The sequence below is a fragment of the Variovorax sp. CCNWLW225 genome, from assembly GCF_037204045.1.
Classification (GTDB): Bacteria; Pseudomonadota; Gammaproteobacteria; order Burkholderiales; family Burkholderiaceae_C; genus Variovorax.
This window is the reverse complement of sequence record NZ_JBBCBV010000004.1, coordinates 113,392-171,062: the sequence shown is the minus strand read 5'-3', so window position 1 is coordinate 171,062 and position 57,671 is coordinate 113,392. Positions and strand designations below refer to the sequence as shown.

The 57,671-nt window shown below is 67.1% G+C and carries 46 protein-coding genes (2 of these 46 only partly in view); 30 read left to right on the top strand and 16 right to left on the bottom strand.

The window, feature by feature from the left end:
• The 5 genes from V9L20_RS10390 to V9L20_RS10370 all read right to left on the bottom strand — a co-directional run.
• Positions 1-16: the start of a hypothetical protein gene (locus V9L20_RS10390; protein WP_258503601.1), read on the bottom strand. It extends 455 nt beyond the left edge of the window; only the first 16 of its 471 coding nucleotides appear in the window; it begins with the start codon at positions 14-16; its stop codon lies off the left edge, out of view.
• A gap of 167 nt (positions 17-183) precedes the next feature.
• Positions 184-1,221, bottom strand: a complete 1,038-nt coding sequence (locus tag V9L20_RS10385; RefSeq protein ID WP_337296521.1) for a Csu type fimbrial protein — start codon at positions 1,219-1,221, stop codon at positions 184-186.
• Positions 1,218-3,506: a fimbria/pilus outer membrane usher protein gene (locus tag V9L20_RS10380; RefSeq protein WP_337296520.1), complete on the bottom strand. Its 2,289-nt coding sequence runs from the start codon at positions 3,504-3,506 to the stop codon at positions 1,218-1,220. The genes V9L20_RS10385 and V9L20_RS10380 overlap by 4 nt, the downstream gene beginning before the upstream one ends.
• A 70-nt stretch (positions 3,507-3,576) precedes the next feature.
• Positions 3,577-4,305 carry a fimbrial biogenesis chaperone gene (locus V9L20_RS10375; protein ID WP_337296519.1) on the bottom strand — a complete coding sequence of 243 codons (729 nt, stop codon included), beginning with the start codon at positions 4,303-4,305 and terminating at the stop codon, positions 3,577-3,579.
• A gap of 10 nt (positions 4,306-4,315) precedes the next feature.
• Positions 4,316-4,822, bottom strand: coding sequence for a Csu type fimbrial protein (locus tag V9L20_RS10370; protein ID WP_337296518.1), 507 nt, complete (start codon positions 4,820-4,822; stop codon positions 4,316-4,318).
• Between the two features lie 383 nt (positions 4,823-5,205).
• On the opposite strand from V9L20_RS10370, the gene V9L20_RS10365 reads away from it, so the two are divergent.
• Positions 5,206-7,128, top strand: coding sequence for a sensor histidine kinase (locus tag V9L20_RS10365; protein WP_337296674.1), 1,923 nt, complete (start codon positions 5,206-5,208; stop codon positions 7,126-7,128).
• Here V9L20_RS10365 and V9L20_RS10360 read toward each other — a convergent pair.
• Positions 7,125-7,838, bottom strand: coding sequence for a YebC/PmpR family DNA-binding transcriptional regulator (locus V9L20_RS10360; protein ID WP_258503606.1), 714 nt, complete (start codon positions 7,836-7,838; stop codon positions 7,125-7,127). The genes V9L20_RS10365 and V9L20_RS10360 overlap by 4 nt on opposite strands.
• Before the next feature lie 340 nt (positions 7,839-8,178).
• Here V9L20_RS10360 and V9L20_RS10355 point away from each other — a divergent pair, with 340 nt between their 5' ends.
• The 11 genes from V9L20_RS10355 (at position 8,179) to mnmA (ending at position 25,884) form a co-directional block, all read left to right on the top strand.
• Positions 8,179-8,559, top strand: a complete 381-nt coding sequence (locus V9L20_RS10355; RefSeq protein ID WP_126748835.1) for a helicase SNF2 — start codon at positions 8,179-8,181, stop codon at positions 8,557-8,559.
• 153 nt (positions 8,560-8,712) lie between these two features.
• Positions 8,713-9,840: a VWA domain-containing protein gene (locus V9L20_RS10350; RefSeq protein ID WP_337296517.1), complete on the top strand. Its 1,128-nt coding sequence runs from the start codon at positions 8,713-8,715 to the stop codon at positions 9,838-9,840.
• Entirely contained in the window at positions 9,840-11,918 is a 2,079-nt protein-coding gene (locus V9L20_RS10345) for an SWIM zinc finger family protein (protein ID WP_337296516.1), read from the top strand. The genes V9L20_RS10350 and V9L20_RS10345 overlap by 1 nt, the downstream gene beginning before the upstream one ends.
• A gap of 94 nt (positions 11,919-12,012) precedes the next feature.
• A complete protein-coding gene (locus tag V9L20_RS10340; RefSeq protein WP_337296515.1) occupies positions 12,013-15,840 on the top strand; it encodes a DUF4132 domain-containing protein in 3,828 nt (1,275 codons plus the stop codon).
• Positions 15,841-15,861: 21 nt separating this feature from the next.
• Entirely contained in the window at positions 15,862-16,467 is a 606-nt protein-coding gene (locus V9L20_RS10335; RefSeq protein WP_337296514.1) for a DUF6891 domain-containing protein, read from the top strand.
• Positions 16,464-18,323, top strand: coding sequence for a VanW family protein (locus tag V9L20_RS10330; protein ID WP_337296513.1), 1,860 nt, complete (start codon positions 16,464-16,466; stop codon positions 18,321-18,323). Before V9L20_RS10335 ends, V9L20_RS10330 begins: the two co-directional genes overlap by 4 nt.
• Positions 18,320-19,441 carry an ATP-binding protein gene (locus V9L20_RS10325; protein WP_281146436.1) on the top strand — a complete coding sequence of 374 codons (1,122 nt, stop codon included), beginning with the start codon at positions 18,320-18,322 and terminating at the stop codon, positions 19,439-19,441. The genes V9L20_RS10330 and V9L20_RS10325 overlap by 4 nt, the downstream gene beginning before the upstream one ends.
• Positions 19,432-22,011, top strand: a complete 2,580-nt coding sequence (locus V9L20_RS10320; protein WP_337296512.1) for a DUF5682 family protein — start codon at positions 19,432-19,434, stop codon at positions 22,009-22,011. Before V9L20_RS10325 ends, V9L20_RS10320 begins: the two co-directional genes overlap by 10 nt.
• Positions 22,008-23,690 (top strand): FxLYD domain-containing protein, encoded by a 1,683-nt coding sequence (locus V9L20_RS10315; RefSeq protein WP_337296511.1) that lies wholly within the window; start codon positions 22,008-22,010, stop codon positions 23,688-23,690. The genes V9L20_RS10320 and V9L20_RS10315 overlap by 4 nt, the downstream gene beginning before the upstream one ends.
• A gap of 44 nt (positions 23,691-23,734) precedes the next feature.
• Entirely contained in the window at positions 23,735-24,721 is a 987-nt protein-coding gene (locus V9L20_RS10310) for an LLM class flavin-dependent oxidoreductase (protein ID WP_126748833.1), read from the top strand.
• Between the two features lie 50 nt (positions 24,722-24,771).
• Complete coding sequence (mnmA, locus tag V9L20_RS10305) at positions 24,772-25,884, top strand: tRNA 2-thiouridine(34) synthase MnmA (protein WP_337296510.1); 1,113 nt, start codon at positions 24,772-24,774, stop codon at positions 25,882-25,884.
• Between the two features lie 30 nt (positions 25,885-25,914).
• Here the strand turns inward: mnmA and V9L20_RS10300 are convergent, their stop codons facing one another.
• The 3 genes from V9L20_RS10300 to V9L20_RS10290 form a co-directional block, all read right to left on the bottom strand.
• Positions 25,915-26,394, bottom strand: coding sequence for an NUDIX hydrolase (locus tag V9L20_RS10300; RefSeq protein WP_337296509.1), 480 nt, complete (start codon positions 26,392-26,394; stop codon positions 25,915-25,917).
• A gap of 13 nt (positions 26,395-26,407) precedes the next feature.
• Positions 26,408-26,845, bottom strand: coding sequence for a DUF4019 domain-containing protein (locus tag V9L20_RS10295; protein ID WP_337296508.1), 438 nt, complete (start codon positions 26,843-26,845; stop codon positions 26,408-26,410).
• A 124-nt stretch (positions 26,846-26,969) separates the two neighbouring features.
• On the bottom strand, positions 26,970-27,683 hold the full coding sequence (locus tag V9L20_RS10290; RefSeq protein WP_258503624.1) for a response regulator transcription factor: 714 nt from the start codon (positions 27,681-27,683) through the stop codon (positions 26,970-26,972).
• Between the two features lie 447 nt (positions 27,684-28,130).
• On the opposite strand from V9L20_RS10290, the gene V9L20_RS10285 reads away from it, so the two are divergent.
• From V9L20_RS10285 to V9L20_RS10240, 10 genes are all read left to right on the top strand, one after another.
• A complete protein-coding gene (locus V9L20_RS10285) occupies positions 28,131-29,261 on the top strand; it encodes a Re/Si-specific NAD(P)(+) transhydrogenase subunit alpha (RefSeq protein WP_337296507.1) in 1,131 nt (376 codons plus the stop codon).
• Between the two features lie 35 nt (positions 29,262-29,296).
• On the top strand, positions 29,297-29,626 hold the full coding sequence (locus tag V9L20_RS10280) for an NAD(P) transhydrogenase subunit alpha (protein WP_126748827.1): 330 nt from the start codon (positions 29,297-29,299) through the stop codon (positions 29,624-29,626).
• Entirely contained in the window at positions 29,623-31,047 is a 1,425-nt protein-coding gene (locus V9L20_RS10275; RefSeq protein ID WP_258503628.1) for an NAD(P)(+) transhydrogenase (Re/Si-specific) subunit beta, read from the top strand. Before V9L20_RS10280 ends, V9L20_RS10275 begins: the two co-directional genes overlap by 4 nt.
• Before the next feature lie 103 nt (positions 31,048-31,150).
• Complete coding sequence (locus tag V9L20_RS10270) at positions 31,151-32,830, top strand: long-chain-fatty-acid--CoA ligase (protein WP_337296506.1); 1,680 nt, start codon at positions 31,151-31,153, stop codon at positions 32,828-32,830.
• Positions 32,831-32,880: 50 nt separating this feature from the next.
• Positions 32,881-33,885: an ABC transporter permease subunit gene (locus tag V9L20_RS10265; RefSeq protein ID WP_126748824.1), complete on the top strand. Its 1,005-nt coding sequence runs from the start codon at positions 32,881-32,883 to the stop codon at positions 33,883-33,885.
• Positions 33,886-33,894: 9 nt separating this feature from the next.
• Positions 33,895-34,800 (top strand): ABC transporter permease subunit, encoded by a 906-nt coding sequence (locus tag V9L20_RS10260; RefSeq protein ID WP_258503631.1) that lies wholly within the window; start codon positions 33,895-33,897, stop codon positions 34,798-34,800.
• Positions 34,797-35,828: an ABC transporter ATP-binding protein gene (locus V9L20_RS10255; protein ID WP_337296505.1), complete on the top strand. Its 1,032-nt coding sequence runs from the start codon at positions 34,797-34,799 to the stop codon at positions 35,826-35,828. Before V9L20_RS10260 ends, V9L20_RS10255 begins: the two co-directional genes overlap by 4 nt.
• A complete protein-coding gene (locus V9L20_RS10250; protein ID WP_337296504.1) occupies positions 35,825-36,868 on the top strand; it encodes a peptide ABC transporter ATP-binding protein in 1,044 nt (347 codons plus the stop codon). Before V9L20_RS10255 ends, V9L20_RS10250 begins: the two co-directional genes overlap by 4 nt.
• A 30-nt stretch (positions 36,869-36,898) precedes the next feature.
• Entirely contained in the window at positions 36,899-38,533 is a 1,635-nt protein-coding gene (locus tag V9L20_RS10245; RefSeq protein ID WP_337296503.1) for an ABC transporter substrate-binding protein, read from the top strand.
• Positions 38,534-38,536: 3 nt separating this feature from the next.
• Positions 38,537-39,322 carry a 5'-methylthioadenosine/adenosylhomocysteine nucleosidase gene (locus V9L20_RS10240; RefSeq protein WP_337296502.1) on the top strand — a complete coding sequence of 262 codons (786 nt, stop codon included), beginning with the start codon at positions 38,537-38,539 and terminating at the stop codon, positions 39,320-39,322.
• A gap of 1 nt (position 39,323) precedes the next feature.
• On the opposite strand, the gene corA is transcribed toward V9L20_RS10240, so the two are convergent.
• A complete protein-coding gene (corA, locus tag V9L20_RS10235; RefSeq protein WP_258503637.1) occupies positions 39,324-40,310 on the bottom strand; it encodes a magnesium/cobalt transporter CorA in 987 nt (328 codons plus the stop codon).
• A 214-nt stretch (positions 40,311-40,524) separates the two neighbouring features.
• On the opposite strand from corA, the gene V9L20_RS10230 reads away from it, so the two are divergent.
• From V9L20_RS10230 to hprK, 4 genes are all read left to right on the top strand, one after another.
• On the top strand, positions 40,525-42,642 hold the full coding sequence (locus V9L20_RS10230; RefSeq protein WP_337296501.1) for an ATP-dependent helicase: 2,118 nt from the start codon (positions 40,525-40,527) through the stop codon (positions 42,640-42,642).
• A 224-nt stretch (positions 42,643-42,866) separates the two neighbouring features.
• Positions 42,867-43,196 carry a ribosome hibernation-promoting factor, HPF/YfiA family gene (gene hpf / locus V9L20_RS10225; RefSeq protein ID WP_126748817.1) on the top strand — a complete coding sequence of 110 codons (330 nt, stop codon included), beginning with the start codon at positions 42,867-42,869 and terminating at the stop codon, positions 43,194-43,196.
• A 180-nt stretch (positions 43,197-43,376) separates the two neighbouring features.
• Positions 43,377-43,844 carry a PTS sugar transporter subunit IIA gene (locus tag V9L20_RS10220; RefSeq protein WP_126748816.1) on the top strand — a complete coding sequence of 156 codons (468 nt, stop codon included), beginning with the start codon at positions 43,377-43,379 and terminating at the stop codon, positions 43,842-43,844.
• A gap of 108 nt (positions 43,845-43,952) precedes the next feature.
• Positions 43,953-44,912 (top strand): HPr(Ser) kinase/phosphatase, encoded by a 960-nt coding sequence (hprK, locus tag V9L20_RS10215; RefSeq protein WP_258503639.1) that lies wholly within the window; start codon positions 43,953-43,955, stop codon positions 44,910-44,912.
• A 100-nt stretch (positions 44,913-45,012) separates the two neighbouring features.
• On the opposite strand, the gene fur is transcribed toward hprK, so the two are convergent.
• Positions 45,013-45,432 (bottom strand): ferric iron uptake transcriptional regulator, encoded by a 420-nt coding sequence (fur, locus tag V9L20_RS10210; RefSeq protein WP_126748814.1) that lies wholly within the window; start codon positions 45,430-45,432, stop codon positions 45,013-45,015.
• 87 nt (positions 45,433-45,519) lie between these two features.
• Between fur and V9L20_RS10205 the strand changes: the two genes are divergently transcribed.
• The 4 genes from V9L20_RS10205 (at position 45,520) to V9L20_RS10190 (ending at position 48,310) form a co-directional block, all read left to right on the top strand.
• Positions 45,520-46,083 (top strand): outer membrane protein assembly factor BamE, encoded by a 564-nt coding sequence (locus V9L20_RS10205; protein ID WP_258503641.1) that lies wholly within the window; start codon positions 45,520-45,522, stop codon positions 46,081-46,083.
• An 89-nt stretch (positions 46,084-46,172) separates the two neighbouring features.
• Positions 46,173-47,021, top strand: a complete 849-nt coding sequence (gene dapB, locus V9L20_RS10200) for a 4-hydroxy-tetrahydrodipicolinate reductase (RefSeq protein ID WP_337296500.1) — start codon at positions 46,173-46,175, stop codon at positions 47,019-47,021.
• Positions 47,022-47,117: 96 nt separating this feature from the next.
• On the top strand, positions 47,118-47,819 hold the full coding sequence (locus V9L20_RS10195; protein ID WP_258503644.1) for a MotA/TolQ/ExbB proton channel family protein: 702 nt from the start codon (positions 47,118-47,120) through the stop codon (positions 47,817-47,819).
• Between the two features lie 20 nt (positions 47,820-47,839).
• A complete protein-coding gene (locus V9L20_RS10190) occupies positions 47,840-48,310 on the top strand; it encodes an ExbD/TolR family protein (protein ID WP_337296499.1) in 471 nt (156 codons plus the stop codon).
• A 145-nt stretch (positions 48,311-48,455) separates the two neighbouring features.
• On the opposite strand, the gene V9L20_RS10185 is transcribed toward V9L20_RS10190, so the two are convergent.
• The 5 genes from V9L20_RS10185 to glgB all read right to left on the bottom strand — a co-directional run.
• Entirely contained in the window at positions 48,456-50,939 is a 2,484-nt protein-coding gene (locus tag V9L20_RS10185; protein WP_337296498.1) for a glycogen/starch/alpha-glucan phosphorylase, read from the bottom strand.
• 41 nt (positions 50,940-50,980) lie between these two features.
• Positions 50,981-52,462 (bottom strand): glycogen synthase GlgA, encoded by a 1,482-nt coding sequence (glgA, locus tag V9L20_RS10180; protein WP_337296497.1) that lies wholly within the window; start codon positions 52,460-52,462, stop codon positions 50,981-50,983.
• Positions 52,463-52,479: 17 nt separating this feature from the next.
• Positions 52,480-53,778: a glucose-1-phosphate adenylyltransferase gene (gene glgC, locus V9L20_RS10175; protein WP_337296496.1), complete on the bottom strand. Its 1,299-nt coding sequence runs from the start codon at positions 53,776-53,778 to the stop codon at positions 52,480-52,482.
• Between the two features lie 83 nt (positions 53,779-53,861).
• Positions 53,862-55,940 (bottom strand): glycogen debranching protein GlgX, encoded by a 2,079-nt coding sequence (gene glgX, locus V9L20_RS10170; RefSeq protein WP_258503651.1) that lies wholly within the window; start codon positions 55,938-55,940, stop codon positions 53,862-53,864.
• 4 nt (positions 55,941-55,944) lie between these two features.
• On the bottom strand, positions 55,945-57,671 hold the 3' portion of the coding sequence (glgB, locus tag V9L20_RS10165; protein ID WP_337296673.1) for a 1,4-alpha-glucan branching protein GlgB. Its footprint extends 445 nt past the window's final position; the window shows 1,727 of its 2,172 coding nt (coding positions 446-2,172); its start codon lies beyond the right edge, outside the window; the stop codon is at positions 55,945-55,947.

Here is a 57,671-nt window from a genome sequence, read left to right as displayed (position 1 = left end):
ACATGTTTCCGGACATTGGAACTCCTCCTCTCGTCGCAACCGGGTGGAGAGCATCGCATTGATGCCCCGTCCTGGTTTATCGGCAGAGTCGCGGGAAAATGAAGGCCCGTCCGAGCCATTCTTTACCCATAACCTGCTATTGGCTAGCAGGTTTTTCCGCACCGGCTTGCTTGCCGGCGGAGTTCAGTAGGTGACGCTGACCGTCACCACGTCGCGGTAGCTGTCCGGCCGCACGTTGGCGCTGGTGCCGAGAACGCGGCCATACAAGGTCAGCGCCTGGGCGGCTCCATTGCCGGTGCCCGTAGCGACGTTGCCGCCCGTGCCCGTGACGCTGCCCCAGATGGCGGTGCGCGCGGCGTTGCGATAGAGCCGGTAGGGCACCGCGTCGGCGTTGCCGGGTACGCCGCCTGTCGGCGTCATCGTTCCTGCGCCGGTTGTCGAGCCGTTCGAAGGAGTCAGCGCAACCGTGTACGGGGTGGGCGTGGTGCAGGTGACGTTGATCGTGCTGGTCTGGTCCCTGTCGGCCTGGCCCGGCAGGCCGTTGACGGTGCCGAAGTTCAGCGGATCGGCGGTCACCAGGCAGCTCTTGGCGACGGTTGCGGTGACCAGGAAGGCGAACCTGCCCGGCTGTATGGTGTCGCAGGTCGTCGGCATGGCGGAAGTGCTCCTCGACAGCGTGATCGAGGTGTGGTCCCCGACGAAGTTGTCCTGGTACGAGCCTGGAGGCACCGCGCCCTGCAGCGGGAGCAGTTCTCCGCGCATGGTGGTGCTCCCGGTCACGCGTCCGAGGCCGCCCGCCGTCGTACGGCGGGGAATGCTCATCGTGACGACGAAGGGGTTCGGTACCTGCGCATTGCCATTCGAACCCCAGATCGTGCCGCTCGTTGCCTGGTACAGCTGGAACCTCAATTGATTGCCGGCGGTGTTCTCCATGACGCGCGGATTGAAGTTCCCGAGGCCCTCGTTGCCGTCGCCAATGTTGAAGCAGACCCTGACCTGCTCGATGGCGGAGGTGCTGTCGTTGGTGCAGTTGTAGTTCAGCGTCGCAATGGTGGGCGCCGCCGTGGCCCCGTTGACCAGCTCGACCGTGCCGAAGGCCAGGTTCGTCATCGTCGCGGTGCAGCTGACCGCCGCCTGCGCGGTGCCCGCCGGCAGCCACCACAGCAGTGCGCAGAGCAGGGGCAGGCCGAGGGCCTGCAAAGAGCGGGTCAGAAGGCTCATGGCGTCTTGGTCTCCTTGGCGCAGCGCAGCGGGCCGATCTGCGGAATTCCCGAGGCTTCCTTGCGATAGTCGAAGCTCGCGCGGCAGCGGCCCGAAGGCGTCTGTACGTCGAGCGTGTTCCGGGGCTGGAGCGATTCGAGGTACACCGCGCCGTCGAAGCCGACCAGGGCGGGCTCGCCGCCCTGTGCGTTGGCGCGCACGCGGCTGCCCAGCGGCAGGGGCTTGCCCGCCTCGTCCACCAGGATCAGTGCGGCCGCGTTGACCGGCGTGATGCCGAAGCGCACCAGCGTGCCGGCGCGGTCGCTCGGCGTGGCAATGGTCTTCACGCGTTCGATCCTCACGTCGGCGGGCAATTGCATGGGGTCGATGGAAAGCTGGTTGTTTTGATAGGCGCTGAGCGGGGCCACCAGCAGCATGCCGTTGCCGTCGGTGGTGCCGATGTCACGGTTCTCCAGCCTTACCGGCACGCCCGCGATGCCGTCGGTGGAGACCACCGCGAACGCGTCGTCGATGCGGCGGGCCGCGAACGGCTGGCCGCCCATGAACACGACCGAGCCGGTGGCTCCGGCATAGGCAAAGCGGCTGTCGCCGAGCACGCTGATGCCGGCCATGGCGCGGCCATAGCGGCCCAGGTAATCGATCTCGGCCTGTCCGCCGTTCTGGCCACCGCCTTGGCGCAGGCCCGCGCGCCAGCCGATGCCGCCTTCGCCCGGTGTGGAGCTCTGCGCATCGACGGTGTAGATGTTGCGGTCGCGCTCGCGCTGAAGGCCGGCGCTGGCCGTGACGTTGCCGTCCAGCGCCCAGGTGAACCCGACGAAGAGACTGCGTTCGCGGCGGTCATCCAGGTTCTGGTTCAGGCTGACGTTCACCGAGGCATTGCGGCCCACGGCCCTGAACCAATAGACGCTTGCCAGGCGCGTTGCCTGCTGCACGGGATAGCGCAGGTAAAGGTAGCTGAGGCCGAAACTGCCGAAGCTGCCCGTGGTGTAGCCGATGGAGGCGCGGCCCGAACCGCGCGGCGGCGGGCCGCCGTAGAGGGATGCAACGTCGCGGTACTCGCCGCGCGTGCGGGTGCCTTCGACGGCAAAGTTGAATTGGTTGTCGCGCCAGCTGTAGCCCAGGTTCATCAGGGAACCCTGCTCTCCGCCGTAGCTGCTGTGCGCCACGGCGCCTGCGACCACGCCGCTCTGGCCGAGCAGCCATGCGCCGCCGACGCCGCCCTTGACCAGGCCCCGGGTCGCCTCGCCATGCGCCTCCAGCGTGAAGCTGTTGCTCACACCGTAGCGCCAGGTGCCGCTGGCCGCGGGATCGCTGCCGTAGTCGAAGGAGCGCAGGCCGTAGCTCTTGCGCACCATGCCGAGATCGACGGACCAGTCGGAAAGGCCCGCCTGCAGCAGCCGCTGCGTGTCGTAGAGCGAAAAATCGAGCGTCGTGGCGCGGCCGAAGGCGTCGGTGAGCACCACTTGCGCGTTGCCGGCACCGTTGATGCTCGGCACCGTCTTGAGCTGGAAAGGCCCGGCCGGCACCTGGCCCGAGTACTGGCGCAGGCCGTTGATGTACAGCTCCACCTGCGATGGCAGCGTGGCCGACCCCAGGAACGCCGGCAGCGGCGTGGTGGTGCGATACGGTTGCAGCGCAAAGTTGCGCGAAAGCTGGATGCCGCCGATGCGGGTGGAGCGCGACCACGGCAGCGAAGCCGTGGTGGTGTCGCCCACGCGGAGCGTCAGCATGTCATCGGGGAACGACTTGCTCCAGGTGGTGTCGAGCCGCACGGAGTCATGCTGCCAGCCTTCTCCCGGAAGGCGCGCTGCTCGGGACATCAGCGTGTTGCTGAACACGGCGCTGCCGCTGAACGCGCGCAGTTCGGTCAGCGCGTTGAAGCTGGACGTATTGCCCCGGCCCTGGGTGCCGTAAAGGTCGTAGTTGAGCAGCAGGCCGGGCGCCGCATTGGCCTTCGATGCAACGATGCTCGACGTGTCGACCACGGTCGTGGGCAGGCGCAGCACATCGGCCGCGGCAACGATCGCCAGACGCTGGCCCGCAGCGTCGTAGTCGACCTGTACGCCCGGCAGGCTCTTGAGCGGCACGGGGTCGGACACGCCCGGCGGCAGCACGAAGCCCAGCTGCCGCAGCGTGGCGGCGGCGGCCCAGAGTTCGTTCCCGCGCAGGCCGAAATGAACCAGTCCCTGGGGATTGCCGTTGAGGCTCAGTTCCAGGTAGAGGTCGCCGCCGCCGGTTCCGGCGAGGTTTTCTTCCGCGGACGCGGCCACCAGCGAGCTGGACACGGCTGCAACGTTCTGGGCCTGAGCGGCCAAGGACGCCAGACCGGAAAGAAGCAACAGTGGCAGCAGGCGCTTAGCGGACGCGTGGGAGCGGCGGGATGTTTTCCTGCGTCGCGTTGCCATTGATCTTCGTTTCCAGAACGCCCCCGAGGGCGAATGTTTCTGTGGATGTCTTCAGCGGCCAGCGCATGCGCGCGCCGGGCAGGACATAGCCCATCAGTCCGGCATGCACCGGAGTGCGGCGGCCGACGGTATCGACAAAATCCAGATCGGCCAGCTGGGCATGCATGCCGCCTTTGTTGGCGACTTCGAGCACGGCCTGGCCTTCTTCCCTGCGGAGGGACCATGTGAGCTGGGGTGCGGGCGACTGCGCGCCCGCGGCCGCGATGAAGATGGGCACCGAATAACGCAGCACCAGCTGCAGGCCCTTCTTTTCCTTCATCTCGACCGGCAGCTCATCGATGATGACCCGGTACGAGCCTTCGACCGGACCGGCGGGAACCCCGGTGCGGATGACGCGAATCAGTTGCCGCGCCGACGCGTCGAGCTGCACCATCGGCGGACTTACGAGAAGTTCGCGCGAGGGTGTCAGCTTTTCGGCGCCGTTTTCCTGCGTCCACTGATAGACACGTACCTGGGCGTGCACCACCGTGTCGCCGGTGTTGCTGAGCCAAAGGCCCTCGGCGTTTTGCGAGGCCTGGAGCGTCAGCGTGACCGGCGAAACCTGCAGTCCGCTCGCCGAGGCGAACGCGTGCGCCAAGGCGAGCGCGAGGGCGGCGGTGTAACGGAGCAAGTGGTGCACGGGCAGTCGATCAGTAGTTGACCTGGACGGTCACGGTGTCCGAGTAGGAACCAGGGGTCACATTGGCGTTAGCGACCGTGGCGAACACAGGGATCACCTGCGCCGCGCCCGTGCCGGTGCCGGCCACGCCGTTGCCCACCGTGGTGGGGGTGGCGGTGTTGCCCCAGACCGGACCTGTGGCGCTGACCGAACGCAGTTGGTAGGCAACGGTGTCGGGATTGCCAGGAGGGGCGGACATCACACCGGCACCCGCGGTGTTGGTGTTCGAAGGCATCAGGCCCACGTTGTAGGGCGTCGTCTTGGAACATGTAACGCTGATGTTGCTGGAAGCAACCAGGCCGGTGGCGGACGAGTTGACCGTACCGAAGTCGATGTTGGAGGCGTTACCTGCGGTAACCGAGCAGGCCTTGGCGACGGTGATCAGAACTTGAAACGAGCCGCCGGAGGTTGCAGCCATGGCAGCGCTGGTGGCCGTGATTGCGAGAATGGAAGCGAGGAGAAGAGAAGGTTTTTTCATGAGAGATGCCAACAGTTGTTAAGAAAGCGACGGGAGAACGGGTGCGGATGGTGCCAACGATTGTCGCAGCTGGATAGTAGAATAATTCACACAATTGCACATTTAGTTGCAATGCGGCCGAAGTTTTTAACAAGCGCTGTTACATCTGATCGATTGGGCTCGGTCCGTTTCGTCGGAAAAAAGCGTAAACAACAGTCTTGAACGCGGACAAAATGTTGCCAATCTGATTTGGAGGACACGTCCGTGAACTGCCATGGCCGCGCTGCGCCGGCCACGCGCCGATGAGTTCCACACACCCGCGCCGGTTGCGCGCGCGCCTCCTCGAGCATTTGTCCAGATACCGCTTCGCATCGTTCTGGGCGAACGCGGTGCTCGTCGTTTCCATGGCGCTGCTGGTGGCCATGGCGGCCTACTTCAGCGCGACCGACGCCGAGCATGAATCGGCGGTCCTGCACATGGTGCGGGCCGACTGGCAGGAGGAGGATGCGGCCGCGCCGCGCTTTGGTCCGTTGCCGCTTGCCGTGGACAGCAAGGCACTTCCGCACGCCTGGCAACCCGTCGAACTGCCTCGCGCGCTCCCCGCCGCCTTGCTGCGCCAGGCCGACGGCAGCGCGTCCACAGGCGCAACCCGCATCACCTGGCTGCGGCTTTCGGCGCGCGAACTGCCCACCACGTCGGCACCGCTTGCGCTGTATGGCGCGCGCATCAAGACGGACGGCCCCATTGCGGTGTATGCCAACGGACGGCTGGCGTACCGCGCGCAAGTGCAAGGCCTGCTCTGGAACAGCACCCGTACGCCGCTGTGGGTGCTGCTGGGCAAGGCGCCCGACGGCGAGCCGCTGGACGAGATACTGCTTCGGATCGAGCACACGCGAACCGTGCAGGTGGCGGTTTCGTCGCTGTGGCTCGGCCCCGTCGAGGCGCTGGAAGTGCGCCATCGCATGCGGCAGTGGCTCCAGCAAGACCTGCCGGCCATGCTCAGCGCGGCCTTCATGGCCGTGGGCGTGTTCGCCCTGTTCGTGTGGTTCAGGCGCAGCCATGAAATCGGCTACCTGCTCTTCTTCAACCTCGCGATCACTTCGTTCCTGCGGAGCCTGCATTTCTATGTGGCGGTCCCGATTGCCAACGACTGGTTCGCCTGGCTGACCGTCAACTCGCTGTTCTGGCTGGTGGCGGTGGTGCACTTCGCCTTGCGCCAGCTGCACGGCCGGCCGCTCAGGTGGCTGACCTTTGCGGTGGTCGCCTGGACGGTGCTGATCGGCGTGCTGACGCTGCCGGGCCCCGCAATATTGAGAAACACCCCGCAAGTCACGCCGCTGATCTACATCGGGGCGGCGTTGATGGGCGTGGCCGTGGCGCTGGTGGGCGGCATCAGCGCCTGGAAGCGTTCCAGCGAAGGGCGGCTGGTGGCTGTCGGCATCGGCGCCTGCGTGCTGCTGGGCGTGTCCGACTGGCTGCTGCAGAACAACTTCGTCAGCCCCGAAGGCTGGTACCTCGGCGCGTACACCAACGCAGTGACGTTCAGCGTGTTCGGAGTGCTGATGTACCGGCGCTACGTCAACGCCATTGCCGAGGTGGAGCGGGTCAACGCCGGCCTGGCCGAGCGCCTGCGCGCGCGCGAGGCCGAGCTGGAACGCAGCCACCAGCGGCTGCGCGAAGTCGAGAAGCTGCAGACCATCAGCGACGAGCGCCAGCGCCTGATGCAGGACATGCACGACGGCCTGGGCTCGTCGCTGATCAGCGCCATTCGCTCGGTGGAGAGCGGCGGCATGAGCGATGACAAGGTGTCGCAGGTACTCAAGAGCTGCCTGGACGACCTGAAGCTGACCATCGACTCGATGGAGCCGCTCGAGGACGACCTGCTGCTGTTGCTGGCCACGCTGCGCTACCGGCTGGGCCCCCGGCTCGAGAGCTCGGGTGTCGCCCTGCAGTGGAACGTGCAGGAGCTCCCTGCGCTGGACTGGCTCGACCCGACCAGCGCGCTGCACATATTGCGCATCGTGCAGGAGAGCATTGCCAACATCCTGCGCCACACCCGCGCCACCGAGATTCGAGTGGGCACCGCGGCGGATGCCTCAGGCGTGCAGGTCACCATCGAAGACAACGGCCACGGGTTCGATGTCGAAAAGGCAATGCGCGAGGCCGGAGGCCGCGGCATGCAGAACCAGCAGCGCCGGGCCCAGGTGGTCGGCGGCACTGTCTCTTGGCGCTCGGGGGCGGAGGGCACGCTTTTCAGTCTGTGGTTGCCTCTCAAGCGCGGAGGGCAGCCGGCTGGCGCAGCTTCCGCGGCCCCGCTCGGCGCCTAGCCCGCAAGGCCCACGAACACGTTCTGCACGTCGTCGTTCGCGTCGATAGCCGCAAGAAAGACTTCGACCTCTTCCAGGTGTTCGGCGCTGAGGCTGGCGGGATCTACCGGGTTCTTGGGCTTGTAGCCCAGCTTGGCCGAGAGCACGGTGAAGCCCTGGGCCGGCAGCGCGCGGCTGACGAGGTCGAGGTCGGTGGGGTCGGTCAGGAACACGGTGGCACCGTTGTCGCCGGCCGGCTCGAAATCTTGCGCACCGGCTTCGATGGCGGCCACTTCGGCGTCGGCGTCGGGCCGCGAAGGCTCGGCCTCGATCATGCCCAGATGGTCGAAATCCCAGGACACCGAGCCCGAGGTGCCCAGTTGGCCCTTGCGGAACAGCACGCGCATTTCAGGCGCGGTGCGGTTCACGTTGTCCGTAAGGCATTCGACCATCACAGGCACCTGGTGCGGCGCAAAGCCTTCATAGATCACATGCTCGAAATTCACCGCCTCGCCTGTGAGCCCGGCGCCTTTCTTGATGGCGCGGTCCAGCGTGTCCTTGGGCATCGAAACCTTGCGGGCCTGCTCCACCACCAGCCGCAGCCGTGCGTTCGAGGCCGGATCGGCGCCGCTGCGCGCGGCGATCATGATTTCCTTGGCCAGTTTTCCGAACAGCCGGCCCTTGGCATTGGCGGCCAGGTCCTTGTGCTTTGCTTTCCACTGTGCGCCCATGCTGATGTTCCTGTGTGTTGTGTGTACGGCGTTGCTGGACGGCCGGTTTGGGGCGACTACTTTAGCCGGAGCCCGCAGGCAGAGATTTTCTTCCAGGTAGCTCAGGTCTCGTGCCTCTTGGCGCTGCCATTGTTTCCGTTCTGTGAACGCCGAGGTTCCTTTTGATGAGGGTTTTTACTTAGAGAACGGCGCACAATTCATCTCACAGACCGGCCCCCAAGCCGATCTGGGTGAACAGGGCCCCGAGCGAGGTGGCCGCCCCCCGAAGGGACGGTGACCCACCCAAGACCGGTTCGAAATCATCCAAAGTCAAAACTGAACTGAATTGAAGGAAATCAAAATGAACGCCTCGAAGATCCTCTCCGCCGTTGCTGTTGCCCTCATGGCCGTTGCCGGTGCCGCCCACGCCGAAACCTATGAAGGCGTGCATCAACTGACCTCGGCCGCCAGCCGCGCCGAAGTCGCCAGCCAGGCCGTGGTTGCCGCGCACAGCGCCAACCCCTACGCCACCGGCGCCAACGCAGGCCCGGCCCAAGTGTTCGTCTCGTCGACCAGCCGCGATGCAGTCCGTGCCGACGCCGTTGCAGCCGCCCGCAGCGCTGATCCGTATGCCGAAGGCGCTTCCGCCGGCGTCGCACCCATCGTCGCCAGCACGGTGGACCGCGCCACGGTGCGTGCCGCAGCCCGCGCTGCTGCTCGCGGCGACTCGCTGCCGCTGTAATCCTCGGCGAGCGTCTGCTCCAGAAGCCGGCCATGCGAAAGCATGGGCCGGCTTTTTCTTTTCTGCCTTGGCGTACTTGGCCGTCTGATAAGCTGCCTGCGCTCCTCTCTTCCCTGACCGTTCCTTCCACCTGTCCTTGCGAATGCATTGCGCATGTCGTCCGAAGAAACCCTGCGCCGCTGGCGCCTGATCCTCGGCCGCTATGCGGCGCAACCCCTGTCGCAGACGCAGTTCTCGGCGGGCGACTGGAAGCTCGACCAGGCCCTCGAATACCTCTACGGCCGCGAATACGAAGGCCGCGGCCTGGCCAGGCCGAGCGGCGGCCCGGGCTCGCTCGACCCGAGCCAATTGCGCGCGGTCGACTGGCTCAATCGCTCGCGCAGTCTCTTTCCGCAAGAGGTGTTCGAGCGCATGCAGACGCAGGCGATCGATCGCTACCAACTGACCGACCTGCTTTCCGACCCGGCGGTGCTGCGCTCGCTCGACGCCACGCCCGGCCTTGCCAAGGCGCTGCTCGGCATGCGCGGACGGCTGTCGGGCCAGATGCGCGACGCGGTGCGCGAGGTGATCCAGAAGACCGTCGACGAGATCACGCGCAAGCTCAGGAACGACTTCGTCAACGCGCTGGTCGGCCGGCGCAACCGCATGCGGCGCTCGCACATCAAGAGCGCGCAGAACTTCGATGCGCGCGCCACCATCGCGGCCAACCTGAAGCACTACGACGTGGAGCGCAAGCAGCTCGTCATCGAGCATCCGCGCTTCAACGCGCGCGTGAAGCGCAACCTGCCCTGGGACGTGGTGCTTTGCGTCGACCAGAGCGGCTCGATGATGGATTCGGTGATCTACAGCGCCGTCATTGCCGGCATCATGAGCTCGCTGCCCGCGGTGCGTGTGAAGCTGGTGGTGTTCGACACCAGCGTGGTCGATCTCACGCACCTGGCGCACGATCCCGTCGAGGTGCTGCTCACGGTGCAGCTCGGCGGCGGCACCGACATCGGCCGTGCGGTGGCGTATTGCGAGTCGCTGGTGGGCAACCCGCAGCGCACCGTGTTCGCGCTCATCAGCGACTTCATGGAAGGCGCCGCGCCCGGGCCGCTCCTGGCCGCGGTGCAGCGCATGGCGCAGGCGCGCGTCAAGCTGCTCGGGCTGGCCGCGCTCGACGAATCGGCCAACCCGGTGTACGACCGGCAAATGGCGCAGCGCCTGGCCGACAAGGGCATGCATGTGGCGGCCCTCACGCCCACGCATTTTGCGCAGTGGCTCGCGGAAGTGATGAACTGATGGCCTGGTACGACGGTTACCGCGCCTACGACGACGACACCCTGGCCACGCTCGCCAACCCCGGCCTGCTCCGGCGCGCCGCAAAGGACGTGGAAGCGGGCAAGGTCGCATGGGCGGAGCAGGGCGGCGAGGGCGCGGAGGGCGGCGTGGTGGCGGCCGACGGCCAGCGCGTGCAGCTCGATGCGCGCGGCCCGCAGCAGGCGCGCTGCGACTGCCCCGCACCGGGCATCTGCAAACACATACTCGGCGCGGCGCTGTGGCTGCGCGCGTTGGAGCCGGCGCCGCCGGGCATCGCAGCCGGAGTGCCCTCGGCCGAGCAGGAAGAGAGACAGGCGCCGCCCGTTGCCGACCCGCTCGCGGAAATCCTCGCGCTCGATGCCGCGGCACTCTTCAAGGCCGCGGGCGCGGCGGCCGTGCGGCGCGCCGCAGCGGCTGCCAGCAGCGTTGTCGAATGGCGGGTGCAGGGCGGCACCCTCGTCATGGACTTGCCCGAGCTCCGCGCCTCATGCCGATGGGTGGCGGGTGCAGGCTATGCGGGCATGGTGTCCGAGGTACCTGCCGCGGAGCGCAAGGCGGTGCACCTGATCGCCATTGCGGCGCTGCGCAGCGCGCACGCGCAGCCCCTCGCATGGCCCGAGGGCGCGCGGCCCGCACCGGTCGAAGACACCGCGCGCCTCGGCGAGCGGGAGCGTGCGTTCCTGCTGCAGGTCGAATCGATGTTGGAAGAACTGCTCACGGGCGGCCTCTCGCATGTGAGCGAGCTGACGTCGGCGCGCCTCCTGGCACTCAACATGTCGGCGCGCGGCGAGGGCTTGCCGCGCCTGGCGGCCTTGCTGCGCAACCTTGGCGGCACGGTCGACCTGCTGGTGCGGCGCGACCACCGCGCCGAGGAGCGCGACGCCTTCGCGCTCATGGCGCGCATCCATGCGCTGTGCGCGGCGCTTGCGCACGCCGAGGGCGAGCTCGCCGTGGCATTGCGCGGCCGGCTCAAGCGCGACTTCGACGAGTCGGCCGCCCTCGACCTGCTGCCGCTCGGTGCCCATTGGTGGCAGACGCGTGGCGGCGCGCGCGGGCTCACCGTGGCGTTCTGGGACCTGGCCGGTGCGCGCGTGCTGCAGGCTTCGCTGGCCCGGCCCGACGGAAGCGACACGGCCTTCACGCGCAGCGGCGCATGGTCCGCCAACGCGCTGTGGTCCGGCGCGGGCGCCGCGCAAAACGTGTGCGAAGCCGCCTTGCGCCTCGAGCAACCCCGCCTCGCCGAAGACGGCCGCCTGGCGGTGGGCGGCGCCACGCGAGCGCAGCCCCTGCCCGCGTGGGCGGCCGACGATCCGCGGCTGAAGTCGATCGGCTGCGGCAACTGGTCCGAACTCGGCGAGCGCCTGCGCGGCGCCACCGGCCTTGCGGCCGAGCCTTTCGATGCGGTGCTGCTGCGGCCCGCGGACACGCGCCCTCCGGTGCTCGACGAAGCACAGCAGCGCCTCGACTGGCTGGTGCAGGACGACAAGGGCCAATGGCTGCGGCTTGGCATTCCCATCGGTCCGGAGCACCGGCAGCGCGTCGACAACCTCGACCGCCTCACCGCGCGTCGCGCGCCGGTGCATGCGGTGCTGGTGCGCATCGAGCGCGCCGCCGCGAGCACCGAACTCATGCCCATCGCCGTGCTGAGCAGCAATGCGAAGAAGGCGCTGCAGGCGGTGTCGCTCGACTTTGCCGGCGAGGCCGCGCGCACCACGTCGCTGGCCAACCGCATCCTGCGCATGTTCGAGGCGCGGCAGCAACAACGGCAGGCGGCGCCCGTGGGTGCGCCCACGCTCGCGGCGCGCCTGCTCGCGCCCGTGACCGAGGTGGCCGAGACGCAGGCCGCCACAGGTCGCATGGCATTGACCGTGGCGCAGCGGCAGCGCCTGCACGATGCACTCGACCGCGCGGGTTCGGTCGGCCTGGAGGTGCTGTCGAGTGCGCTGCGCATGCACCTTGCCGCGCCGGCCGCGGTGCCGTTGCTGAAGCTGAGTTTTCTGTGCCAGTTGCTTGGCGAACTCGACGGTTTGCCGGAGCAAAGGAAAGCACAGCCGGCTTAGAACCTTTGGCTTCGGTTGCCTCTGCAGGCCGCGAGTTGGCCGAAGCGTCCCGTCCAACTGCCAAAATCAGTGCCCAGGAGAACGAGGAGAACGCATGGGATTTCTGGACAAGATCTTGGGCGCCGTCACGGGCGGCGCCGGCACCGCAGCCGCCAACGGCTTGACGCGCGAGCAGGCGCAGCTGTTGAAGCAGGCCTTCGAGCCGCTCGAAAAAGCAGGCAAGGAACTGCCCGACAAGGCCGCCGCGTTCCTGGTCGACGGCACGCAGGAAACCGTGCTGCTCGACCTGCAGGCGGCCAGGTCCTTCGAGCCCGGGCAACTGCTCGGAGCGCCCGGCCGCCTGCGCTGGGGTTACAGCAACTACCAGAACAAGCCGCTGGAGAAAATCGGCAACCAGAGCCTCGAGCAGCGCGGCCGCTTCTACGCCAGCGTGGATGCCGGTGCGCCTCCGCTCGATGTGCTGGTGCGGCTGGGCAAGGTGCTCGCGGCGGCCGACGGCGGGCAGTCGCTCGAGCATCCCGGCGCGCCGGTGCCGGAGTGGCTTCAGTACCTCGTCAACGACGCGGTGTTCGCGAGCTTCAACAAGAGCAGCTCCAGCAATGCCGCCGAACGCGATCTCGCCAAGCACCGGCCCGCGTGGAACGTGCATCTCATTGCAGCCCTGCTTGCGCACGAAGGGCTCGATCCGCATATCGCCCTGCAAGAGGTCTTCGAGCGCAAGGGACTGGACAGCTGGTACCACGACCGGCTCGACGGCCTGGTCGAGGCCCCTGCGGTGGCCGACTACATGCGAAGCCAGCGCGACGCGACCGAGGCGCTGCCCGCGAAGCTGTCGGCCGCGGGCCGCGTTCTGCTGGCCAGGCGCATCGGCAAGGACAAGGCGCTCTTGAACGACTTTGCGCCGCTGTTCGTGCGCCTGGCGATCGACGGCAGCAAGACGGTGCGCGCCGAGGCGACACCGCACCTCGAAGGCATTGCCGAGGCGCAGCGGCTCGAACTCCTGGGGCAGCTGCTGAAGGACGGCGACACCACGCAGCGCACGCAGGCCGCCGAGCTGCTTGCGCGCCTGCCGGGCGACGCGGCGCGCGCGCTGCTTGCCACGGCCGCAGAAACCGAGACCAGCAAGGCCGTGCAGCAGGCCATCCGCTCGGCCATGTCGCGGCTCGACGCGGCGGGCGACGCGGGCGAGCTCGAATTGCCCGAGCCGCCGGCTTGGCAGCCCTTCGAGGACATTCCGCTCGGCGAAGAGGCGGTGCAACTGCTCATCGCCAACCGCATCGAGCTGCTCGAGAAGAACCGCATCGCGGCGGAGGCCGAGATCGAGGAGAACAAGGCCTCCAAGCAGACCTACCGGTACAAGTGGCGCCAGGACAATTACGCCGCCCATAAAAAGCTCACCGACGAGGACATGCGCGTGGCCGTGCGCGTGCTCAACGGGCAGGGCAGCAAGCACGACCAGAACCGCGTGAAGAACGGCCAGCTGCAACAGGTGGTGGGTTTCGGCAATCGCCTGCAGGCCATGCCCGGGTTCGGCATGCCGCACCTGATCCGCTGGCTGGCCGTGTCGCGCCACTGGACCAGCTTCTGGTTCGACGACGGCTTTCACAAGTGGCTCGGGCGCCAGCCCGTTGGCTCGGTCGACCTGCGTGCGCTGGCCGAGTTGCTCCAGCGCTCCGGCATGCCGATCGACGATGTGGCGCACACCGCGCTCTACCAGTATTGGAACCAGGCCACGGCGGTCGAGGTGTTGCCGGCCGATCGCGTGTGGCCCTTCTTCGCGGAGCACCCCGAGTACATCGACGAAGGCCTGGGCCTCATTGCGCCGCCAAAGCGCGAAGGCCGCCAGACCCAGCTCGACCTGAACGCCACGCTGCGCACGCTGGCCGTCTTTCCGACCGTGCAGGCACGCTGGCTGCCGCGCGTGATGGAACTGGCGCTCGGCGAAGGCAAGACGCACCGCGCCGCCGCGCAGAAGGCGCTGTCGATGTTGCCCGACATCGGCCGGCGCGTGGTCGAGTCGCTCGGCTCCACCAAGAGCGAGGTGCGCATCGAGGCCGCCAACTGGCTGGCCGAGCTCAAGTACGCCGATGCCGTGCCCGCCATCACCAAGGCGCTCGAGAAGGAAACCCGCGAAACCGTGCGTGCGGCCTATCTCACGGCGCTCGAGGCGCTGGGCGACGACATCTCCGCGCGCCTTGCGCCCGCCATTCTTCTGGCTGAAGCAAAGAAGGGCCTGAAGGCCAAGCCTCCGGCGGGCCTTGCGTGGTTTTCTCTGGACGCGCTGCCCGCCTGCAAATGGCTGGACGGCAGCGCGGTAGAACCCGAGATCGTGCGCTGGTGGGTGGTGCTCGCCTGCAAGCTCAAGGAACCGGGCGGCAACGCGCTGCTCACGCGCTACCTCGGCCTGCTCGACGCAGCCAGCCGCCAGGTCGTCGGCAGCCTGGTGCTGCGCCAGTTCATTGCGCACGACACGCGCCATCCCACGCTCGACGAAGGCATTGCGCATGCCAACGCCAACGCGCCGCAGCGCTACCAGGGCAACCAGCAGCGCTACCAGAACGCGAAGGCCGAGCACAAGCAGTACTACGAAGCCGACTTCCAGAAGACGCAGGATCAGGTCTTCGAAGAGTGCAAGCGCGAGAAGATGAGCGAATACCTCGGCAGCGCGATCGGCGAAAAAGGCATCCTCGCCCTGACGGCCCACACGCCGGGGCACGAGGTCGTCACGCTGCTGCAGCAGTACATGCGCGACCACTACCAGCGTCGTTCGCAGATCGAAGCCATGCTCGAAGGCGTGGCGCCGGGCAACGATCCGGTGGTGATCCAGCTGCTGCTGGGCCTATCGCGCCGCTACCGCACCGCCTCGGTTCAGGAGAAGGCGCGCGCCCTGGTGCAGCAGATTGCCGACCGCAACAGCTGGACGCAGGACCAGCTCGCCGACCGCACCATTCCCACCGCGGACCTGGACGACACCGGCAAGCTCGAACTCGCGTACGGCGACCGCATCTTCACCATGGTGCTCGACGCCGCGATGAAGCCCGAACTGCGCAACCCCGAAGGCAAGGTCGTCAAGGCGCTGCCCGAGCCGCGCCAGAACGATGACCCCGCCCTCATCAAGGACGCGAAGGCCCAGTTCTCGACCAGCAAGAAAGAGCTCAAGCAGGTCATCGACCTGCAGACCGCGCGGCTGTTCGAGGCCATGTGCACGGGCCGCGTCTGGCCGCAGGCCGAGTGGCGCGAATACCTGCACCGGCACCCGATTGCCGGGCGGCTGATACAGCGGCTCGTGTGGCTCGAGCTGGACGCGGAAGGCGCGGTGCGCGGCAGCTTCCGCCCCACCGAGGACGGCAGCCTGATCGACACGCAGGACGACGAGGTCGAGCTCGCGGCCGACAGCCAGCTGCGCCTGGGCCATGCCTCGCTGGTGGACGAGGCCACGGCCGCCGCGTGGAACAAGCACTTCAAGGACTACAAGCTGGTGCCGCTCTTCGCACAGATGACGCGCAAGCCGCCGGCCGTTGCGTTCACCGACGACAAGGGCCAGCCGGTGAGCGAGATCAACGACCGGCTGGGCTGGATCAGCGACACCTTCACGCTGCGCGGCAGCTTTGCCAAGCTCGGTTATCAGCGCGCGCAGGCCGAGGACGGCGGCTTCTTCTACCAGTACACCAAGGAGTTCTCGTCGGCCGGCGTGCGCGTGGCCATCGAGTTCTCGGGCAACACCCTGCCGGAGGAAAACGTGCCCGCAGCGCTCAAGACACTGGGCTTCGAGGACATGAAGACCCGCGGCTACAGCGACCGTGCGCTGCCGCTGTCGAGCGTGCCGCCGGTGCTGCTGGCCGAGGCCTATGCCGACTACCTGGCCATTGCCCAGGCCTGCGCCGGTTTCGATGCGGGCTGGGAAAAGAAGATGCCTTGGTAACCGTCGGCAATCCCAACACGCATGGCCCTCACACTCGACCCTGAAGATACGCGCGCACGCATCCACGAGCTCGTGTGGTGCGGCTTTTATCCCGATGCCGACGTCGAGTGGCTGATCACCGACGAGTATCTCGACCCGGACGAGCTCACGGGCGAGGACCGCGCCTGGGTCAAGGCCGAGGCCGCGCGCATCTGCGCCGCCAAGCGTGCCGACGAGGCCCGGTGGCCCGAGCAGACGGAGTACGACCGCCTCGAAGCCGTGTTCGCCCAGTTGCGCAGCGAAAAGATCATTGCCCTGCACCGCGCCGGCAACACGCTGTCCGACGGCCATGACGATGTGCGCGAACAGTGGCGCGCCGCGGGGCGCCTGGAATCGGGCATTCGCGGCTGCTGCTTCTATCACTCGCAGGACCTGGACTCTGCGGTGCGCACCGGCCGCATGCACCTGGCGTTCAGCGGCGGCATGATCCCGGAGATCGAGCAGCGCGAGGCCAACACCGTCGCCATCGGCCACCGCATCGTCGAGCTGTTGTGCGCGGCCGGTTTCGAGGCCCGCTGGAACGGCGACGTCAGCCAGCGCATCGAAGCCGACCTGGGCCAGTGGCGCAAGCGAGGCCCCTCGGTGTGAGCGCCGAAGCCTGGCAGCCGCCGCGCCGCATCGACGCTGTCGATTTCTGGCTGCGCTCCAGGCTGCTGGCTACGGCTCATGCATTGCGCGAGGCGCTGCGGCCCTCGGCACGGCGTTGGCCTGGCGGCACTCAGGCCCTGGCCGATGCGCCCGTGCTGGCGCAGTACCGCACCGCGCTCTGGTCCGACGGCCGCGATGACGAATTCCCTCTGGTGGCCGGCAAGGTGCAGAACCTGCGCGTGGCGCGCCGCGCTTTCGACGCTGTCGAGGTGCCGGCCGGCGAGGTGCTGAGCTTCTGGCGCCAGCTGGGCCGGCCGGGCGCAGGGCGCGGCTTCGTGGCGGGCCGGGAGCTGCGTGCGGGTTGCGTGGTGCCTACGCTGGCCGGCGGCCTTTGCCAGCTGTCCAACGCGCTTGCCACCGCCGCGGCGCGTGCGGGCCTTGAGCTCGTGGAGCGGCATGGCCATACGGCGCGGGTCGAGCAGGCGGCCGAAGCCGCGGACGATGCAGTCGACGCAACGGTGTTCTGGAACTACGTCGACCTGAAGGTGCGCGCCAGGCATGACTGGCGGCTCGAGGTGGAGCTGACCGCCACCGAGCTGGTGCTGCGCATTCGTGCGCGTTCGTCCCTGGCGGTGCCGGTGGTGCCGCCCGGCATGCCGAGGGTGGTGCGAAAGGGCGCCAGCCAGGCGCTGCCGACGGCACGCGGCTGCCTGAGTTGCGAGCAGACGGACTGCTTTCGCCATCGGCCATCGCCCCTGGTTGCACAGCAAGGGCGCACGGCCGTGCTGCTCGATGCCGTCACGCCCGAATTTGCGCGCTACCTGGACGCACACCATGCCGGTGCAGACCGCATGCAGCCGGTGCCGATGCGGCTCGCTTTCTGGCGGCCGCTGCCAGCCGCGCTTCGGCCGGACGGCTCCGCGGCGATCCGCCCTTGGTGGACGAGCCTGCGCCGCGCACTGTGGCAGCGGCTCTGGGCGCGCCACGCAGGCCGGCGGCAGGCCAGCCTGATCGATGGCCAGCGCTGGCTGGCGCTCGCCTTTGCCGCGCGCCTGAAACCCGAACACACGCAACTGGTGGTGGACCAGGCCTTCCTCCCGCACCTTCAGCAGACCGGCGCACTCGACGGCCGCCGCATCACGGTGCTGGCCGGCGCCTTGCCGATGGCGGAAATCGAACGGCGGCTCGATGCGGCCGCACGCCAATGGCCCGAAGACGCCACGCTGCGCGACTTTCGTGCCGCGCCCGCGCTGGTGCGGGCCGAGGGCGCCGCGCTGGCGCGGGCGGCGGCGTTGGTCACGCCGCATGCGGAAACCGCGGACCACCTGTCCCTTGCTGCACCGCAGGCCTCGGTGGTGCGGCTCGACTGGGTGCAACCGGCCGTGCAATCCAACGCACAACCTGTTGCTACGAGCGATGAACCGCCGCTGATCGTGTTTGCCGCGAGTTCGCTTGCCCGCAAGGGCGCGCGCGAACTGGCTGCCGCGCTTCAGGGTTGGCCCTGCCGCCTGCGCGTGCTGGGCTCGCCCTCGGGAGACACGCAAATGTGGCGCGGAATCGACCGCGTCGACCATATGGAGTGGCGCGGCGGCGACTGGCTCCGCGGCGCTTGCGTGGTCGTGCTGCCAGCCCATGTCGAGCATGCGCCGCGCGCGCTCCTCCGCGCCCTGGCGGCCCATGTGCCGGTCGTGGCCTCGACCGCCTGCGGCCTTGCAGGTCTTGCGGGCGTGCGCCAGGTCAAGGCGGGAGACGTGGAAGGCCTGCGCGCTGCGCTGCGCGCCTCGATCGCCACCGCACCAGCGGCTACGATCACCCACGCCGACCTACAGAAGCAACCAGCAGCAACACCATCATGAGCACCGGCACATCACCGTCTTCTTCCCCTGCAACGCAGGCCGTGCGCCTGGCCCCGGAGGCGCGCTATGCGGACGAGCTTGCGCGCCTGCATGCGGCCGACACCGATGCGCGGCCCACCGGATGGAAGCTCTCGCCGCGCGCGGTGCGGCGCTTCATCCTCGGCGACGAGAAGCTGCAGGTGAGCCGCAAGTTCTACGGCGACGATCCGCTGGTGGACCGCGCCATCGTCACGCTCATGGGCCACCAGGGCCTGATGCTGGTGGGCGAGCCGGGCACCGCCAAGTCGCTGCTCTCGGAACTGCTCGCGGCCGCCATCAGCGGCGATTCGGGGCTCACGGTGCAGGGCACGGCCGGCACCACCGAAGACCACATCAAGTACAGCTGGAACTACGCGCTGCTGCTGGCCGAGGGGCCGAGCCAGCGCGCGCTGGTGCCTTCTCCGCTCTACCAGGCCATGCGCGCGGGCAAGCTGGTGCGCTTCGAGGAAATCACGCGCTGCCCGCCCGAGATCCAGGACGTGCTGATTTCGCTGATGAGCGACAAGCAGCTCATGATTCCGGAGCTGGGCGACGATGCCCGGCTCTATGCACAGCGCGGCTTCAACATCATTGCCACGGCCAACCTGCGCGACCGCGGCGTGCACGAGATGTCGTCCGCGCTCAAGCGCCGCTTCAACTTCGAAACGGTAAAGCCCATCCGCGACCATTCGTTCGAGGTCGAGCTGGTGATGGCCCAGTTGAAGCGCGAACTCGACGGCGGCGGCGAATCGCCGGTCGAGGTGCCGCGCGACGTGGTGGCGCTGCTGGTCACCACCTTCCAGGAACTGCGCGCGGGCCAGACGCAGGACGGCACCGCCATCAAGGGTCTCGATGCCGTGATGTCCACCGCCGAGGCCGTGAACGTGGCTTATGCGGCGGCCCTGCAGGCGCGCCATTTCAACGGCGGCCAGCTCACAGCGCGCGAGATCGCGGGCCAGCTGCAAGGCGTGGTTCTGAAGGACAGCACCGACGATGTGAAGCGCGTGCGCCACTACTTCGACACGGTGGTGCGCGAACGCGGCAAGCGCGACGCGCAATGGAAGACCTTTCACGACGCGGCGCGCGCGCTGTGGCAGTAGCTGCGGAAGCCGGCAGCGTTCTGCCTGCGGCGCTGGAAGCCGCGCGCGGCCGGCTGTTCGGCGAGGATGGCGAGGGCGTGTTCTTCGTGCCCGTGAGGCACCACAGCCCGGCCTGCGCATTCGCATTGAGGGCGCTGCTGCGCGAGATCAGGCCGGCGGCTGTGCTGGTCGAAGGACCGGACGACCTGAACGCCCTGCTGCCGCTGCTGCAGCACGCACGGACCACGGCTCCCGTTGCATGGTTGTGCCAGAGCACCCGGCAGGTGCCGGTCGACGACCCCGACTCGGAAGAGAAGACGCGCACGGAATCGCGTGCGTCGTTCTTTCCGTTTTGCGACTACAGCCCCGAGTGGATTGCCGTGCGCGAAGGCGCGGCGCTCGGCGCACGCCTGGGGCTGATCGATCTTCCCTGGAGCGACAAGGCCTGGCATCGCGACGAAGGCGAGGAAGGCGACCAGGGCGAGGGCGATGCACGCGACACAGCGCGCAGCCTGATGGAAGAGCGCCATTTCGCACACAGCCGCTACCTGAACGCCATGGCCGCCCAGCTCGGCTGCGTCGACCACCAGGAGCTGTGGGACCGGCTGTTCGAACTGCGCACGTCGGCCGCTCTCGGCGACTGGCGCGCTTTCTTCTCCGACGTGTTCAGCTGGTGCGCGATGGCGCGGCTCGACTACGAGCCCGAGGTGCTCGAGGCTGAGCTGAGCCTGCCGCGGGAGCGCCACATGGCGGCGCACATCCGCCGCTGGCGCAACGAGGTCGAGGGGCCGATCGTGGTCGTCACCGGCGGCTTCCACACGCTCGAACTGGTCAACCAGTGGCAGAAGGCCAAGCCCTCGAAGGCGCCCGCCGGCAAGGACGCACCAGACAACGCATGGCTGATCCGCTACAGCTTCGAGCGGCTCGACGCGCTCAACGGCTATGCCTCGGGCATGCCGTCGCCAGGCTACTACCAGCAGGTGTGGGAGCGACTCGAGGCCGGCGAGGCCGATCCCTTCACCGCGGTGGCGCTCGACAGCCTCACCCGCTTTGCGCGCCAGACCCGCGCGCAGGACCATGCCGATGCGGCGTCCACCGCGCTCGTGCAGGCCGCCGCCGCGCAGGCCATGCGGCTTGCGGCGCTGCGCGGCAATGCCGGTCCCGGCCGGCAGGACCTGCTCGATGCGATCCGCTCCTGCTTCATCAAGGGCGCCATCGACGAAGGCACGCGCGGCTTTACCGCCGACCTGCGCGCCTTTCTGAGCGGCACGCGCATCGGCGACGTGCCGCCTTCGGCAGGCTCGCCGCCGCTGATCGAGGATGCGCGCAGGCTCGCCCGCCAGGCCGGCGTGCGGCTGGACGACAGCACCGCGCGCGTGGCGCGGCTGGACCTTTATCGCAAGCCTTCGCACCGCGAGCGCAGCCGTTTCTTCCATGCCATGGCGTACCTCGACGCGGGGCTGGGCACCTGGCTCGCGGGGCCGGATTTTCTTGGCAACAGCCGCTTGCACCTGCTGTTCGAAGAGTGGCGCGCCGCCTGGTCGCCGCTGGTGGAGGCCCGGCTCATCGAGCTGGCGGCCGAAGGCGCAAGCGTGGAGGCCGTCTGCATGGCCAAGCTGCGCAAGGAAGAAGCCGCGCTTTCCGACCAGGGCCGCGGACGGAGCGCGAGCGCGGCCGTGGCGCTGTTGATGCGCGCCTGCCTGGTCGGTCTGCAGTCGCGCCTTCCCCAACTGCTGTCGATGCTGTCCACGCACCTCGACGAAGATGCCTCGCTCGGCTCGGTGGTCGAGTGCGGGCACCGGCTCGTCACGCTCTGGCGTGCGCGGGAGCCGCTGGGCATGCAACAGCATCCGCAGCTGCGCAGCCTGCTGGAGCGGGTGTGGCCCGCGGCGCTGTTCCTGCTGCCCGATGTGGGCGGTTGCCCTGAAGAGGGCGAGGCGGGCGCGGTGAAGCAACTGCTTTCACTGCGCGAGCTTGGGCGCCTGCTGGCCTCGCTGCAAGCCGAACTGGGGGAAGCCGGCGACGGTGCCATCGACCTCGATCTGCTGCGAACGCAGCTCGAACGATTCGCGACCGGCGCATCGGCCGCGCCCGCCGTGGCCGGCGCCGCTTCGGCCCTGCTGTACCTTGACGGGCACTGGGACGAGAACGCGCTCGACACCGTGGTGCGCCAGCGCTTCGGCGCGGGCGCAGAGCCGCGCGAAGCAGTTCGTTTTCTCAACGGGGTGATGGCCGCGGCGCCTGAACTGCTGCTGCGCCTGCCTGCGCTGCTCGAAGGCCTCGACGGCCTGGTGCAGGGCTGGGACGCCGAAGCCTTTGTGGCGCATCTGCCCGATCTGCGGCAGGCCTTCACGCGCCTCAAGCCGCAGGAGACCTCCGACCTGGCCGGCCGCGTTGCCGCGCTGCACGGCATGGGCGAAGCAGAGGGCGATGCGCTCTACCAGATGCACTACGAAACTACCGAACAAGACCTGCACGAAGGCGCACAGCTGCAGCTCGCGCTGGCCGAGTGCATGCGCCGCGACGGGCTTGCCGCATGGCTGGCCGCCTCGGAGCACAAGAAGAACAACAACATCGAAAGCGCGTCATGACCATCGATCTCCAGACGCTCAAGTGCGGCGAATGCGGCAGCAGCGCGCTCAAGCGCACCGGCCTGAACCAGTACGCCTGCCAGCACTGCGGCTCGGTAACGCTGGTGGAGGACAACGTTTCCGACCGGCTCGACCGTGTGCTCGAACAGGTCAAGAACGAGGCCGGGCGCCGGCTCGCGGCCGACGAGGCACAGCGGCGCAAGGCCATGCTGCGCAATGCCGGCATCGGCGTGGCCGTTGTGGCGGGTGTGCTGCTGGTGAGCGCGGTGATCGGAATGCTGTCCGGCCCGCGGCCATCGACATACGCCTCCGCGGCACGGCCCGCGGTTGCGCCGCCGGTTGATAGAACCATTCCGACGGACGGACTGAAGCTCGGCGAGCCGCGCCAGGTGCTGGTGGGCGGCGGCAGCTCGGCCGTGCCCAAGCTGCTGGTGGTGGCGCGCAACGACACGGGCAAGCCGCTCGCACGCGCCGGCATCAAGGCCGTGTACTACGACGGCGACAACCGCGTTGAAGAGCGCACCGAGACGTTGCCGGTTTCCGTGCTCGAGCCGGGCGAGAGCGTGCCGGCGCTGATCGACCTGCCGAGCGGCAAGAACGTCACGCGCCAGGAACTGACCGTGCAGAAGCTGGCCGAACCCTACAAGGCTGTGCAAGGCGAGCGCATGACCTTTGCGCGCGTGCGGCTGGTGCAGCAGGCCGAGCGGGTGCGGCTGGTGGGGCGCATCGTCAACGCGCGCAAGGATGCGGCCATGCTCTCCGGCATCGACGTGCTGGCCACGCTGTACGACGACGCGGGGCAGGTGATCGGCTTCGGCCACGGCTATGCGCAAGCCAACGAGCTCAAGCCCGGCGCGCAGACCTCGGTGGACCTGAGCATTGCCCGCTTCGGCCGTGCGGCGGCCATTGCGGCCTGGGACTACCGCATCGGCTACAACACCGTCGATGCCGGCGGCTCGCGCAGCGCAGTACTCAACGCCGGGCGGGTGGTGCGCGCCGTGGGGGCGCCGGAAAGCTTCAATCCCGACCTGCGCCTGAGCACCGAAGACCTGCTGGCCGAGGACAGCGAGCGCTTCGATGTGAATCAGCTGGAACTGCTGCCGCTGGTTGCGGGGCGCAGCAACATCCAGCGGCCGCTGTTCCTGACCGAGCTGGTGAACCGAAGCGCCGACGCGGTGGTGGTGGCGCCGGGCGGCGTGATCTCGCGCTTTGGCGGCAGCAAGGCCGATGGCACCACCGCCATTGCGGGGCTGGCCTACCTGTACCCGGGCGAGCGGTTTCCCATATTGCTGGAGCCGAACGCCGTGGAGCGCATCACCCAGACCCGAGTCGAGTGGAAGCCGATGCGCCGCGCCGCGCTGCCGGGCCCGCGCGCACCGCTGGAGGTGCAGGTCACGGGCACCAAGGCCGAGACGGGCAGCGTGCTGCTCAACTTCAGCCAGCGCTTCACTTACAAGAGCGTGGAGGTCACGGGCACGGTGAAGAACCCGGGCAACAACGTGGTCGGCAAGGTGCGCCTGTGGGTGAGTCTGCGCGACCGGAACGGGCAGCTCACCGGCTTCAGGCAGGTGCAGAACCTGCCGGCCATTGCGCCGGGCGAGAGCGTGCCGTTCCAGGTGGACGTGGAGCAGAACGGGTGGGATTTTGCGAGCGTTTCGACGCTATACCAAACCGAATAGCCCCGCCGCGGCGGCGTTGAGCGGTTCGCGCCATGATGGCGCCCATGATTCCGTTCTCGATCCTCGACCTCTCCCCGATCACCGAGGGCAGCGACGCCGCGCAGTCGTTCCGCAACTCGCTCTCGCTTGCGCAGCACGGCGAAAAGCTGGGCTACACGCGCTACTGGCTGGCGGAGCACCACGGCATGCCGGGTATTGCGAGCGCCGCGACCGCGGTGCTGCTGTCGTACATCGGCGCGGGCACCTCCACCATCCGCATCGGCGCCGGCGGCGTGATGCTGCCCAACCATTCGCCGCTGGTGATTGCCGAGCAGTTCGGCACGCTGGAGTCGCTGTACCCGGGGCGCATCGACCTTGGCCTGGGCCGCGCGCCCGGCTCCGATCAGCGCACCGCGCGTGCACTGCGCCGCAATCTCGAGTCCGACGCCGACCGCTTTCCGCAGGACGTGGTCGAGCTGATGGATTTCATGTCCAAGGAGCCCCAGCAGCCCGTGCGCGCGGTGCCCGGCGCGGGGCTCGAGGTGCCGGTGTGGATTCTGGGCTCGAGCACCTTCGGCGCCCAGCTGGCCGCGCACCTGGGCCTGCCCTATGCGTTTGCCTCGCACTTCGCCCCGCAGCAGCTCATGCAGGCAATCCAGATCTACCGCGAAACCTTCAAGCCCTCGGCCCAGTTGCAGAAGCCGTACGTGATGCTCGGCTTCAACGTGTTCGTGGCCGACACCGACGAAGAGGCCGAGTTCCGCGCCACCTCGTGGCAGCAGGCCTTCGTGAACCTGCGCAGCGGCCGGCCGGGGCGCCTGCCGCCGCCTGTCGAGAACTACCGGCAGAAGGTGGGCCCGGCGGAGAACGCGCTGCTCGATTCGGTGCTGTCGTGCTCGGCCGTGGGTTCGCCCGCCAGGGTGCGCGAAGGCGTACAGGCCTTCATCGAGCGCACCGGCGCCGACGAGCTGATGATCACCTCGCAGGTGTTCGACCACGTGGCGCGGCTGCGCTCGTACGAGCTGCTGGCCGGCTTGCGCAGCCAGGGCTGATTTCCCCCACGCCGCCGTCCCGGGCGCGGGGCTGGGACAATGGCGGGCTTATGGAAAAGCAACGGATCGTGGTGGGACTGAGCGGCGGAGTCGATTCCGCCGTGACGGCGCACCTGCTCAAGAAGCAGGGGCACGAGGTGGTCGGCATCTTCATGAAGAACTGGGAAGACGACGACGACAGCGAATACTGCTCGTCGAACATCGACTTCGTGGACGCCGCCAGCGTGGCCGACGTGCTGGGCATCGAGATCGAGCACGTCAATTTCGCTGCCGACTACAAGGACCGCGTCTTCGCCGAGTTCCTGCGCGAATACAAGGCCGGCCGCACGCCCAACCCCGACGTGCTGTGCAATGCCGAAATCAAGTTCAAGGCCTTTCTCGACCACGCGATGCGCCTGGGCGCCGAGAAGATCGCCACCGGCCACTACGCGCGCGTGCGGCTGAACGAGGCCACGGGCAAGCACGAACTGCTCAAGGGGCTCGATCCGGCCAAGGACCAGAGCTACTTTTTGCATCGGCTCAACCAGGCGCAGCTGTCGAAAACGCTGTTCCCCGTGGGCGAACTGCACAAGACCGAAGTGCGCCGCATCGCGGAAGAAATCGGCCTGCCCAACGCGAAGAAGAAGGATTCGACCGGTATCTGCTTCATCGGCGAACGGCCGTTCCGCGAGTTCCTGAACCGCTACATCTCCAAGGAGCCGGGGCCGATCAAGGACGACCGCGGACGCAAGCTCGGAGAGCACCAGGGCCTGAGCTTCTACACGCTGGGCCAGCGGCAGGGGCTCGGCATCGGCGGCGTCAAGGACAAGGGGGCGCAGCGCGGATCGGGCGACCACTCGCCGTGGTTCGTGGCGCGCAAGGACGTCGAGAAGAACACGTTGTGGGTGGTGCAGGGCCATGACCATCCCTGGCTGCTGTCTTCCGCGCTCACGGCGGGCGATGCGAGCTGGGTTTCCGGCGAGGCGCCCGCGCCGGGCAGCTATGGCTCGAAGGCGCGCTACCGTCAGGCCGATGCGGCCTGCGACATGGCCAGCGTGGAGGATGCCGGTAGCGAAGCGGACTTCAGCCTGCGCTTCGACGAACCGCAGTGGGCTGTCACGCCCGGCCAATCGGCCGTGCTCTACGACGGCGAGCGCTGCCTCGGGGGCGGCGTCATCGTCTGATTCGCCTGCCGCAGTGCGCAGCGCCGTTTGTCAGCGCACCGATTCGTCCACGTGGATCAGATCGAGCGGATACCGCTTGCCGGCCAGATAGTCTTCGACGCACTGCAAGAGCAGCGGGCTGCGGTGGCGCGGCACGCTGGCGCGGATTTCATCGGCGCTCATCCACACGGTGCGGACAATGCCTTCGTCCAGCGGCCGGCCGGCTTCTTCCGCACCGAGCGTCCCGGCAAAGGCAAAGCGCATGTAGGTCACGTCTTCCTTGCTGCCGGTGCGGTGGCTCGAGCGCGCCATGTAGATGCCGATCAGCGCGGTGGGCGTGAAGGCGTGAGCGGTTTCTTCCAGCGTTTCGCGGGCGCAGCCCTCGACGGGCGACTCGCCGGGGTCGAGGTGCCCGGCCGGCGTGTTGAGCCGGAGCCCTTGGGCCGTCTGTTCCTCGACCAGCAGAAAGCGGCCGTTCTGCTCGATCACTGCGGCCACGGTGACATTGGGTTTCCAGCGCGGAGTCGTCATTGCAATGGTTTTTCTAGCGCAGCACGTAGCTGCTGAAGCGCCAGATGCGATCGCGATCCAGGTGAAAGCTCACGAGTTCGCGCACGGTGCCATCCGGCTTGTTGCTGAAACGGGTCTCGTACTCGATGCTGACATATTGGCCGGCCGTGTCGGTGTCCGGGTCGGCCACGGCCTGCCGGTTGACTGCGACCCAGGTTCGCTGCAAAGGCGCACCGAGCGGCGAACGGCTCTTGGAAAGCTTGGCTACAAAGTCGGTGCGGGTCACGCGTTTTCGGGTGGCCTGGGTGGCGCCGGACCAGAGTTCCTCGGCCTTGCCCTGGTCGATCATCTGGATGGCCTGCATGCCGCCCTGCACCATGTCGCTGGCCTCCACGTCCTGCGCAGCCGCGGCACCGACGAGAAGGCTCCAAAGCACTGCAGCGGTCAGCAGCAGCCGGGTTGTGGGGTGCATTGGCTTCATTTCTGGTACGGCGGGGGAATGAAGCGGTTGGAGACAGTATCCCCGCGGAGATTCCCCGCCGGTCAGATCCGACGCTACCCGCACCGCCGATACGGCACGGCAAACCGTTGGCGGCCTACCGGGCGAGACTGCTGGAACGGGTGTTCGGCTCGACGGTTTCCAGCCGATAGCCCATGCCGTAGATGGCCAGCAGCAGGAATCCGCTCGACGGGCGCAAGGCCAGCTTGGTTCGCAGGCGCGAGATATGGGTGTCTAGCGAACGCGAGAGCGCTTCCACGCCAAGTCCCCACACGGCCTCGTGCAGGTATTCGCGCGACAGCAGGCGGCCCAGGTTCTGGAACAGGAACAGGGCCAGTTCGTACTCGCGGTTCTTCAGGTCGACCTGCACGCCCTTGACCTTGAGGATGCGCGAGGGCGGATAGAAGTGATAGTCGCCGAACACCAGTTCGGCTTCGTGCTGGGCGGGGTACGAGCGGCGCAGCAGGGCGTTGACGCGGGCTTCGAGTTCCCTGGCGCGGTCGGGGTTGGCCATGAAGTCGTCGGCGCCGGCATTGAGCCCTTCGACCACGTCGGGGTCGTCGCGCTGGGCATTGACGAAAAGAATAGGCAGGCGACTCTTGAGCTCGTTGCGCACGGCCTTCACCACGTCGATGCCCCGGATGTCGGGCAGCCCCCAATCGAGAATCAGCAGATCGAAGGTTTGCCGGCGCAGGGCCTGCAGCAGTGTTCGTCCTTCGGTGTAGGGGTGGCATTCGTGCCCGAACCCCGCCATTGCCTGGTTGATCAGTTGAAGCTGATCAGGCTCGTGATCAAGTACTGCAATACGCATTCCATCCCCTTCTGCCGACCATGCCAGCCTCTGAGTGCTGTCGAGAAAGAAGTGTATCTATCTGCGTCTGGGGTAATAAAGGTTGCGTCCAATTAATGCACGTTATTGGACTCTTTCCCCGCAAACTGGGAGCAGTTGAGAACAATTGAAAACATATCGGCGTTTTGAGTGGCTGGCCGCGCCTTTCGCTTTGCCTTGCGGGCTCCAGGCGATCCGGCAGGCGCGAGACCTGCCCAAAAAAGCAGCAGTGTCGTCACGCCGACGAGCGGCGCAAATGGGCGGCGAGGTTTCCGGAGCGCGACGCCGCTAGCATTTATGTAGCTACAAACGCAATGATCACGGTCATCAAGAGCCAATAGATACTGCGATTCAGGCGACAGTGATGGCCGTAATCTTGCTGTAAGCTCTGCCCGCGTTCCGTGTTGCCCTTGCCCTGAGGAGATCTCTATGCTGATAGGCGTGCCTGCCGAAACGACGGCCGGCGAAACCCGTGTGGCCGTTACACCCGAGACGGTGAAGAAACTTGTCACTGCGGGGCACACCATTCGCGTGCAGTCCGGAGCCGGCGTTGCAGCCAGCGTCACCGATGCCGCCTACATTGCGGCCGGCGCTGAAATCACCGACGTGGCGGGCGCCTTCGGGGCCGACATGGTGCTCAAGGTGCGCTCGCCGAACGACGCCGAAGCCGCGTTGATGAAGCCGGGCACCGTCGTCATCGGCATGCTGAACCCCTTCGATGCCGCCGGCCTGCAGCGGCTGGCCACGGCCGGGCTCACCGCCTTTGCGCTCGAAGCCGCACCGCGCACCACCCGGGCCCAGAGCATGGACGTGCTCAGCTCGCAGGCCAACATTGCGGGCTACAAGGCCGTGATCATGGCGGCCGACAAATACCAGCGCTTCTTCCCCATGCTGATGACCGCCGCCGGCACCGTGAAGGCGGCGCGCGTGGTCATCCTGGGCGTGGGCGTGGCCGGCCTGCAGGCGATTGCCACCGCCAAGCGCCTGGGCGCGGTCATCGAAGCTTCCGACGTGCGCCCGAGCGTGAAGGAGCAGATCGAATCGCTCGGCGGCAAGTTCATCGAGGTGTCCTACGACACCGACGAAGAGAAGGAAGCTGCGGTGGGCGTCGGCGGCTATGCCAAGCCCATGCCCGCGAGCTGGCTCGCGCGCCAGCAGGTCGAGGTGGCCAAGCGCGTGGCGCTGGCCGACATCGTCATCAGCACCGCGCTCATTCCCGGGCGCGCGGCACCCACGCTCATCACCGAGGACATGGTCAAGTCCATGAAGCCGGGCTCGGTGATCGTCGACATCGCCGCCGGCAAAGGTCCGGACGGCGTGGGCGGCAACTGCCTGCTGTCGGAGGCCGACCGCACGGTGGTGAAGCACGGCGTGACCATCGTGGGCGAAACCAATCTTCCTGCGCTGGTGGCGGCCGATGCGTCGGCGCTCTATGCGCGCAACGTGCTGGACTTCCTCAAGCTCATCGTCACCAAGGAGGGCGCGCTCAAGATCGACCTCGAGGACGACATCGTCGCCGCCTGCCGCGTTGCGCACGACGGCCAGGTCACGAAGAAGTAAGCGGCCCCCCAGCGTTCGAACGAGGAGAAGAACCCATGGACATCGTTTCCCACACAGTCATCAACCTGATCATCTTCGTGCTGGCCATCTACGTGGGCTACCACGTGGTGTGGACGGTGACGCCCGCGCTGCACACGCCGCTCATGGCGGTGACCAACGCGATCTCGGCCATCGTGATCGTGGGCGCCATGCTCGCGGCGGCGCTCACCGAAACCGGCCTGGGCAAGACCATGGGCGTGCTGGCGGTGGCGCTTGCCGCGGTGAACGTCTTCGGCGGCTTCCTCGTCACGCGGCGCATGCTCGAGATGTTCAAGAAGAAAGAAAAGAAGGCCGCACCCAAGGCTGAAGAGGGAGTCGCCAAGTGAGCATGAATCTCGTCACGCTGCTGTACCTCGTTGCCAGCATCTGCTTCATCCAGGCCCTGAAGGGCCTGTCCCATCCCACCACCTCGATCCGCGGCAACATCTTCGGCATGACCGGCATGGCCATTGCCGTGCTGACGACCGGTGCGCTCATCTACAAGCTGGCGGGCGGCAATCTCACCGGCCTGGGCTACGTGCTGGTTGCGCTGGTGCTGGGCGGCGGCCTGGGTGCCTACATGGCCAACAAGGTCGAGATGACCAAGATGCCCGAGCTGGTCGCCTTCATGCACAGCATGATCGGCCTGGCCGCGGTGTTCATCGCGGTGGCGGCCGTGGCCGAGCCCTACGCCTTCAACATCACGCCCAAGGGCGAAATGATTCCCGCGGGCAACCGGCTCGAGCTGTTCCTGGGCGCGGCCATCGGCGCCATCACCTTCAGCGGCTCGGTCATCGCCTTCGGCAAGCTGTCGGGCAAGTACAAGTTCCGCCTGTTCCAGGGCGCGCCGGTGCAGTTTGCCGGCCAGCACATGCTGAACCTGGTGCTCGGCGTGGCCACCATCGGCCTGGGCCTGGTGTTCATGTTCACCGAAAGCTGGCCCGCCTTCTTCGCGATGCTGGCGCTGGCTTTCGTGATGGGCGTGCTCATCATCATTCCGATCGGCGGCGCCGACATGCCGGTGGTGGTGTCGATGCTCAACAGCTACTCCGGCTGGGCGGCGGCGGGCATCGGCTTCAGCCTGAACAACGCGATGCTGATCGTGGCCGGTTCGCTGGTGGGCTCTTCGGGCGCGATCCTGAGCTACATCATGTGCAAGGCCATGAACCGCTCGTTCTTCAACGTGATCCTGGGCGGCTTCGGCGGCGACGCGGCTGCGGCCACGGGCGGCGCGAAGGAGCAGCGGCCGGTCAAGAGCGGCAGCGCGGACGACGCGGCTTTTGTGCTGGGCAATGCCGAGACCGTGGTCATCGTGCCGGGCTACGGCCTGGCGGTGGCACGCGCGCAGCATGCGGTGAAGGAGCTGGCGCAAAAGCTCACCGAGAAGGGCATTACCGTGAAGTACGCCATTCACCCGGTGGCGGGCCGCATGCCGGGCCACATGAACGTGCTGCTGGCCGAGGCCGAAGTGCCTTACGACCAGGTGTTCGAGATGGAAGACATCAACGGTGAATTCGGCCAGGCCGACGTGGCCATCATCCTGGGCGCCAACGACGTGGTGAACCCGGCCGCCCACACCAAGGGCAGCCCGATCTACGGCATGCCCATTCTCGAAGCCTACAAGGCCAAGACGGTGATCGTGAACAAGCGCTCCATGGCGGCGGGCTATGCCGGCCTGGACAACGAGCTCTTCTACATGGACAAAACGATGATGGTCTTTGGCGATGCGAAAAAAGTAGTGGAAGATATGGGCAAGGCCATCGAATAGGCCAAAGGTTCCGCGCCCGCGCAGTGCGGGCCAGATCATCGCGGCGCCATCAAGTGCGCCGTTTTCGTTTTTCAAATACTCGATTTTTGGAGGAGACACATCCATGACCGATCGTCCCTGGCTGGGCAGCTACCCACAAGGCGTGCCTGCCGATATCGATCCTTCCCAGTACCCGTCGCTGGTGGCGCTCATGGAAGAGAGCTTTACCAAGTACGCCGACCGCACGGCCTACAGCTTCATGGGCAAGGACGTGAGCTACGGGGAGACCGACAAGCTCAGCAGGGCCTTCGCGGCCTACCTGCAAGGCCTGGCGCTGGCCAAGGGCGACCGCGTCGCGGTCATGATGCCCAACTGCCCGCAGTACCCGATTGCGGTGGCGGCCATCCTGCGCGCCGGCCTGATCCTGGTGAACGTGAACCCGCTGTACACGCCGCGCGAACTCGAGCACCAGCTCAAGGATTCGGGTGCCAAGGCGATCGTCATCATGGAAAACTTCGGCACCACGCTGCAGCAGTGCATCGCGGCCACGCCCATCAAGCACATCGTGCTGGCGGCCATGGGCGACCGGCTCGGGTTTCTGAAGGGCGCGCTCGTCAACTACGTGGTGCGCAACGTCAAGAAGCTGGTGCCCCAGTTCAGCTTGCCGGGCGCGGTGCGCTTCAACGATGCGCTCGACCAGGGCGCGAGCCGCACGCTTCAGGTGCCGGTCATCGGCCCCGACGACGTGGCCGTGCTGCAGTACACCGGCGGCACCACGGGCGTGTCGAAGGGCGCCGTGCTGCTGCACCGCAACGTGATCGCGAACGTGCTGCAGTCCGAGGCCTGGAACGAGCCGGCCATGGCGCAGGTGCCGGCCGGCGAGCAGCCCACCGGCGTCTGCGCGCTGCCGCTGTATCACATCTTCGCCTTTACGGTGGGCATGATGCTGAGCATGCGCACGGGCGGCAAGCTCATCCTTATTCCCAACCCGCGCGACCTGGCGGGCGTGCTCAAGGAACTCTCCAAGCACACGATCCACACCTTCCCGGCCGTCAACACGCTGTTCAACGGGCTGGCCAACCATCCTGACTTCAACACCGTCAACTGGAAGAACCTCAAGGTCTCGGTGGGCGGCGGCATGGCTGTGCAGGCCGCGGTGGCGAAGCTCTGGCTCGAGAAAACCGGTTGCCCCATCTGCGAAGGCTATGGCCTTTCCGAAACCTCGCCTTCGGCCACCTGCAACCCGACCGACAGCAAGGCCTACACCGGCACCATCGGCCTGCCGCTGCCGAGCACCTCGCTCAAGCTACTCGACGACGAGGGCCGCGAAGTGCCGCCGGGCCAGCCGGGCGAAATCGCGATCAAGGGCCCGCAGGTCATGGCAGGCTACTGGCAGCGGCCCGACGAAACCGCCAAGGTCATGACGGCCGACGGCTACTTCAAGACCGGCGACATCGGCATGGTCGACGAGCGCGGCTACTTCAAGGTGGTCGACCGCAAGAAGGACATGATCCTGGTGTCGGGCTTCAACGTGTACCCGAACGAGGTCGAAGACGTGGTGGCGCAGATTCCGGGCGTGCTCGAATGCGCGGCAGTCGGCATCGTCGACGAGAAGACCGGCGAGGCCGTCAAGCTCGTGATCGTCAAGAAGGACCCTTCGCTGACCGAAGCGCAGGTTCGCGAATACTGCAAAGCAAACCTAACGGGTTACAAGCAGCCGAGGATCGTGGAGTTCCGCACCGACATGCCAAAGACGCCTGTAGGAAAGATCCTGCGGCGCGAGTTGCGCGACGCCAAAAAGTAAGGGTTCGGCCCGGGTAGGGCGGCGGCATCGATCTTGCATATTGCGGGTCGATGCTTCGCTTCCTACTCACGCGCGTGAGCTTGCTGGTGCCGACCTTCATCGGCATGACGCTGCTTGCCTTCTTTCTCATCCGGCTGGTGCCGGGCGACCCCATTGAAACCATGGCCGGCGAGCGCGGGATCGACCCCGCGCGCCACGCACAGCTGCGCACGGCTTACGGCTTCGACGAGCCGGTGATCGTGCAATACGGCATCTACATCGGCCGTGTGCTGCAGGGCGATCTCGGCAAATCGCTCATCACGCAGGAATCGGTGATGAGCGAGTTCCTGGCGCTGTTCCCCGCCACGATGGAACTCGGCGTGTGCGCAATTGCCTTCGCGCTGCTGCTGGGGCTTCCGGCCGGCATTCTTGCGGCGGTGCGGCGCAACTCCATCTTCGACCACGGCGTGATGGCCACGTCGCTCACCGGCTATTCGATGCCGATCTTCTGGTGGGGGCTGCTGCTGATCCTGTTCTTCTCGGTGCAGCTGGGGTGGACACCCGTTTCAGGCCGCATCTCGGTGCAGTATTTCGTCGAGCCGCAGACCGGCTTTCTGCTGATCGATGCGCTGCGTGCCGGCGAGACCGATGCCTTCTGGTCCGCGCTGCATCACCTGATTCTTCCGGCCATCGTGCTCGGCACCGTGCCGCTCGCGGTCATTGCGCGCATGACGCGCTCGGCCATGCTCGAGGTGCTTGGCGAAGACTACATTCGCACCGCGCGCGCCAAGGGCCTTTCGCGGTTTCGGGTGGTGGGGCTGCACGCGCTGCGCAATGCGCTGATCCCGGTGGTCACTGTCATCGGCCTGCAGGTGGGCGTGCTCTTTACGGGGGCGATTCTCACCGAGACCATCTTCTCCTGGCCCGGCGTCGGCAAGTGGCTCATCGAGGCCATCGGGCGGCGCGACTATCCGGTGCTGCAGGGCGGCATGCTGCTGCTCGGCGGCATCGTGATGCTGATCAACCTGCTGGTCGACGTGACCTATGGCGTCATCAATCCACGCATCCGGCACTGACTGATCCCAATGGCAACGACACACGCAGTTTCAAGCAGTGCAGGGGGCTCGGCACCCCCCGGCCCCTGGCGCGAGTTCTGGACGGCCTTCTCGGCCAACCGCGGCGCGGTGATCGGCCTTGCCACCATCGTCCTGCTGTTGTTCGTCGCGCTGTTTGCGCCGTGGATCGCGCCGCATGCGCCCAACGAGACCAACAGCGCCGTCTTCCTGCTGCCGCCGGCATGGCAGCAGGGCGGCTCCGTGAGCTATCTGCTGGGCACCGACGCCATCGGGCGCGACATTCTTTCGCGGCTGATGTACGGCGCACGCCTCTCGCTGTCCATTGGCGTCGCGGTGGTGGCGCTGTCGGTGGTCGTCGGCGTGGTGCTCGGGCTGGTCGCGGGCTTCTTTCGCGGCGTGCTGGAGATCGCGATCATGCGGATGATGGACATCGTGCTCACGATGCCCAGCCTGCTGATGGCCATCGTGATCGTCGCGATTCTCGGGCCGGGGCTGATCAATGCCATGGTCGCGGTGGCCATCGTCGTGCTGCCGCATTACGTGCGTATCACGCGCGCGGCGGTCATTGCCGAGATCTCGCGCGACTATGTGACCGCCGCGCGCGTGAGCGGCGCCGGCACGCTGCGGCTGATGTTCCGCGAAGTGCTGCCCAACTGCGCGGCGCCGCTGATCGTGCAGGCTTCGCTCGGCATCTCCACCGCCATCCTCGACGCGGCGGCGCTGGGCTTCATCGGCCTCGGCGCGCAGCCGCCTTCGCCCGAATGGGGAACGATGCTGGCCGACGCGCGCGAGTTCGTGCTGCGCGCCTGGTGGGTCGTCACCTTTCCGGGCCTGGCGATTCTTGCGGCCGTGCTGGCCTTCAACCTGCTCGGCGACGGCCTGCGCGACGCGCTCGACCCGAAGCTCAAGAGATGAACATGCTCCTGGACATCAAGGACCTGCACGTCGAATTTCCCACCCAGGGCGGCGTGCTGCACGCGGTCGACGGCGTGAGCCTTTCGCTCGAGGAAGGCGAGGTGCTCGGCATCGTCGGCGAATCGGGCTCGGGCAAGAGCGTGACGATGATGGCGCTGATGGGCCTCGTCGGCTTTCCGGGTCGCGTGCGCGCGGACCACATGCGCTTTGCGGGCAAGGAGTTGCTCGGCATTTCCGACAAGGCGCGCCGCACGCTGGTCGGCAAGGAAGTCGCGATGATCTTCCAGGAGCCGACCACCAGTCTCAACCCCTGCTTCACCATCGGCTTCCAGCTCATGGAAACGCTGCGGCTGCACCTGCATCTGGACAAGCGCACCGCAAGGAAACGCGCAACCGAGTTGCTCGAGCAGGTCGGCATACCCGCCGCCTCGTCGCGCCTGGGCAGCTATCCGCACCAGCTTTCGGGCGGCATGAACCAGCGCGTGATGATTGCGATGGCCATTGCCTGCAACCCGCGCCTCTTGATTGCCGACGAGCCGACCACCGCGCTCGACGTGACCATCCAGGCGCAGATCCTGGACCTGCTGCGCGAACTGCAGAAAGAGCGCGGCATGGCGCTGGTGCTCATCACGCACAACATGGGCGTGGTCAGCGAAATGGCGCAGCGCATTGCGGTGATGTATGCGGGCCAGGTCATGGAGCAGCAGCGCGTGGATCGCCTCTTCGCAAATCCGCAGCACCCGTACACCGAGGCCCTGCTGGCCGCGCTGCCCGAACGCGCCGTGCCCGAGGGACGGCTGGCCACCATCGCAGGCGTGGTGCCGGGCGTGCACGACCGTCCGGAGGGCTGCCTCTTTGCGCCGCGCTGCAGCTACGTGACGACGAAGGCCTGCAACGTGCGGCCGGCGCTGCGTGCGGCGGCATCGCAGCCAGGCGCGCAGGTGCGCTGCCACTTTCCGCTCGGCGAGCCGGGGCGCATGGCGGCCATCGAGGCGGACCGGCCCAAGGTGGTGGAGGCATTGTCGTGAGCGCGCTGCCGGGCGACGTCGTCGTGGAGGCGCGCAACCTGCAACGCACCTACGACGTGCGTCGCGGCCTGTTCCGCCCGCCGGCGCAGTTGCGCGCCGTCGGCGATATTTCCTTTCGCATCGAGCGCGGCCGCACGCTGGCGGTGGTCGGCGAATCGGGCTGCGGCAAGTCCACGCTCGCGCGCATGGTCGCGCTGATCGAAAAACCGACGGCCGGGCAGCTCACGCTGGTCGGTCATGACGCGGTGAGCCCCCAGCCCGACCAGCGGCGCGAGCTGCGGCAGGCCGTGCAGCTGGTGTTCCAGAACCCCTATGGGTCGCTCAATCCGCGCAAGAAGATATCGACCGTGCTGGAGGACCCGCTCGCCATCAACACGAGCCTTGGCAAGCCGGAGCGCGCCGCCAAGGCCCGCGACATGCTGGCGCGCGTGGGCCTGCGGCCCGAGTACGCGAACCGCTATCCCCACATGTTCTCCGGCGGCCAGCGCCAGCGCATTGCCATTGCACGCGCGCTCATGCTGGAGCCGCGCCTCTTGGTGGCCGACGAGCCGGTGTCGGCGCTCGACGTGTCGATTCAGGCGCAGGTGCTGAACCTGCTGGCCGACCTGCAGGCCGAGCTCGGCCTGGCCTATCTCTTTATCTCGCACGACCTCGGCGTGGTGCGGCACATTGCGCACGATGTGCTGGTGATGTACCTCGGCCATGCGGTGGAGCAGGGCCCCAAGGCGCGCATCTTTGCGCGGCCGCTGCACCCTTACACGCAGGCGCTGCTTGCTTCCACGCCCGGTCTCAGCAGCCAGCGCATCGTGCTCAAGGGCGAGCTGCCTTCGCCGCTCAACCCGCCCACGGGCTGCGTCTTCAGCACCCGCTGCCCGCATGTGACGCAGCGCTGCCGCGAGGAGCGGCCCTTGCTGCGCGCGCTCGACGAGCGGCTGGTGGCCTGCCACTACGCCGAGAAGTTTCTCGACGGCTCGCCCCCGGTTCGCGCCGATGTGCCGTTGTCTCCGCCGTTCGCCGCGCCCGTGGCGACGAATCTCTAGTTCTCTTCCACCGTGCCTGAAGGAGTTCCCATGAAGACCCAGCCATTCGTTTCGCGCCATTCGCGAAAGCTCGCCGCGCTGCTCGCGCCGACGGCCCTCGCCGTGCTCACCCTGGCCGGCGGAGCCGTGTCCGCCAAGACGCTCGTCTATTGTTCGGAGGGCAGCCCCGAGAACTTCTATCCGGGCGTGAACACCACCGGCACCTCGTTCGACGTGACCACGCAGGTCTACAACACCATCGTCGAATTCGAACGCGGCGGCACCAAGGTCGTGCCCGGCCTGGCCGAAAAATGGGACATCTCTGCCGACGGCACGCAGTACACCTTTCACCTGCGCAAGGGCGTGAAGTGGCACAGCACCAGCAAGAGCTTCAAGCCGACGCGCGACTTCAACGCCGACGACTTCATCTTCATGCTCGAGCGGCAGTGGAAGGAGAGCGACCCGTTCTTCAAGGTCACGAGCCAGAACCACTCCTACTTCAACGACATGGGCATGCCCAAGCTGCTGAAGTCGGTTGATCGCATCGACGAGTACACGGTGAAGATCGTGCTCAACAAGGCCGAGGCGCCGTTCCTTGCCAACCTTGCAATGCAGTACGCGGGCATCCAGTCGAAGGAATACGCCATTGCCATGCTGAAGGCGGGCACGCCCGAGAAGGTCGACCAGGACCCGATCGGCACCGGCCCGTTCTACCTGGTGCAGTACCAGAAGGATGCGGTCATCCGCTTCAAGGCCTTTCCGCAGTATTGGGGCGGCAAGGCCAAGATCGACGACCTGGTGTTCGCGATCACGCCCGATGCCTCGGTGCGCTGGGCCAAGCTGCAGAAGGGCGAGTGCCACGTGATGCCGTACCCGAACCCGGCCGACCTGGACGCCATCCGCAAGGACCCGAACGTGCAGTTGCTCGAGCAGCCGGGCCTCAACGTGGGCTACCTGTCGTACAACACCACGAAGAAGCCCTTCGACGATGTGCGCGTGCGCAAGGCCATCAACATGGCCATCAACAAGAAGGCCATCATCGACGGCGTGTACCTGTCGACGGGCGTGGCCGCGAAGAACCCGATTCCGCCGACCATGTGGTCCTACAACGACGCGACCAAGGACGACGGGTATGACCCTGAAGCCGCCAAGAAACTGCTGGCGCAAGCCGGCCTGGCCGATGGCTTCAGCACCGACCTCTGGGCCATGCCGGTGCAGCGCCCCTACAACCCGAATGCGAAGCGCATCGCCGAGCTGATGCAGGCCGACCTTGCCAAGATCGGCGTCAAGGCCGAGATCAAGAGCTTCGAATGGGGCGAGTACCGCAAGCGCCTGCAGGCCGGCGAGCACCAGATGGGCATGCTGGGCTGGACCGGCGACAACGGCGACCCGGACAACTTCCTCTACACGCTGCTGGGTTGCGCCTCGGCGCAATCGGCGAGCGGCAGCAACATCTCCAAGTTCTGCTACCAGCCCTACGAAGACCTCGTGCTGAAGGCCAAGACCGCAACCAAGCAGGCCGACCGCGATGCGCTCTACAAGAAGGCGCAAGTCATCTTCAAGGAGCAGGCGCCATGGTTCACCATCGCGCATGCGGTGCAGCTGAAGCCGGTGCGCAAGGAAGTGGTCGACTTCAAGCTCAGCCCGTTCGGCCGCCACACCTTCTACGGCGTGGACATCAAGTAGCCGATGAGCGCACCCGTTGCCATCGTCGCAGCCATGCATGAGGAGCTGAGCGCGCTCCTTGCGCAGATGCCCGACGAGCAGCGCGTGCGCGCGGCGGGGCGCGACTTCTGGATCGGCCATTTGCACGGCCAGCCGGTGGTTGCGGTGCTGTCGCGCATCGGCAAGGTGGCCGCGGCGGTCACGGCCACGGTGCTGCTCGAACGCTTCGGCGTGCGGGCCATCGTGTTCACGGGCGTTGCCGGCGGGCTTGCGCCCGGCGTGAACGTGGGCGACGTGGTGGTCGCGTCGGAACTGCTGCAGCACGACCTCGATGCCTCGCCGATCTTTCCGAAGTACGAAGTGCCGCTCATGGGCATGGCGCGCTTCACGGCCGATGCGGCCATCGCCGACGCGCTTTCTGTCGTGGCGGCGGAGGTGCTGAGCGATCCGGCTGCATTGATCGGCCGGCAGGCGCTCGACGAGTTCGGCATTGAAGCGCCCAGGGTCCATCGCGGCCTGCTGGTGAGCGGTGACCGCTTCGTATCGACCACGGCCGAAAGCGAAGCATTGCGACGGGATCTTCCCGATGCACTGGCGGTGGAAATGGAAGGCGCCGCGATGGCGCAGGTGTGCCACGACTACGGCGTGCCGTTCGCGGCCATGCGCACCATCTCGGACCGCGCCGACGATGCGGCGCATGGCGACTTCGCGCGCTTTGTCGTCGAGGTGGCGAGCCGCTACAGCCTCGCGCTGATCGGCGCGTGGCTGGCTGCGCTGCCGCCTTCCGGCGAAGCGCCCGCTGCTACTTGAGCTACTTGAGCCAGCCGCGCCGGCGGAAGTACCACATCGGCACCAGCGCGCTGGCCGCCATCAGCGCTAGCGCATACGGATAGCCCAGCGACCAGTCGAGCTCGGGCATGAACTTGAAGTTCATGCCGTAGATGCTCGCGATCAGCGTGGGCGGCAGCAGCGCCACGCTCGCCACCGAGAAGATCTTGATGGTCTTGTTCTGGTTGATGTTGATGAAACCGACGGTCGCATCCATCAGGAAGTTGATCTTGTCGAACAGGAAGGCCGTATGGTTGTCCAGCGACTCGATGTCGCGCAGGATCTGACGGGCCTCTTCGAACTGTTCGGCATTGAGCATTCGGCTGCGCATCATGAAGCTCACCGCGCGGCGCGTGTCCATCACGTTGCGGCGGATGCGGCCGTTCAAGTCTTCCTGCCGCGCAATGGCGCCCAGCACCTCGCCGGCCAGCTCGTCGCTCACGTTGCCTTCGAGCACCTTCTTGCCGGCAATCTCCAGCTCGTCGTAGATGTTCTCGAGCGTGTCGGCCGAGTATTCGGCGTCGGCGTCGAACAGCTTGAGCAGCACTTCCTTCGCGTCTTCGATCAGCCCCGGCGCGCGGCGCGCACGCATGCGCAGCAGGCGGAACACCGGCACGTCTTCGTCGTGAATCGAGAACAGCACGCCGCGGCTGCGAAGCTCGGTGTTGTGCTGGTTCAGGATGAACGCCACGCGCACCGAGCGCGGGTCTTCGTCGTCGTCGATGAGAAAGTCGGAGCGGATGTGCAGCTCGCCGTTGTCTTCTTCATAGAAGCGCGCCGATTCCTCGATGTCCTCGTCCATCGCGTCTTCGGGAATCGAGAGGCCGTAGTACTGCTTGATCCAGCGCTTTTCCTCGAGCGTGGGCGATTCGAGGTCGACCCAGATCGGCTGGAACTTGGAAAGCTCCTCCAGCGATTCGATCTCTTCCTGGACGAGGCGACCGTTGGCGAGCGTAAATATATTGAGCATGGCTCACTCCCGTGAAATGACTGAGGCGATGGGGCGAGGGAGGGGCGCTTTCAAATCCCAGGCCCGGCAAGCAGGCGTCAGAGGGGAGTTGAAAGCTGCCGAGACGGGGCGGTTTCCATGGTGCGGTCTCCAGTTGCAGCGAGGCGCGATTATGTCATCGGCCATATGACGGCAGCCTCGCCGATCTGGATGGACATACAGTAAAGTCACGGGCATGCAGACCGCTGCGCTCCCCGTTTTTTCTGCCCCCGGTGCCACGCAGGCCGAGCGCCTGGCCGCCGCGCTTGGCGCGCTCAACGACGAGCAGCGCGCCGCGGTCGAGCATGGCGTGGGCACCCTGGTCGGCCGCGACGAGCGTCCGCTACTGGTGATTGCCGGTGCGGGCTCCGGCAAGACCAGCACCCTGGCGCACCGTGTGGCGCACCTGATCGCCGGCGGCGTCGATCCGCAGCGCCTGCTGCTCCTGACCTTTTCGCGCCGCGCCGCACAAGAGATGGAGCGCCGCGCGGGCCAGGTGCTGGCGCGCGTGCTGGGGCTCAAGTCCGAAAAGCCGCCGGCGCTGCCCTGGGCCGGCACTTTCCACGGCATCGGCGCGCGCTTGCTGCGCGAATACGCCGCCCACATCGGCTTGAACGACAACTTCACCATTCACGACCGGGGCGACGCCGAAGACCTGATGGGCCTGGTGCGCCACGAGTTCGGCCTGTCGACCAGCGTGAACCGCTTTCCGCGCAAGGGCACGTGTCTTTCGATCTACTCGCGTTGCGTCAACACGCGGGCGCCGCTGGCCCAGGTGCTGTCCGAAGCCTTTCCCTGGTGCGCCGAGTGGGAAGCCGAGCTCAAGCGCCTGTTCGGCGCCTACGTGGAAGCCAAGCAGCAGCAGAACGTGCTCGACTACGACGACCTGTTGCTCTACTGGGCCGGAATGGTGGCGGAGCCTGCGCTGGCCGACCTGATCGGCGCGCGCTTCGACCACGTACTGGTCGATGAATACCAGGACACCAACCTGCTCCAGGCCTCGATTCTTCTTGCGCTCAAACCCGACGGACGCGGCGTGACGGTGGTGGGCGACGATGCGCAGTCGATCTACTCTTTTCGGGGCGCAACGGTCCGTAACATCCTCGACTTTCCCTCACAGTTTTCGCAGGCTGCGCGCGTCGTCACGCTGGAGCGCAACTACCGCTCGACGCAGCCGATCCTCGACGTCTCGAACCGGGTCATCGCGCAAGCCGCCGAACGGCATGCCAAGACGCTCTGGACCGACAAGCCGTCCGCGGGCCGGCCGCAACTGGTGCTGGTGCCCGACGAGGCACAGCAAGCCGTGTGGGTGGCCGACAAGGTGCTGGAGCACCGCGAAGGCGGCCTCGCGCTCAAGTCGCAAGCGGTGCTTTTTCGCACCTCCACGCACAGCGCGCCGCTCGAGCTCGAATTGGCGCGCCGCAACATTCCGTTCGTGAAATACGGCGGCCTCAAGTTCCTCGAGGCCTCGCACGTCAAAGACTTGCTCGCGGTGCTGCGCTTCGCCGAAAACCCCCGCGGGCGCATGGCGGGGTTTCGCGTGACGCAGCTCATTCCGGGCATCGGCCCCGCCACCGGCGCACGGCTGCTCGACGCCATGGACCAGGCGGCCGACCCGGCCGCGGCCGTGCGCGACTTCGTGCCGCCGGCCGCGGCGCGCGCCGAGTGGACGGTGTTCGCGGAGGCGTATGCCGCGCTGCGCACGCCCTCGCTGCCATGGCCCGCCGATGTGGACCTGGCGGTTCGCTGGTACTTGCCGCACCTGGAGCGGCTGTATGACGACACCTCGGGCGTGCGGCGCGGCGATATCGAGCAGCTTGCGCGGCTTGCGGCGGGCTACGGCTCGCGCGAGCGCTTCCTGACCGAGCTCACGCTCGATCCGCCCGAAGCCACCAGCGACCGCCCGGGGCCGCCGTTGCTCGACGAGGACTACCTGATCCTCTCGACCATCCATTCGGCCAAGGGACAGGAGTGGAACTCGGTGCATGTGCTCAACGTGGTCGACGGTTGCCTGCCGGCCGACGTGGCGCAGAGCGCGCACGAGCTCGAAGAGGAGCGGCGCCTGCTCTATGTGGCGATGACCCGCGCACGCGACCACCTGCATTTGCTGGTGCCGCAGCGCTTCTACGTCACGCAGCAGGCCGTGCGCGGCGACCGGCATCTCTATGCCAACCGCACGCGTTTCATTTCCGAGCGCGACCTTGCGGGCTTCGAGCAACAGACCTGGCCGCCCCCGCCGGAGCGGCCGCCCGCCGTGCCGCCGCCAGCCGCGGTGATCGACCTGCGCAACCGCATGCGCGCCGCCTGGAACTGAAGACAAGGTCAGATTTCGCCTGTAACCGGGCGAGGAGCCAGCGCGACCCCCCGGGCAACTCAGGTATTGCAATACCGTGACAGCTTGGGCATAGTGAATCGACCTTCTCCTCTTTCTCTTCTTCTCTTTCTCTCCCCCGCACCCATTTCATCTGTATGTCGCCGGCCACGCTTCATTCCGGAGTGCTGGCCATTTCCCCAACCGTCAATTCCAGGAGGTCTTTCATGAATTTGACGATCAGCGGTCATCACCTCGACGTCACACCTGCCTTGCGCACTTACGTCACGAGCAAGCTGGACCGGATCACTCGGCATTTCGACCAGGTGGTCGATGTCAAGGTGATCCTTACGGTGGAAAAGCAGAAGGAAAAGGAACGCCGGCAAAAGGCGGAATGCAACATTCACGTCAAAGGCAATGACATGTTCGCGGAATCGAGCCACGCTGATCTCTACGCCGCGGTCGATGAGCTGGTCGACAAGCTCGACCGGCAAGTGGTGCGCCACAAGGACCGCCTGCAAGACCACCATCACGCGGCGCCCAAGCGCGTGATGTAAGGGCAGGGCGCCGGCTGCGGCCGGCCCGCACCAAGCCGCCTTCGGGCGGCTTTTGCTTTTTATTACGTCTTTTCGGCCCTTGATCCACGGGCCTCTGGACAACATGTAGATAAAAAGTAAGTAACCGGACTGGGGGTTTTTACCAAGCAGGTGCATAATCGCCCCCGCCCCGCACCCACCATGAATCGCCTCGCGTCCATCCTGCCGCCCGCTCAAGTCCTCGTGAGCGTTGACGCTACGAGCAAGAAGCGTGCTTTCGAAGAAGCAGGCTTGTTGTTCGAGAGCCTTCACGGCCTGGGCCGTGCCCTGATCACCGACAGCCTGTTTGCGCGCGAGCGCCTGGGCTCCACCGGGCTCGGCCACGGGGTTGCCATTCCGCACGGCCGCATCAAGGGCCTCAAGGCGCCGATGGCCGCCGTCTTCCAGCTGGCAAATCCGATCGGGTTCGACGCGCCGGACGAGCAGCCCGTCGGCCTGCTCATCTTTTTGCTGGTGCCCGAGGCGGCCACCCAGAAGCACCTTGAAATCCTCTCCGAAATTGCCGAGCTGCTGAGCGACGCCGGCCTGCGCGAGCAGATCAAGTCGAGCACCGACGCCGCCGCGCTGCACGGGCTCATTGCCGGCTGGCAGTCCACGCAAGTCGCGTAGAGGTGCTCTCCGCACCCTCAAGGTGCCGCAGCAGCGGCCCCGCAGTGCCGGTTCCGGGTTATTCTGGCCTGCTCCAACACTAGGCGCTGAGCGCCATCTCCCGCACGCATGAAGCCGACCGTCATCAGCGCCGATGCCATGTTCGAGGAATTCCGCGGCTCGCTCCGCTGGGAGTGGCTCGCAGGGCTCGGCGCCTCCGAACGCCAATTCGACCCCGAAGTCATCAGCCGCGCGCAGTCGGCGGCCGACCTGGTCGGTTATCTCAACTACATCCACCCGTACCGCGTGCAGATCCTGGGGGCCCGCGAGGTGGCCTACCTGACGCGCGGCAGCCAGGAAGACTGCGCCCGGCGCATTGCCCGCATCGTCACGCTGGAGCCGCCGATGCTGGTATTGGCCGACGGGCAGGCCGCGCCGGACGAGTTGCTATCGATTTGCGAGCGCGCCCAGTTGCCGCTGTTTGCCACCCGCGAGTCGTCGGCCTTCGTGATCGATCTGCTGCGGGCGTACCTGTCCAAGCATTTCGCCGAGCGCACCTCGATGCACGGCGTGTTCATGGACATCCTGGGCATGGGCGTGATGATCACCGGCGAATCGGGGCTCGGCAAAAGCGAGCTCGGGCTGGAGCTGATTTCGCGCGGCAACGGCCTGGTGGCCGACGACGCGGTCGATCTTTACCGCATCAACCAGAACACCATCGAAGGGCGCTGCCCCGACCTGCTGCTGAACCTGCTGGAAGTGCGCGGCATCGGCCTGCTGGACATCCGCGCGATCTTCGGCGAGACGGCGGTGCGCCGGAAGATGCGGCTCAAGCTCATCGTGCACCTGGTGCGGCGCGACAGCTTCGAGCGCGACTACGAGCGCATGCCTTCCGCGCCGCTCACGCAGGACGTGCTGGGCATCCCGGTGCGCAAGGTCATCATCCAAGTGGTGGCCGGGCGGAACATCGCCGTGCTAGTGGAGGCTGCGGTGCGCAATTCGATCCTGCAGCTGCGCGGCATCGACACCTATGCCGACTTCGTGGCGCGCCACCACAAGGCCATGGAAAGCGGCCGCGACGGGGACTGACCGAGCGATGCGGCCGCCGCCGGGCCGCCCCAAGGCGGTCCGCGCCTCCCCCTCGGGGGGTGGAGTCACACGCAGCGAAGCGAAGTGAAAAGCCGGGGGGCTAACGCTTGCTGACGCAATCGGCGCAGAGGCCGTACAGCGACATGGCGTGGTCCTGCAGGATCCAGCCCTTGTCCTTGGCAATCATCTGCTGGCGGCGCTCGATCTCGGCGTCGTAGAACTCCTCCACCTTGCCGCATGACGTGCAGATCAGGTGGTCGTGGTGCGTGCCCTCGTTGAGCTCGTACACCGCCTTGCCGCTTTCGAAGTGGCTGCGCTCGAGGATGCCGGCCTGTTCGAACTGCGTCAGCACGCGGTAGACGGTGGCCAGGCCGATGTCGGAGTGCTCGTTCAAAAGCACGCGAAACACGTCTTCGGCCGTCATGTGGCGCTGGCTGCCGGTCTGGAAGATCTCCAGGATCTTCAGGCGTGGCAATGTGGCCTTGAGGCCGGTATTCTTGAGTTCGTCGATATTGGCCATGATGGTTCCTGCGCCCGGTCTGCGGACAGGCCCCCAAGGGGCCAGCCGCTACAATGGCCGATCATATCGCTACCCCTCTTTTCTCCCATGCCTGCCATTCTCCAACGCCGTCCCTGGCTGCTGGCCGCGGCCGTCGCAGCGACGTTCTGCCTCAGCGCCTGCAGCGGTTTCAGCGATCGCACGCGGGGTGCGCTTGCGGCCATCACGCCCTACAAGGTCGAAGTGGTCCAGGGCAATTTCGTGTCCAAGGAACAGGTCGAGGCGCTCAAGCCCGGCATGTCGCGCCAGCAAGTGCGTGAAATCCTCGGTACTTCCCTCCTGACCGACGTCTTCCACAAGGACCGCTGGGACTACGTCTTCACCATCAAGCGCCAGGGCGTCGACCCGCAGGAACGCCGCCTCACGGTCTTCTTCAAGGGCGAGCTGCTCGACCGCTTCGAGGGCGACCCCATGCCGAGCGAAGAAGAATTCGTCGCCACGCTCGACACCCGCAAGAAGAGCGGCAAGGTTCCGCCGCTCGAAGCCACGGAAGAAGAGCTGAAGAAATTCGCTCCCAAGGAAGACAGCAGCAAGAAGGCCGAGGCCACCGCTGCTGCCCCCAACCTGCCGCCGCTGCCGGCGGCGTATCCCCCGCTCGAAGCGGCGCGCTGAGCACGCGCCAACCAGCGAGGGCGGGCGCACCCGCCGAGTCAGGCGGGCGCGTGCCGGTCTCCATGCCCCATTTCAAAGGCTGAACCTGCGTGACTGAATCCATTTCTTCTTCCATCTCCGAGTCTTCCACGCCCGCCCTCCGGCGCGTTGCAATTGCAGGAGCCTCGGGCCGCATGGGCCGCATGCTGGTCGAGGCGGTGCGCGAGGCGCAGGATTGCCGCCTTGCCGGCGCTCTCGACATGGCGGGCAGCGACGCCATCGGCGCCGACGCGGCCGCTTTCCTCGGCTTCACGAGCGGCGTGCCGATCGTCTCCGACCTGCGCACCGGCCTGCAGGATGCGCAGGTGCTCATCGACTTCACGCGCCCCGAAGGCACGCTCGCGCACCTGGCCATCTGCCGTGAGCTTGGCGTGCAGGCCGTGATCGGCACCACCGGCTTCAGCGATGCGCAAAAGGCCGAAATCGCCGAGATCTCGAAGGACATCGCGATCATGGTCTCGCCCAACATGAGCGTGGGCGTCAACGTCACCTTCAAGCTGCTCGAAATGGCGGCCAAGGCCATGTCGACCGGCTACGACATCGAGATCATCGAGGCGCACCACCGCCACAAGGTCGATGCGCCCTCGGGCACCGCGCTCAAGATGGGCGAAGTCATTGCCGATGCGCTGGGCCGCGACCTGAAGGAATGCGCCGTCTACGCACGCGAAGGCATCACCGGCGAGCGCGACCCCTCCACCATCGGCTTCTCGGCCATCCGCGGCGGCGACATCGTGGGTGACCACACCGTGCTGTTCGCCGGCACCGGCGAGCGCATCGAAATCACCCACAAGTCCGCCAGCCGCGTGACCTACGCACAGGGCGCGCTGCGCGCCGTGCGCTTCCTGGCCGGCCAGAAGTCGGGCCTCTTCGACATGTTCGACGTGCTCGGCCTGCGCTGAAATGACGGCCCCCCGGCTTACCACTTCGTGTGTTTCGCCACCCCCCGTGGGTGAGGCGCGGCTCGCCTTGGGGCGGCCCGGCGGCGGCCGCAACCGATGAGCGTGCTCGAACTGCTGACCCAGGGCGACGGCGTCAGCCGCTCGGTGGCCGCGCTGCTGCTCGCGATGTCGATCTCGAGCTGGGTCGTCATTCTCTGGAAAGCCTGGTTGCTGCGCGGCGGCACGCGCGACGTGCTGCGCAGCATTGCGGCGTTCTGGCAATCGGCCACGCTGGCCGATGCGGAACAGCGGCTCAAGGCCTTCGACCGCGCCACGCTGGTGCTGCCGGCGGTGAGCGCCATCAAGAATGCCGCCGCCGAAGTGAACAGCGCAACCCTCGGTGCCACCGGCGACCGCAATCAGCGCCTCACGCGGGCCCTGCGCGAAGCACTGCACGGTGCGCTGCGCCGCCTCCAGTCCGGCCAGATCCTGCTGGCCACGGTGGGCGCCACCGCCCCGTTCGTCGGCCTGCTCGGCACGGTGTGGGGCATCTACGGCGCGCTCTCGGGCATTGCGGGCCAATCGGGCGGCTTCACCATCGACAAGGTGGCGGGCCCGGTGGGCGAGGCGCTGGTGATGACGGCTTTCGGCTTGGCCGTGGCCATTCCGGCCGTGCTGGCCTACAACGTGTTCGGCCGCGTCATCGGCCGCGTCGAGGCCGAGCTCGAGGGCTTTGCGCACGACCTGCTCGGCAGCTTCGGAAGCGCGCCGGCACCTGCCGCGCCGCCGCCCGCAAGGCCGATGCCGGTTTCGGCCTGATCGAACGGGGCTCGGCACACATGGCCTTCGGTCGCACCTCGCTCGGCAGCAGTGCTGCTGGCGGCGGGCGCGCGACAGGCGCCGGCGGACAACGGCCGCTGTCCGACATCAACGTCACGCCGCTGGTCGACGTGATGCTGGTGCTGCTGGTGATCTTCATCATCACCGCGCCGCTGATGGCAAGCTCGATCAAGCTCGACCTGCCGCAGACCGATGCCGGCCAGCCCAACGACACGCCCAAGTTCGTGAGCGTGTCGGTCGATTCATCGGGCAAGGTCTTCTTCAACGACCAGGCGGTCACCGATGAAGAGCTGGCTTCCCGGCTGCAGAAAGCCGCCGCCGACAGCAAGGACACCGAGGTGCAGCTGCGCGCCGACCAGACCGTGCCCTACGGCAAGGTCGTGGCGCTCATGGGCATTGCGAACAAGGCGGGCCTCAGCCGCATCGGGTTTGTGACCGAGGCCGAGGCGGCGTCGGCAAAACCACGCTGAGTGGCTTTGCTCCTTCCCCCTTTGGGGGGAAGGTTGGGATGGGGGCACAGCGGCTTCCGATTCACGGCAGTGGTTCATTGAGCGCCGTCGTGCCCCCACCCCGGCCCTCCCCCAGCGGGGGAGGGAGAAATACCGAAGGCTCGACTTAGCCCAGCACCACCGGCTTGGTGCGCCAGATCTCATGCGCGTACTCCGCGATCGTGCGGTCCGATGAAAACGCCCCCATGCCCGCCACGTTCAGGATGGCCATGCGCGTCCATGCGTCCGAGTCGCGGTACAGCGCATCGACTTCGGCCTGCTTTGCGACGTAGCTCGCGTAGTCGGCCAGCAGCAGATAGTGGTCACCCCAGTTCACCAGCGCATCGAAGATGCCCTGGTAGCGCGCCGTCTCTCCGTGCGAGAACGCGCCGTCGCGAATGGCATCGAGCACGCGCTTGAGCTCGGGGTTGGCTTCGTAGATGTCGCGCGGCTGGTAGCCGTGCGCGCGGATGTCGGCCACTTCGGGCGTGGTGTTGCCGAAGATGAAGATGTTCTCCGCGCCCACGTTGTCGCGCATCTCCACGTTGGCGCCGTCCAGCGTGCCGATGGTGAGCGCCCCGTTGAGCGCGAACTTCATGTTGCCCGTGCCCGAGGCCTCGGTGCCCGCCGTGGAAATTTGCTCCGACAAATCGGCCGCGGGCATGATCACCTCGGCCAGGCTCACGCTGTAGTTGGGCAGGAACACCACCTTCAACAGTTTGCCCACCCGGGCGTCGTTGTTGATGGTGCTCGCCACGTCGTTGATCAGCCGGATCACGAGCTTGGCCATCTGGTAGGCCGATGCCGCCTTGCCCGCGAACACCACCACGCGCGGCACGATGTCGACGGTTCCGCCCGCGGTCTGCGCATCGAGGATGCGGTGGTAGCGCGTGATCACGTGCAGCACGTTGAGCAGCTGCCGCTTGTATTCGTGGATGCGCTTCACCTGCACGTCGAACATCGCGTCGGTGTCGAGCACCAGGCCCATGTGCTGTTCCACCCAGTTGGCCAGGCGCAGCTTGTTCTCGCGCTTGGCATGCCGAAATGCGCGCGCGAAGGGCGGCTGCACCGCCATCGGCCGCAGCGCCTCGAGCTGCGAAAGATCGCGCCGCCAGCCCTTGCCCAGGCGCTGGTCGAGCAGGCTCGCGAGCGGCGGGTTGGCCTGCGCGAGCCAGCGCCGCGGCGTCACGCCGTTGGTCTTGTTGTTGAAGCGCTCCGGAAAGATCTTCGCGAAGTCCGCAAAGATCGACTGCTTCATGAGTTCCGAATGCAGCCCCGACACGCCGTTGATCGAATGGCTTGCGAGCACGGCCACGTACGCCATGCGCACGCGGCGCTCGCCCGCTTCGTCGACCAGCGACAGCCGGCGCAGCAGCTCGACATCGTTGCCGGCCTTCTGCGTCACGGCCGCGAGAAACTTCGCATTCATGTCGTAGATGATCTGCAGGTGGCGCGGCAGGATGCGGCCCAGCATCTCGACCGGCCAGGTCTCGAGCGCCTCGTGCATGAGCGTGTGGTTGGTGTAGCTGAACACCTTCTGCGTGTGGGCCCAGGCCACGTCCCACGCCAGGCCGTGCTCGTCGAGCAACAGGCGCATGAGCTCGGGCACCGCGAGCACCGGATGCGTGTCGTTCAGGTGAATGCTCACCTTGTCGGCCAGCTGGTCGAAGGTCTTGTGGTTGCGCAGGTAGCGCCGCAGCAGGTCTTGCACGCTCGCGCTGCAGAAAAAATACTCCTGGTGCAGCCGCAGCTCGCGGCCCGACGGCGTGGAGTCGTCGGGGTAGAGCACGCGCGAAACGTTCTCGGAGTGGTTCTTGCTCTCCACCGCCGCCATGTAGTTGCCGCGGTTGAAGGCCGAGAGGTCGATCTCCTCGGTGGCGCGCGCCGACCACAGCCGCAGCGTGTTGGTGGCCTGCGTGCCGTAGCCCGGAATGATGGTGTCGTAGGCCACGGCCAGCACGTCGTGCGTGTCGACCCAGTCGGCCGCGCCGTAGGGAGCATTGGTGCCTTCGCGCCTTTGCACGTGGCCTCCGAAGCGCACGCGGTAGTTCACCTCGGGCCGCTGAAACTCCCACGGGTTGCCGCGCGTGAGCCAGTAGTCGGGCGTTTCCACCTGCTGGCCGTCGACGATGCGCTGGCGGAACATGCCGTATTCATAGCGGATGCCGTAGCCCATGCCCGGCACGCCGAGCGTGGCCATCGAGTCGAGAAAGCAGGCCGCGAGCCGGCCGAGGCCGCCGTTGCCCAGCGCCGCGTCGGGCTCGCGCTCGGACAGCGCCGCCATGTCGACGCCGAAGTCGGCGAGCGCATCGCGCACCGTGTCGTACAGGTCGACCGCCAGCAGCGCATTGGTGAAGGTGCGCCCGATCAGGAACTCCATCGAGAGGTAGTAAACGCGCTTCAGGTCTTGCGCATAGTTGGCGCGCGTGGTCGCCATCCAGCGCTCGACCAGTTGGTCGCGCACCGCCATCGAGGTGGCAATCAGCCAGTCGTCCTGGCTAGCCGCCACGGGGTCTTTGCCGACGGCGTAGATGAGCTTGTTGGCAACTGCGCGCTTGAAGGCGGCCACGTCGCGGTCGGGATGGTCATAGGCGAAGTCTTTGATGGTCATGGGCTTCGGTAAATGGTTGTGGGTTGTGCGCCGTGGCGCAATCAGGCGGCCGCGGGCTCGAGCGCCTGCCGGTACACCTCGATGTATTGGGCGGCTGCGCTGGCCCAGTCTGCCGGGCGCCGCATGGCGTTGCCGCGCACCCGCCGCCAGTCCGGCGCGCGCTGGTAAAGAGCGAAGGCGCGCCGCAGCGCGCGGTTGTAGTCGGCGGCGTCGAAGCGGTCGAACACGAAGCCGGTGGCGTCGCCGCTGGCCAGGTCTTCGAGCGTGCAATCGACCACTGTATCGGCCAGGCCGCCGACGCGGCGCACCAGCGGCAGGCTACCGTATTTCAGGCCGTACATCTGCGTGAGGCCGCAGGGCTCGAAAAGCGAAGGCACCAGCGTCACGTCGCCGCCGCCGAAGAGCTGGTGCGCCAGCGATTCGTTGTAGCCGATGGTGACGCTGACCGACTGCGGCGCCGCTGCCGCGCGCTGGCGAAAGGCTTCTTCGAGCCAGGCTTCGCCGCTGCCCAGCAGCGCAAGCTGGCCACCTTCGGCCAGCAGGGCGTCGAGTCCGCCGAGCACCAGGTGCAGGCCTTTCTGTTCGGTGAGCCGGCTCACGAGGATGAAGAGCGGCACATCGGCGCGCACGGCCAGCCCCAGCTGATGCTGCAGCACTGCCTTGCAGCGCGCCTTGCCCGCCATGTGGCGGCCTTCGGGCGTGTGATAGCCCTGCACCAGCGCCGTGTCGATGGCCGGGTTCCAGACCTTGTCGTCCACCGCGTTGAGGATGCCGGTGAGCACATTGCCGCGCAGGCGCAGCAGGCCGTCGAGCCCGAAGCCCTGCTCGGGCGTCTGGATCTCGCGCGCGTAGGTCGGGCTCACGGTGGTCAGGCGGTCCGCAAAGTAGAGGCCGCCTTTCATGAACGACACCTGGCCGTGGTATTCGAGCCCGTTCATGTGGAATGCCGGCCCAGGCAGGCCAAGATCGGCAAAGTTCCATGGCGCCGAAATGCCCTGGTAGGCCAGGTTGTGCACGGTGAACACGCTGCCCACGCGGGGCGCACCGGTTTGCCGCGCAAAGTGCAGGTAGGCCGGCGCCAGGCCCGCATGCCAGTCGTGCGCATGCACGACCTCGGGCTGCCACGTGGGGTCGAGCCCCTGTGCCAGCTGCGCCGCCGCCCAGCCCAGCAATGCGAATCGGCGATGGTTGTCGCCGTAGGGCTGGCGCGTGGCGTCTTCGTAGGGGTTGCCGGGCCGGTCGTACAGCGCCGGCGCATCGATCACGTAGGCGGGAATCGGCGGGTTGCCGTCGATGGCAATGCGCCCCGCGAGCAGGGCGAAGCGTTCGCCCCACGGCGCGGCAAGCTCCCCCACCAGAGCCAGGTCGCGCACGCCGGCCACAATGGCCGGAAAGCCGGGCAGCAGCACCCGCGCGTCCTGCCCCGCGGCCATGAGGGCGATCGGCAACGCGCCCGCCACGTCGGCAAGGCCGCCGGTCTTGAGCAGGGGAAAGAGTTCGGCGCTGACCTGGAGTATTCGCATCGTGGAGCGGTGCGGCCTCAGGCAGCCAGTCGCTTGAGCATTTCGCGCGTGACCAGCACCACGCCAGTTTCGGTGCGCTCGAAGCGGGCGGCATCGGCGGCGGCATCCTCGCCGATCACCATGTCGTCGGGAATCACGCAGCCGCGGTCGATCACAACCTTGCTGAGCCGGGCGCCGCGGCCCACCTCGACATCGGGCAGCAGCACCGCCTCGTTGATTTCGCAGAACGAATGGATGCGCACGCCCGAGAACAGCACCGAGCTGCTGACCTTGGAGCCCGAGACGATGCAGCCGCCCGAGACGATGGTGTTGACGGTCATGCCGTGCTTGCCGTCCCGGTCGAGCACGAACTTGGCCGGCGGCAACTGCCGCTGGTAGGTCCAGATGGGCCAGTCTGTGTCATAGATGTCGAGCTCGGGGGTGATCGAGGCCAGATCGAGGTTGGCTGCCCAGAATGCATCAATCGTGCCCACGTCGCGCCAGTAGGCCTTGGCGTCGGGCCCGCGCGAGGCGCGGGTGACGCACGACATGCCGAACGGATGCGCCAGCGCACGGCCCTGCGCCACGGCGCGCGGGATGATGTCCTTGCCGAAATCGTGGCTCGAATCGGGGTTGGCGGCGTCTTCCTCGAGCAGCTGGTAGAGGTATTCGGAGTCGAACACGTAGATGCCCATGCTGGCCAGCGCTACATCGGGATGGCCCGGCATGGCGGGTGGATCGGCCGGCTTTTCGAGAAAGGCGGTGATCTGCCGGCCGTCGTCGATGGCCATCACGCCGAAAGCCGTGGCTTCCATGCGCGGCACCTCGATGCAGCCGACCGTGCAGCCCAGGCCGCGCTCGGCATGGTCCTTGACCATGATCGAGTAGTCCATCTTGTAGATGTGGTCGCCGGCCAGCACCACCACGTAGTCGTGCTTGGTCGAGCGGGTCTGGATGATGTCCAGGTTCTGGAACACCGCATCGGCCGTGCCTCGGTACCAGTGCTCGTCTCCCGTGCGCTGCTGCGCGGGCAGCACGTCGACCATTTCGTTGAGCTCCGCGCGCAGGAAGCTCCAGCCGCGCTGCAGGTGGCGCATGAGCGAGTGCGACTTGTACTGCGTGACCACCGCCATGCGCCGGATGCCGGAGTTGAGGCAATTCGACAGCGCGAAGTCGATGATGCGGAACTTGCCGCCGAAGTAGACCGCCGGCTTGGCCCGCCGGTCGGTCAGCTGCTTCAGGCGCGAGCCGCGCCCGCCGGCCAATACCAGCGCGATGGTGCGGCGAACCAGTTGATGCGCCTGCAGGGGCGCTTGCGGCGTGCTGTTGTTGTCCATTTGGGTCTCCGTTCGTTGTCGGGTCGTCTCGTCGTCGTCAGGGTTTCCGCAATCAGCCTAGCACCGTGCCGCACGGCTGGCTCCTACGTTCTTGCAATCCACAAGCTCGAATGAGGCACTTGCACCGTGCCCGCACGGGTCCGGTCTGGGTTGCTACCGGCGTCCGCCTCGGGGTCGGTCGCGAGCCGGCAGCGCCACGCACCGGGAGGCAGTGCGAATGAAACGGCTTGCGCCCCCGCATTCACCAGTACCAGCCAGGCCGTTCCATCCGTCGCCTCGGCTTCGAAAAGGATTGCAAGCGCCGTGCCGTGGTTCCAATCGGCTTCCTGCATGGGCGATCCGTCGGGCCGCAGCCAGCGGATGCCCGGTGTTCCCGGTGCCTGCCGCGCCGGCCACCACCGCGTGCTGCGCAGCGCGGGCGCTTCGCGGCGCAGGGCGATGAGCCGCGCAACGAAGGCGCTCAGTCGAGCGGCGTCGCTTGCGGGTTCGTGCGTGCCGATCCACGCGAGCCATGTGGTTTCGTTGTCCTGGCAATAGGCGTTGTTGTTGCCTTGCTGGGTGTGACCGAGCTCGTCGCCGGCCAGCAGCATGGGCGTGCCTTGCGAGAGCAGCAGCGTGGCGAGCAGCGCCCGCTGCAGCCGGCCGCGTTCGGCCAGCACCGCGGGGTCGTCGCTCGGTCCTTCGACCCCGAAGTTGTTGCCCAGGTTGTGGGCATGGCCGTCGCGGTTGTTTTCGCCGTTCGCGAGGTTGTGCCGCTCTTCGTAGCTCAGCAGGTCGCGCAGCGTGAAGCCGTCGTGCGCCGTGATGAAGTTGACGCTGGCGGTCGGTGCGCGGCCGTGGTGGGCGAACTGCGCGCTCGAGGCGGTGAAGCGATGCGCAAAATCGCCGAGGCCCGCTGCGCCCCCGCGCCCTTGCCGCAGCCAGAAGCCGCGCTGCGTGTCGCGATAGCGGTCGTTCCACTCGAGCCAGCCCGGCGGAAATTCGCCCAAGCGGTAGCCGCCCGCGCCGATGTCCCAGGGCTCCGCGATCAGCAGCGTGCGCGAGAGCACCGGGTCTTGCGCAACGGCCGCGAAGAAGGGCGCGCGCGGGTCGAAGTTGCCATCGGCACCGCGCCCCAGCACCGGTGCCAGGTCGAAGCGGAAGCCGTCCACCCCGAGTTCGCGAACCCAATGGCGCAGGCTGTCCATCACCAGCTGCAGCACGCGCGGCTCGGCCAGGTTGAGGCAGTTGCCGCAGCCGGTCCAGTTCGCATACAGCGCGCGGTCGTCCGAACGCAGGTGGTAGTACAGCGCGTTGTCGATGCCGCGCAGCGAGAGCGTGGGGCCGAACTCGTCGGTCTCGGCGCTGTGGTTGTAGACCACGTCGATCACCAGCTCCATGCCGCGCGCATGCACCGCGTCGGCCATGGCGCGGAACTCGCTGGCCGGCGTGGTGCCGGGGCGGCCGCTCCAGTAGCGCACCTCGGGCGCAAACCAGCCGATGGTGTTGTAGCCCCAGTAGTTGCTCAGGCCCATGGCGAGCAGCCGCTGCTCGTCGGCGCGGTGCTGCACGGGCATCAGGCTCAGCGTGGTCACGCCGAGGGACTGCAGGTGGTCGAGCACCGCGGGTTCGGCCAAACCGGCGTAGGTGCCGCGCAATGCGGCGGGCACGGCGGGGTGCAGCCGGGTCTGTCCCCGCACATGCAGTTCGTAGAGCACACGCTCGCCGGCCGGAATGCGGGCATGGCCCGGGGCTGCCGCCGTGCCGCCGGCCGCCGCCACGCGGGCCTTGAGCGCCACGGCCGCGTTGTCGCGCGTGCTCCGCTGGTCCGGGCTCGCGGGATCCTGTCCCAGGAACAGGTCGCTGCCGTCGTATGCGCCGACGATCTCGCGCGCATACGGGTCGAGCAGCACCTTGGCGGCGTTGAACCGCTGCCCCTCGTGCGGCGCCCAGGGGCCGTGCACGCGAAAGCCGTAGACCAGCCCGGCGCGGCCGCTCGGCAGCAGGCCGTGCCAGACGCCGTCGGTGAAGGCTGGCAGCCGGATGCGCTGCTGTTCGTTGCGGCCCGTCGCGTCGAACAGGCAAAGCTCGACAGTCTCGGCGTTCGGAGCCACGAGCGCAAAGTTCACGCCGTTCGGCGAAAGCGTTGCACCAAGGGGAAAAGGGGAGCCCGTATTCAGCATCGTTTCAAGCCAATACCCACATCACCGTGGCCAAGGGCGGCACGCTGATTTCGATTGCATGGTCCTTGCCGTGCCAGCGGGTCGATGAACTCTCGACCAGGCCATTGCCCACGCCGCTGCCGCCGTACACCGCGGCATCGGTGTTGATGGCCTCGCGGTATGCGCCCGCCGCGGGCACCCCCAGCCGATAGCCGTGACGCGGCAGCGGCGTGAAGTTGCACACCGCCACCACGAACGAGCCGTCCCGCGCCCGGCGCACGAAGGCGAACACCGACTGGTCGGCATCGTCGTGCACGATCCACTCGAAGCCGGGTCTTTCGGTGTCGAGCTCGTACAGGGCAGGGAAGTGCCGGTACACGTTGTTGAGATCGCGCACCAGACGGCGCACCCCCTGGTGCATCGGGTGCTCCAGCAGGTGCCAGTCCAGGCTGCGGTCGGCGTTCCATTCGGCCACCTGCGCGAATTCGCTCCCCATGAAGAGCAGCTTCTTTCCCGGATAAGCCCACAGGTAGCCGTAGAGATTGCGCAGCCCCGCGAACTTCTGCCATTCGTCGCCGGGCATGCGCCCGAACATCGAGCCCTTGCCGTGCACCGCCTCGTCGTGCGACAGCGGCAGCACGAAGTTCTCGCTGTGCGCATACATCAACCCGAAGGTGATCTGCTGGTGATGGTGCTTGCGGTGGACGGGGTCGGTGCCCGCATAGGCGAGCGTGTCGTTCATCCAGCCCATGTTCCATTTGTAGTGAAAGCCCAGGCCGCCGTCCTCGGGCGGCCGCGTCACGCCCGGAAAACTCGTCGACTCCTCGGCCAGCGTGATGGCGCCCGGCCGCTCCACGCCCACCACGTGGTTCATGCGCCTAAGGAAGCCGATGGCCTCGAGGTTCTCGCGTCCGCCATAGGCGTTGGGCACCCACTCGCCGGGCTTGCGGCTGTAGTCGCGGTAGAGCATGGAGGCGACAGCATCGACGCGCAGGCCATCCACGCCGTAGCGTTCGAGCCAGTACAGCGCATTGCCGACCAGGTAGTTGCGCACCTCCGTGCGCGCGTAGTTGAAGATGAGCGTCTTCCAGTCGTTGTGAAAGCCTTCGCGCGGGTCGGCATATTCATAGAGCGCGGTGCCGTCGAAGCGGCCGAGGCCGTGTGCATCGGTGGGAAAGTGCGCGGGCACCCAATCGAGGATCACGCCCAGCCCCGCCGCATGCGCGGTTTCGACAAAGTGGCGAAAGTCGCCCGGCGTGCCGAAGCGCGAGGTGGGCGCATACAGGCCGATGGGCTGGTAGCCCCACGAGCCGTCGAACGGATGCTCGCTCACCGGCAGCAGCTCGATGTGCGTGAAGCCCATGTCGCGCGCATACGGCACCAGCGTGTCTGCCAGCTCGCGGTAGTCGAGCCATTCGTGCCCGTTCTTGCGGCGCCACGAACCCAGGTGCACTTCGTAGATGCTGATCGGCACATGGCGGCTGTTGGCCGCCGCCCGATCGGGCGGCATGGCCACCGGCGCGGGCAGCGGCGCCACCACGCAGGCGGTTTCAGGCCGCAGGCGCGAAGAAAAAGCAAACGGGTCGGCCTTGCGCAGCACCTCGCCTTCGGACGAAAGAATCTCGAACTCGTAGCTGTCGCCGGTGGCCACGTGCGGCGCAAAGATTTCCCACACGCCGCACTCGCGGCGCAGCCGCATCATGTGGCGCCGGCCGTCCCAGTTGTTGAAGTCGCCCACCACCGACACGCGTC

Bases quoted from the DNA above. Each gene is read 5' to 3' on its own strand.
- V9L20_RS10385 (WP_337296521.1), bottom strand. From the start codon at position 1,221: ATGAGCCTTCTGACCCGCTCTTTGCAGGCCCTCGGCCTGCCCCTGCTC.
- V9L20_RS10370 (WP_337296518.1), bottom strand. From the start codon at position 4,822: ATGAAAAAACCTTCTCTTCTCCTCGCTTCCATTCTCGCAATCACGGCC.
- V9L20_RS10365 (WP_337296674.1), top strand. From the start codon at position 5,206: ATGGCGCTGCTGGTGGCCATGGCGGCCTACTTCAGCGCGACCGACGCC.
- V9L20_RS10360 (WP_258503606.1), bottom strand. From the start codon at position 7,838: ATGGGCGCACAGTGGAAAGCAAAGCACAAGGACCTGGCCGCCAATGCC.
- V9L20_RS10355 (WP_126748835.1), top strand. From the start codon at position 8,179: ATGAACGCCTCGAAGATCCTCTCCGCCGTTGCTGTTGCCCTCATGGCC.
- V9L20_RS10350 (WP_337296517.1), top strand. From the start codon at position 8,713: ATGTCGTCCGAAGAAACCCTGCGCCGCTGGCGCCTGATCCTCGGCCGC.
- V9L20_RS10345 (WP_337296516.1), top strand. From the start codon at position 9,840: ATGGCCTGGTACGACGGTTACCGCGCCTACGACGACGACACCCTGGCC.
- V9L20_RS10340 (WP_337296515.1), top strand. From the start codon at position 12,013: ATGGGATTTCTGGACAAGATCTTGGGCGCCGTCACGGGCGGCGCCGGC.
- V9L20_RS10335 (WP_337296514.1), top strand. From the start codon at position 15,862: ATGGCCCTCACACTCGACCCTGAAGATACGCGCGCACGCATCCACGAG.
- V9L20_RS10325 (WP_281146436.1), top strand. From the start codon at position 18,320: ATGAGCACCGGCACATCACCGTCTTCTTCCCCTGCAACGCAGGCCGTG.
- V9L20_RS10315 (WP_337296511.1), top strand. From the start codon at position 22,008: ATGACCATCGATCTCCAGACGCTCAAGTGCGGCGAATGCGGCAGCAGC.
- V9L20_RS10310 (WP_126748833.1), top strand. From the start codon at position 23,735: ATGATTCCGTTCTCGATCCTCGACCTCTCCCCGATCACCGAGGGCAGC.
- mnmA (WP_337296510.1), top strand. From the start codon at position 24,772: ATGGAAAAGCAACGGATCGTGGTGGGACTGAGCGGCGGAGTCGATTCC.
- V9L20_RS10300 (WP_337296509.1), bottom strand. From the start codon at position 26,394: ATGACGACTCCGCGCTGGAAACCCAATGTCACCGTGGCCGCAGTGATC.
- V9L20_RS10295 (WP_337296508.1), bottom strand. From the start codon at position 26,845: ATGCACCCCACAACCCGGCTGCTGCTGACCGCTGCAGTGCTTTGGAGC.
- V9L20_RS10290 (WP_258503624.1), bottom strand. From the start codon at position 27,683: ATGCGTATTGCAGTACTTGATCACGAGCCTGATCAGCTTCAACTGATC.
- V9L20_RS10285 (WP_337296507.1), top strand. From the start codon at position 28,131: ATGCTGATAGGCGTGCCTGCCGAAACGACGGCCGGCGAAACCCGTGTG.
- V9L20_RS10280 (WP_126748827.1), top strand. From the start codon at position 29,297: ATGGACATCGTTTCCCACACAGTCATCAACCTGATCATCTTCGTGCTG.
- V9L20_RS10270 (WP_337296506.1), top strand. From the start codon at position 31,151: ATGACCGATCGTCCCTGGCTGGGCAGCTACCCACAAGGCGTGCCTGCC.
- V9L20_RS10265 (WP_126748824.1), top strand. From the start codon at position 32,881: ATGCTTCGCTTCCTACTCACGCGCGTGAGCTTGCTGGTGCCGACCTTC.
- V9L20_RS10260 (WP_258503631.1), top strand. From the start codon at position 33,895: ATGGCAACGACACACGCAGTTTCAAGCAGTGCAGGGGGCTCGGCACCC.
- V9L20_RS10255 (WP_337296505.1), top strand. From the start codon at position 34,797: ATGAACATGCTCCTGGACATCAAGGACCTGCACGTCGAATTTCCCACC.
- V9L20_RS10245 (WP_337296503.1), top strand. From the start codon at position 36,899: ATGAAGACCCAGCCATTCGTTTCGCGCCATTCGCGAAAGCTCGCCGCG.
- V9L20_RS10240 (WP_337296502.1), top strand. From the start codon at position 38,537: ATGAGCGCACCCGTTGCCATCGTCGCAGCCATGCATGAGGAGCTGAGC.
- corA (WP_258503637.1), bottom strand. From the start codon at position 40,310: ATGCTCAATATATTTACGCTCGCCAACGGTCGCCTCGTCCAGGAAGAG.
- V9L20_RS10230 (WP_337296501.1), top strand. From the start codon at position 40,525: ATGCAGACCGCTGCGCTCCCCGTTTTTTCTGCCCCCGGTGCCACGCAG.
- hpf (WP_126748817.1), top strand. From the start codon at position 42,867: ATGAATTTGACGATCAGCGGTCATCACCTCGACGTCACACCTGCCTTG.
- V9L20_RS10220 (WP_126748816.1), top strand. From the start codon at position 43,377: ATGAATCGCCTCGCGTCCATCCTGCCGCCCGCTCAAGTCCTCGTGAGC.
- hprK (WP_258503639.1), top strand. From the start codon at position 43,953: ATGAAGCCGACCGTCATCAGCGCCGATGCCATGTTCGAGGAATTCCGC.
- fur (WP_126748814.1), bottom strand. From the start codon at position 45,432: ATGGCCAATATCGACGAACTCAAGAATACCGGCCTCAAGGCCACATTG.
- V9L20_RS10205 (WP_258503641.1), top strand. From the start codon at position 45,520: ATGCCTGCCATTCTCCAACGCCGTCCCTGGCTGCTGGCCGCGGCCGTC.
- V9L20_RS10195 (WP_258503644.1), top strand. From the start codon at position 47,118: ATGAGCGTGCTCGAACTGCTGACCCAGGGCGACGGCGTCAGCCGCTCG.
- V9L20_RS10190 (WP_337296499.1), top strand. From the start codon at position 47,840: ATGGCCTTCGGTCGCACCTCGCTCGGCAGCAGTGCTGCTGGCGGCGGG.
- V9L20_RS10185 (WP_337296498.1), bottom strand. From the start codon at position 50,939: ATGACCATCAAAGACTTCGCCTATGACCATCCCGACCGCGACGTGGCC.
- glgA (WP_337296497.1), bottom strand. From the start codon at position 52,462: ATGCGAATACTCCAGGTCAGCGCCGAACTCTTTCCCCTGCTCAAGACC.
- glgC (WP_337296496.1), bottom strand. From the start codon at position 53,778: ATGGACAACAACAGCACGCCGCAAGCGCCCCTGCAGGCGCATCAACTG.
- glgX (WP_258503651.1), bottom strand. From the start codon at position 55,940: ATGCTGAATACGGGCTCCCCTTTTCCCCTTGGTGCAACGCTTTCGCCG.